51 protein-coding genes, 6 tRNA genes and 1 rRNA gene (1 of these 58 running past the window's edge) are annotated in these 57671 nt (G+C 47.8%); 24 read left to right on the top strand and 34 right to left on the bottom strand.

The features are described 5' to 3' along the window. Positions 1-18, top strand: partial view of a 16S rRNA (guanine(966)-N(2))-methyltransferase RsmD gene (gene rsmD / locus L4D76_RS09005; protein ID WP_428440576.1) — the end only. The gene continues 588 nt to the left of window position 1, outside the view; the window shows 18 of its 606 coding nt (coding positions 589-606); its start codon lies off the left edge, out of view; its stop codon occupies positions 16-18. Continuing rightward, entirely contained in the window at positions 15-281 is a 267-nt protein-coding gene (locus L4D76_RS09000; RefSeq protein WP_428440575.1) for a DUF1145 domain-containing protein, read from the top strand. The genes rsmD and L4D76_RS09000 overlap by 4 nt, the downstream gene beginning before the upstream one ends. 59 nt (positions 282-340) lie before the next feature. Here L4D76_RS09000 and L4D76_RS08995 read toward each other — a convergent pair whose 3' ends face one another. From L4D76_RS08995 to L4D76_RS08975, 5 genes are all read right to left on the bottom strand, one after another. Next, positions 341-934, bottom strand: a complete 594-nt coding sequence (locus tag L4D76_RS08995; RefSeq protein WP_428440574.1) for a YhgN family NAAT transporter — start codon at positions 932-934, stop codon at positions 341-343. Positions 935-1101: 167 nt separating this feature from the next. Further along, the gene (locus L4D76_RS08990) at positions 1102-1428 is read right to left on the bottom strand and encodes a YecH family metal-binding protein (protein WP_428440573.1); all 327 of its coding nucleotides are present in this window, start codon (positions 1426-1428) and stop codon (positions 1102-1104) included. Positions 1429-1461: 33 nt separating this feature from the next. Then, positions 1462-1773, bottom strand: a complete 312-nt coding sequence (locus tag L4D76_RS08985) for a putative signal transducing protein (RefSeq protein WP_428440572.1) — start codon at positions 1771-1773, stop codon at positions 1462-1464. Positions 1774-1874: 101 nt separating this feature from the next. Beyond that, positions 1875-2498 carry a lysoplasmalogenase gene (locus tag L4D76_RS08980; protein ID WP_428440571.1) on the bottom strand — a complete coding sequence of 208 codons (624 nt, stop codon included), beginning with the start codon at positions 2496-2498 and terminating at the stop codon, positions 1875-1877. 1146 nt (positions 2499-3644) lie between these two features. Next, complete coding sequence (locus L4D76_RS08975; RefSeq protein WP_428440570.1) at positions 3645-4013, bottom strand: DUF4145 domain-containing protein; 369 nt, start codon at positions 4011-4013, stop codon at positions 3645-3647. 268 nt (positions 4014-4281) lie between these two features. Here L4D76_RS08975 and L4D76_RS08970 point away from each other — a divergent pair, with 268 nt between their 5' ends. Beyond that, complete coding sequence (locus tag L4D76_RS08970; RefSeq protein ID WP_428440569.1) at positions 4282-4614, top strand: DUF2500 domain-containing protein; 333 nt, start codon at positions 4282-4284, stop codon at positions 4612-4614. Positions 4615-4648: 34 nt separating this feature from the next. On the opposite strand, the gene L4D76_RS08965 is transcribed toward L4D76_RS08970, so the two are convergent. Next, a complete protein-coding gene (locus tag L4D76_RS08965; RefSeq protein WP_428440568.1) occupies positions 4649-5653 on the bottom strand; it encodes an acyltransferase in 1005 nt (334 codons plus the stop codon). A 167-nt stretch (positions 5654-5820) separates the two neighbouring features. Continuing rightward, entirely contained in the window at positions 5821-6729 is a 909-nt protein-coding gene (locus L4D76_RS08960) for a LysR family transcriptional regulator (protein WP_428440567.1), read from the bottom strand. A 163-nt stretch (positions 6730-6892) separates the two neighbouring features. Between L4D76_RS08960 and L4D76_RS08955 the strand changes: the two genes are divergently transcribed. Beyond that, on the top strand, positions 6893-7612 hold the full coding sequence (locus tag L4D76_RS08955; protein WP_428440566.1) for an SDR family oxidoreductase: 720 nt from the start codon (positions 6893-6895) through the stop codon (positions 7610-7612). 64 nt (positions 7613-7676) lie between these two features. Here the strand turns inward: L4D76_RS08955 and L4D76_RS08950 are convergent, their stop codons facing one another. Then, positions 7677-8891 (bottom strand): EAL and HDOD domain-containing protein, encoded by a 1215-nt coding sequence (locus L4D76_RS08950; RefSeq protein ID WP_428440565.1) that lies wholly within the window; start codon positions 8889-8891, stop codon positions 7677-7679. 104 nt (positions 8892-8995) lie between these two features. Then, the gene (gene rhtB / locus L4D76_RS08945; protein ID WP_428440564.1) at positions 8996-9613 is read right to left on the bottom strand and encodes a homoserine/homoserine lactone efflux protein; all 618 of its coding nucleotides are present in this window, start codon (positions 9611-9613) and stop codon (positions 8996-8998) included. A 256-nt stretch (positions 9614-9869) separates the two neighbouring features. Between rhtB and L4D76_RS08940 the strand changes: the two genes are divergently transcribed. The 6 genes from L4D76_RS08940 to L4D76_RS08915 all read left to right on the top strand — a co-directional run bounded on the left by L4D76_RS08940 (position 9870) and on the right by L4D76_RS08915 (position 16070). Beyond that, positions 9870-10862 (top strand): alpha/beta fold hydrolase, encoded by a 993-nt coding sequence (locus L4D76_RS08940; RefSeq protein ID WP_428440563.1) that lies wholly within the window; start codon positions 9870-9872, stop codon positions 10860-10862. Positions 10863-11064: 202 nt separating this feature from the next. Beyond that, on the top strand, positions 11065-11862 hold the full coding sequence (locus L4D76_RS08935) for a Cof-type HAD-IIB family hydrolase (RefSeq protein ID WP_428440562.1): 798 nt from the start codon (positions 11065-11067) through the stop codon (positions 11860-11862). A 201-nt stretch (positions 11863-12063) separates the two neighbouring features. Then, positions 12064-13110 carry a COG3650 family protein gene (locus L4D76_RS08930; RefSeq protein WP_428440561.1) on the top strand — a complete coding sequence of 349 codons (1047 nt, stop codon included), beginning with the start codon at positions 12064-12066 and terminating at the stop codon, positions 13108-13110. A gap of 110 nt (positions 13111-13220) precedes the next feature. After that, positions 13221-13799, top strand: a complete 579-nt coding sequence (locus L4D76_RS08925; RefSeq protein ID WP_428440560.1) for a tRNA-uridine aminocarboxypropyltransferase — start codon at positions 13221-13223, stop codon at positions 13797-13799. A 153-nt stretch (positions 13800-13952) separates the two neighbouring features. Then, complete coding sequence (locus L4D76_RS08920) at positions 13953-15386, top strand: coniferyl aldehyde dehydrogenase (RefSeq protein WP_428440559.1); 1434 nt, start codon at positions 13953-13955, stop codon at positions 15384-15386. 102 nt (positions 15387-15488) lie between these two features. Beyond that, the gene (locus L4D76_RS08915; RefSeq protein WP_428440558.1) at positions 15489-16070 is read left to right on the top strand and encodes a TetR/AcrR family transcriptional regulator; all 582 of its coding nucleotides are present in this window, start codon (positions 15489-15491) and stop codon (positions 16068-16070) included. 41 nt (positions 16071-16111) lie between these two features. On the opposite strand, the gene L4D76_RS08910 is transcribed toward L4D76_RS08915, so the two are convergent. The 5 genes from L4D76_RS08910 to ftnA all read right to left on the bottom strand — a co-directional run bounded on the left by L4D76_RS08910 (position 16112) and on the right by ftnA (position 21105). Further along, positions 16112-16651: a DUF3332 domain-containing protein gene (locus L4D76_RS08910; RefSeq protein WP_428440557.1), complete on the bottom strand. Its 540-nt coding sequence runs from the start codon at positions 16649-16651 to the stop codon at positions 16112-16114. 905 nt (positions 16652-17556) lie between these two features. Further along, positions 17557-18744, bottom strand: a complete 1188-nt coding sequence (locus L4D76_RS08905; protein ID WP_428440556.1) for a BaiN/RdsA family NAD(P)/FAD-dependent oxidoreductase — start codon at positions 18742-18744, stop codon at positions 17557-17559. A 130-nt stretch (positions 18745-18874) separates the two neighbouring features. After that, positions 18875-19990, bottom strand: a complete 1116-nt coding sequence (locus L4D76_RS08900) for a mechanosensitive ion channel family protein (RefSeq protein ID WP_428440555.1) — start codon at positions 19988-19990, stop codon at positions 18875-18877. A 176-nt stretch (positions 19991-20166) separates the two neighbouring features. After that, a complete protein-coding gene (gene uspB / locus L4D76_RS08895; RefSeq protein WP_428440554.1) occupies positions 20167-20505 on the bottom strand; it encodes a universal stress protein UspB in 339 nt (112 codons plus the stop codon). A 72-nt stretch (positions 20506-20577) separates the two neighbouring features. Then, complete coding sequence (ftnA, locus tag L4D76_RS08890) at positions 20578-21105, bottom strand: non-heme ferritin (protein WP_428440553.1); 528 nt, start codon at positions 21103-21105, stop codon at positions 20578-20580. A gap of 265 nt (positions 21106-21370) precedes the next feature. Between ftnA and L4D76_RS08885 the strand changes: the two genes are divergently transcribed. Beyond that, positions 21371-21793: a universal stress protein gene (locus L4D76_RS08885; RefSeq protein WP_428440552.1), complete on the top strand. Its 423-nt coding sequence runs from the start codon at positions 21371-21373 to the stop codon at positions 21791-21793. A 134-nt stretch (positions 21794-21927) separates the two neighbouring features. Then, positions 21928-22800 carry a carboxylate/amino acid/amine transporter gene (locus L4D76_RS08880; RefSeq protein ID WP_428440551.1) on the top strand — a complete coding sequence of 291 codons (873 nt, stop codon included), beginning with the start codon at positions 21928-21930 and terminating at the stop codon, positions 22798-22800. A gap of 131 nt (positions 22801-22931) precedes the next feature. Here the strand turns inward: L4D76_RS08880 and fre are convergent, their stop codons facing one another. The 6 genes from fre to trxA form a co-directional block, all read right to left on the bottom strand. After that, the gene (gene fre, locus L4D76_RS08875) at positions 22932-23642 is read right to left on the bottom strand and encodes an NAD(P)H-flavin reductase (RefSeq protein ID WP_428440550.1); all 711 of its coding nucleotides are present in this window, start codon (positions 23640-23642) and stop codon (positions 22932-22934) included. Between the two features lie 9 nt (positions 23643-23651). Further along, positions 23652-23933: a 2Fe-2S iron-sulfur cluster-binding protein gene (locus L4D76_RS08870; RefSeq protein WP_428440549.1), complete on the bottom strand. Its 282-nt coding sequence runs from the start codon at positions 23931-23933 to the stop codon at positions 23652-23654. A gap of 19 nt (positions 23934-23952) precedes the next feature. Continuing rightward, positions 23953-25833 carry a 4-hydroxy-3-polyprenylbenzoate decarboxylase gene (gene ubiD / locus L4D76_RS08865; protein ID WP_428440548.1) on the bottom strand — a complete coding sequence of 627 codons (1881 nt, stop codon included), beginning with the start codon at positions 25831-25833 and terminating at the stop codon, positions 23953-23955. Positions 25834-25963: 130 nt separating this feature from the next. Next, positions 25964-26959, bottom strand: coding sequence for a hypothetical protein (locus L4D76_RS08860; RefSeq protein ID WP_428440547.1), 996 nt, complete (start codon positions 26957-26959; stop codon positions 25964-25966). 156 nt (positions 26960-27115) lie between these two features. Beyond that, the gene (gene rho / locus L4D76_RS08855) at positions 27116-28381 is read right to left on the bottom strand and encodes a transcription termination factor Rho (RefSeq protein WP_428440546.1); all 1266 of its coding nucleotides are present in this window, start codon (positions 28379-28381) and stop codon (positions 27116-27118) included. Between the two features lie 195 nt (positions 28382-28576). Continuing rightward, positions 28577-28903, bottom strand: a complete 327-nt coding sequence (gene trxA / locus L4D76_RS08850; RefSeq protein ID WP_318925443.1) for a thioredoxin TrxA — start codon at positions 28901-28903, stop codon at positions 28577-28579. Between the two features lie 112 nt (positions 28904-29015). On the opposite strand from trxA, the gene rhlB reads away from it, so the two are divergent. Then, positions 29016-30326, top strand: a complete 1311-nt coding sequence (rhlB, locus tag L4D76_RS08845; RefSeq protein WP_428440664.1) for an ATP-dependent RNA helicase RhlB — start codon at positions 29016-29018, stop codon at positions 30324-30326. Between the two features lie 15 nt (positions 30327-30341). Further along, positions 30342-31835 carry a guanosine-5'-triphosphate,3'-diphosphate diphosphatase gene (gene gppA / locus L4D76_RS08840; RefSeq protein ID WP_428440545.1) on the top strand — a complete coding sequence of 498 codons (1494 nt, stop codon included), beginning with the start codon at positions 30342-30344 and terminating at the stop codon, positions 31833-31835. A gap of 85 nt (positions 31836-31920) precedes the next feature. Here gppA and prlC read toward each other — a convergent pair whose 3' ends face one another. After that, a complete protein-coding gene (prlC, locus tag L4D76_RS08835; protein WP_428440544.1) occupies positions 31921-33963 on the bottom strand; it encodes an oligopeptidase A in 2043 nt (680 codons plus the stop codon). Between the two features lie 224 nt (positions 33964-34187). Here prlC and L4D76_RS08830 point away from each other — a divergent pair, with 224 nt between their 5' ends. The 4 genes from L4D76_RS08830 (at position 34188) to L4D76_RS08815 (ending at position 38779) form a co-directional block, all read left to right on the top strand. Next, positions 34188-35027 carry a 23S rRNA (adenine(2030)-N(6))-methyltransferase RlmJ gene (locus tag L4D76_RS08830; RefSeq protein ID WP_428440543.1) on the top strand — a complete coding sequence of 280 codons (840 nt, stop codon included), beginning with the start codon at positions 34188-34190 and terminating at the stop codon, positions 35025-35027. A 169-nt stretch (positions 35028-35196) separates the two neighbouring features. Continuing rightward, positions 35197-36567, top strand: coding sequence for a glutathione-disulfide reductase (gorA, locus tag L4D76_RS08825; RefSeq protein ID WP_428440542.1), 1371 nt, complete (start codon positions 35197-35199; stop codon positions 36565-36567). Positions 36568-36936: 369 nt separating this feature from the next. Beyond that, entirely contained in the window at positions 36937-38304 is a 1368-nt protein-coding gene (locus tag L4D76_RS08820; RefSeq protein ID WP_428440541.1) for a YjiH family protein, read from the top strand. A gap of 172 nt (positions 38305-38476) precedes the next feature. After that, a complete protein-coding gene (locus tag L4D76_RS08815; protein WP_428440540.1) occupies positions 38477-38779 on the top strand; it encodes a hypothetical protein in 303 nt (100 codons plus the stop codon). 64 nt (positions 38780-38843) lie between these two features. On the opposite strand, the gene L4D76_RS08810 is transcribed toward L4D76_RS08815, so the two are convergent. The 9 genes from L4D76_RS08810 to L4D76_RS08770 all read right to left on the bottom strand — a co-directional run bounded on the left by L4D76_RS08810 (position 38844) and on the right by L4D76_RS08770 (position 45853). After that, positions 38844-39788, bottom strand: coding sequence for an ABC transporter permease (locus L4D76_RS08810; RefSeq protein ID WP_428440539.1), 945 nt, complete (start codon positions 39786-39788; stop codon positions 38844-38846). Positions 39789-39791: 3 nt separating this feature from the next. Continuing rightward, complete coding sequence (locus L4D76_RS08805) at positions 39792-40769, bottom strand: ABC transporter permease (RefSeq protein WP_428440538.1); 978 nt, start codon at positions 40767-40769, stop codon at positions 39792-39794. 156 nt (positions 40770-40925) lie between these two features. Continuing rightward, the gene (locus L4D76_RS08800) at positions 40926-42479 is read right to left on the bottom strand and encodes an ABC transporter substrate-binding protein (protein ID WP_428440537.1); all 1554 of its coding nucleotides are present in this window, start codon (positions 42477-42479) and stop codon (positions 40926-40928) included. Between the two features lie 108 nt (positions 42480-42587). Then, on the bottom strand, positions 42588-44306 hold the full coding sequence (locus tag L4D76_RS08795) for a dipeptide ABC transporter ATP-binding protein (RefSeq protein WP_428440536.1): 1719 nt from the start codon (positions 44304-44306) through the stop codon (positions 42588-42590). A 977-nt stretch (positions 44307-45283) separates the two neighbouring features. Then, a tRNA-Pro gene (locus L4D76_RS08790) sits at positions 45284-45360 on the bottom strand. A gap of 47 nt (positions 45361-45407) precedes the next feature. Further along, positions 45408-45483, bottom strand: a tRNA-His gene (locus L4D76_RS08785). Positions 45484-45492: 9 nt separating this feature from the next. Then, positions 45493-45569, bottom strand: a tRNA-Pro gene (locus L4D76_RS08780). Between the two features lie 91 nt (positions 45570-45660). Next, positions 45661-45736 (bottom strand) — tRNA-His (locus L4D76_RS08775). A 40-nt stretch (positions 45737-45776) separates the two neighbouring features. Then, positions 45777-45853: transfer RNA gene (locus L4D76_RS08770), tRNA-Arg, on the bottom strand. 296 nt (positions 45854-46149) lie between these two features. On the opposite strand from L4D76_RS08770, the gene L4D76_RS08765 reads away from it, so the two are divergent. Next, the gene (locus tag L4D76_RS08765; RefSeq protein WP_428440535.1) at positions 46150-46560 is read left to right on the top strand and encodes a c-type cytochrome; all 411 of its coding nucleotides are present in this window, start codon (positions 46150-46152) and stop codon (positions 46558-46560) included. 166 nt (positions 46561-46726) lie between these two features. Here the strand turns inward: L4D76_RS08765 and rep are convergent, their stop codons facing one another. Then, complete coding sequence (rep, locus tag L4D76_RS08760; protein WP_428440534.1) at positions 46727-48739, bottom strand: DNA helicase Rep; 2013 nt, start codon at positions 48737-48739, stop codon at positions 46727-46729. Positions 48740-48938: 199 nt separating this feature from the next. Here rep and L4D76_RS08755 point away from each other — a divergent pair, with 199 nt between their 5' ends. The 4 genes from L4D76_RS08755 to ubiK all read left to right on the top strand — a co-directional run bounded on the left by L4D76_RS08755 (position 48939) and on the right by ubiK (position 54168). Further along, on the top strand, positions 48939-49505 hold the full coding sequence (locus L4D76_RS08755) for a TetR/AcrR family transcriptional regulator (RefSeq protein ID WP_428440533.1): 567 nt from the start codon (positions 48939-48941) through the stop codon (positions 49503-49505). Between the two features lie 28 nt (positions 49506-49533). Beyond that, the gene (locus L4D76_RS08750) at positions 49534-50640 is read left to right on the top strand and encodes an efflux RND transporter periplasmic adaptor subunit (protein WP_428440532.1); all 1107 of its coding nucleotides are present in this window, start codon (positions 49534-49536) and stop codon (positions 50638-50640) included. A gap of 12 nt (positions 50641-50652) precedes the next feature. Then, positions 50653-53766 carry a multidrug efflux RND transporter permease subunit gene (locus L4D76_RS08745; protein WP_428440531.1) on the top strand — a complete coding sequence of 1038 codons (3114 nt, stop codon included), beginning with the start codon at positions 50653-50655 and terminating at the stop codon, positions 53764-53766. 135 nt (positions 53767-53901) lie between these two features. Then, positions 53902-54168, top strand: coding sequence for a ubiquinone biosynthesis accessory factor UbiK (ubiK, locus tag L4D76_RS08740; protein WP_428440530.1), 267 nt, complete (start codon positions 53902-53904; stop codon positions 54166-54168). A gap of 73 nt (positions 54169-54241) precedes the next feature. Here ubiK and ilvC read toward each other — a convergent pair whose 3' ends face one another. After that, entirely contained in the window at positions 54242-55726 is a 1485-nt protein-coding gene (gene ilvC, locus L4D76_RS08735; protein ID WP_428440529.1) for a ketol-acid reductoisomerase, read from the bottom strand. Between the two features lie 130 nt (positions 55727-55856). Here ilvC and ilvY point away from each other — a divergent pair, with 130 nt between their 5' ends. After that, positions 55857-56726, top strand: a complete 870-nt coding sequence (ilvY, locus tag L4D76_RS08730) for an HTH-type transcriptional activator IlvY (RefSeq protein ID WP_428440528.1) — start codon at positions 55857-55859, stop codon at positions 56724-56726. A 485-nt stretch (positions 56727-57211) separates the two neighbouring features. Here ilvY and L4D76_RS08725 read toward each other — a convergent pair. Continuing rightward, positions 57212-57288 (bottom strand) — tRNA-Asp (locus L4D76_RS08725). Positions 57289-57319: 31 nt separating this feature from the next. Further along, positions 57320-57435, bottom strand: a 5S ribosomal RNA gene (rrf, locus tag L4D76_RS08720). Positions 57436-57671 lie beyond the last annotated feature (236 nt).

Below are 57671 nucleotides of genomic sequence, written 5' to 3'. Positions count from 1 at the left end.
GAAAGAGAGGAAGCATGAAGGCGCTGATCACATTAGCGAAAGCCGCCATCGGTTTTGTTTGGCTGATACTACTGGTTAATATTTTTTCCCCATTCCCGGGGGTAGCAGCCATCGCGCTGTACATCATGACGGGGTTCTTATTGATGATGCATGGTTTGCAGATGTTGATTTTCATCGGGGCATTTGGCGACAAGATCAATATGTCGAAATGGGAAAAATGGTCAATTCTGATCTTTGGTATCTTTGCCCTGTTAGATATTCGTCGTAAACATATGATGTAGAAATTTTGATACGAGAAGCGAGGTTACTAGATTCTAGGATCTCGCCACTCGTAACTCAGTTATGATCCGATTTCCAGGTACTTACGTAACCCGTCTAAGAACATCTGGGTTGCAATCATGATCAGCAACAAGCCCATCAGCCTTTCAACGGCTTTCAACCCTTTCTCGCCCAACAGACGGTTAAAGACTTCGTAGAACATCAGGATGACAAACGACGCTCCCCAGGCGAGTACAACCGCGAACGCCCAGTCCCAGATACGTGTTGGGTCCTGATTTGACAGCAACAATAGCGATGCCAGCACTGATGGTCCGGCAATCATGGGGATGGCCATTGGCACCAGGAAGGGTTCTTCACCTGCCGCTAATCCTGTTACACCGCCCGGCTGCGGGAAGATCATCCGAACCGCGATCAGGAACAAAATAATACCGCCGGAAATACTGACCGTTTCCGTTGAGACGTGCAGGAACGTCAGCATCTGTTTACCGCCAAACAAAAACAGCAACAGAATAACCAGCGCAAAGCACAGCTCGCGAACCATGATAAATCGTCGACGTTTCGGCTCAATATGGCGCAGGATCGACAACATTACCGGTAAATTACCCAGCGGATCCATGATTAAAAATAACATGACCGCCGCAGACATTATTTCCACAGGGCAGACCTCAGACAGAGATTCGTAATACGAAGTAAGGTGAAAAACAACAATATCAGCCGGACAGCTGATTAAGAGCGGGGGAGTATAACAAACGAACAAAAAGGTGGCGATGAAAACTGCCACCTCAATTAAGATTTAACCGCTAATTTTTGCCCATCAACAGCTTAGTGACTACACATACGTTCACGGTTCGCCGCGATAGTCTCGCCATCCTGAACGACTTTCTGGCGATCAAGTAAAAATGCTAACAATGCATCAAAAGTTAGGTCTTGCTGGCTACAGGTATAGAAACGGACATCTTCGCCATATTCAGCAACGACCGCTTGCTTTAGGGAAGCTAAGGTATACGACGTGTCTTCAGCAAGCAGCATATTTAACACATTGTGGCCATGGACTGATTGGCTCATAGTAGTACTCGCAACATAAGGGGCTTGGCCGTTATTTAACCATGCTGACAGAGGATCGATTTGACCAGGAACAAATAAACGCATTCTAGATGCATGTTATACCGCTTTTATTGGCGACTATGGCTTATCTTGTCCACACTGCCAGCACAATTCAAATTGTCCTTCGTTCACTTCATGGCACTGCTGACAGATCCATTGAGTGTATTCGGCCTGCTCATAATTCTCTAGCTGCTGCCTCGCCTGTAACACTTGCTCTGCGGGTACCCACACCCCCACTTCCACAACGTTTGCGGGTAACTCTCCGGCTGCTGCACCCAGGCTCTCACCACTTAGCCGCACCGCGATGTGAGATCCCTCCAACATCCCTTTCAGACTGTGAGCTTCCAGATTATTCGCCGCGCTGTAAACCTTCATCCATTGCCCTGTCATTGCCTGCTCCTTGTTATGCGTTAACCGGGAAGAACCCCGTGCGATTCAATAACAGGAATAAAGACCATTACTCGCACTGTTATCTTTCACCACAATGCCAATCAGAACAGTAGCGTGGCTACAATCAGTGTCTGCGCCAGGTAATAGGTTGACATAATGATACTGGTCGAGGGTTTAAATGGCCCGCGAAAACGGTCAACGGCCAGCACCGTATCGGAAGCCATAAAGATCAGTGCCCCCACAAAGGCCAGCAAGCCGATGGTGGAATGCGTTGTTAACCAAAATTCCCCGGCCGCCCAAGTCATCTGGGCGATCATGACAATATAAACCGCCACTGGAAGCATCAGGCGCCCCAAAGAAGGCAGCAGTAATAAGAATACGATGATCCCGCCACCAAACAACATAGCCGGCAACCACCACACCATGCCCCCTGAAAGCTGGCTCCAGAAAGCCACGGAATAAGCAATATGAGCCAGAAAGAAGCAAGCTAACCCCTGGATAAATCGATCTTTAGGAAGCATTAAAAACACATCCCCAAGCGTCGATAAGAGCAAACCTGTAAAAATCACCTGCTGATAAAAGCTCGTCAGCCCTGTCTGCCACGTAATGAAAAGAAGTAAAAACATGGTAAATGGCTTAAAGAAGAAAAACTGCCACTTAGGACCATGATAGGCAGCATTAATATGTAGTAAACCGGATAAAGAAATGGCTAACCAAACCCACATAGCATCACCGTTATAGTTATAAGCAGAGACAGTTTAAAAACCAAACCAAAATTGTCTAGCATGGAAGCTCCATAACAAGATCCCCGCTAGAAAAACAGTTACTAAATCTAACAAGTCCCCTGCATGGTAAGCTTGATATTATCCAGAGATAAAATAATTGTACGGTCTTATTCAGAGCCTGCTGTGACAGTAAAGAAGCAGGAAATTCGCCGATACAGCCGCTCACTGAGATCAAACAGCTTCTGGTTCGCTTTTTTTTACCTCCCGGGATCAGATTCAAGGCTAATAACAGCTATATTTCGACATTATTGATAAACAAGACTCCTTCTAACTCAACAGCTTAAAAGTTGAAACTTATCAGTTTCCCGGATTTTCACTTCATCTATTATCAAATAGCCACTGCCTCCTACCATCACTTTTATTCAGTAACTTATAAGCCTAAATTATCCAACCAAAGCAGGTATTTATTCTAACTTTTACGATGAACACTGAATGTTTTGATTTTCACCATACATCCAACCCCACTTAAAAACCCTTAAACAGCCTCACCATGATTTTGATCCGATATTTTAAAAAAACAACTTACCACCACAAAACCTCTCACTTACCACTCAAAATTAAGCAAATAAAAACAACCACTTGAGACAACAAAGACAAAGGAAAGATCAATCAGTACAATTTTCAATCAGACCAAAAAACACAGTTTCTTTCCCATAAACAGGCCAATTAATGCCAGCTAAATTGTTTTTATTGAACAAAATCAACCCCAGCTATTGCCTAACCAACAAAAAAGATGCTATTCTTTTTAACACGATCAATTGAGCAGCAAACAAAGGAGCCTAACCATGTTAACCCCTTCACAAAAACAAGGGCTTATGATGATCGCAGTTGTGGTTGGTCTGATGACACTGCCTGTGATCTATTAAGTAAAATACAAATTCATAAAAATGGCGCCTTTCGGCGCCATTTTTCTATCTGTCAAAGCGTCACTCTTACGCTTACACATCTGAATTTTCTCAAGCACTGAAAAGCGCTGCAATCAGGCAGATAGCAGCGACCATTGAGAAAATACAATGAATTGAAAGACAAAAAGGCCCTGTCACAAAAACAGAGCCCAGAGCGTATTACGGTGAAGGGATTAAAGAACTATTTCGGGGATAAATCGATATGATGCCAGTGAACGGAATAAAACCAGATCGCCAGCGCAGTAAAGCCCAGCACCAGTAAAACAGCCACGCTCCAGACAAAGCGCCCGCTACGCGGCGTCAGTTCATTTTCACAATCATGGCAAGCACTCAGAAAGCCTTGCTTATCATCTAACTGGTAACCCTCTTCATGGACCGTTTTATTACGTACTGAAGCAATAAAACGCAGCTTTGGCAGAATTTCGTGAGGCAAACGCTCTTCACAACTACTGATTAACTGGTGAAGCCCTTTTCCTTCTGCATGGTAATGCTGACGAAGCAAATGCTCGATACGTCGCGAGCGTGTCACTACCATTTCGATATTTGCCATAGGATTTCCTTCCTTACTGATCTTTCTTTTACCTTAGCGCGAGTCGACAGCCATGCAAAGCATGCTGACACTGATTTACAACCGGTGACTAACGCTAAAATCTCCGTTCAGGCATTACAATTATACTTCAGTGCCCGATCTCTTTGCTCAGAACACCAGAAAATCCTGGCGGGGTCACGGTTTCATCGCCTGGTGATACCGTCATGAGATTAAGCAGATAATAATGCTGTTTTACAAAATGTTACCGAGCCTATTAAGGAGATGACCGGTGCCTACATGGATTATCCTGGCTATCGTCACGCTACTCATTCTTTCCATTTTTTACTATGTACGGTTTTATCGTCGCCATATGCTGGGTGAAAACGCCCCGGAAAAGAAAATTGAGGTCGAGATTTTAGCTAAGCAAAATGTCCCGGTTATCGGTGCGCAGCCAGGCGCAGACAACGAAGATTATTGGATTTATGTTCAGCCCGCTCAAGGCGGTCCTAAGCGTGAATTCATGGTTGGCATTCACTACTATCACGCCTTAAATCCCGGCGATAAAGGTATCATGACCTATAAAGGCCGCACCTTTGTTCACTTCGCCTTACAAAGAGACTAACCCCAGCCTTTGCATCTTTGATCTTTCTGGCTGGTTAAGGTACCAGCCAGGCCGTCTTACTGCTTTTGGCTATCAACCAGCTGGCCGTCAGTGCAAGGCCACCGCAGACCAAGGTCCAGAACGGGATCATAATAATGGGATGGGCAAAATAGAGATTAAATTCTCTTACCGGCCATAAAAATATCGGATGCAATAAGTAAATACCTAAGCTGTAACGACTCATGAACGCCAGTTTCTGCTTCCAGAATTCACTCAACTGCTCACCATAGCGCTGGCATACGGCAAATATCATCGCGGCGATAAGTACCGTATTCAGGGTCTTATAAGAAAGCCAGCGGCCGACCGTGTATTCCCCTTTGATCAGGCTGTTGCTCACCACCATATAGTCCGTTAACAGCAACGCAGCTATGCCTAATGGTAGTAACCATATCAGCGAAGGCCAGCGAAACTGAAACAGGCAGTAACCTAGCAGCAGGTAGCCGCTGTAAAGGATCAGCTCGTTGCTCCAGAATCCGCCAACCTTGAACAGAAATAAGGTTGTCAGGGCTAGCCAGACGCCGGTGATACCAATCACACTGCCACGATCATATTTTCGCACCAGCCATTGGAATAGCGGCACAACAAAATAGAGCGGAATGAAGTAATAGAAAAAACCCAGGTGGTAGTAGGTTTCATGTATCGGTAAGGCTTGAAGGGTTTGCACCACCACGCCGGGATCAAAGCCGGCCAAGGTCAATCCGGATAACAGGGCGTAGAACACTGACCAGGCTAAAAAGGGGAGCAGTACTTTGCCCAAACGGCGTTTCACATAGTATTTGGCTTCAAAATCACGGGTGTCACTCAGCATCAGGGCGCCGGTGATCATAATAAAGATAGGTACTGCCCAGCGGCTGAAGCTGTTAAAGCTAATGGCCGTGATCCACTCGCTATCGGTGATCACCCCGAGCTGATCACGGTAAGGTCCCAGTACATGGATCACCACCACCGCCACCGCTGCAAGACATCGCAACAGATCAAAAAACCACACCTTCTCTCTCACGCTCCACACCTCCTGCTGTACTTGTTCCGAGAGATTATATTCTACGATGTCATCTCTTGCCTCTGAATATAGCAGTAAGCCAGAATAAGTACCTGAACTTACTCTGACTTCATGGCACAGACCGTCATTTGGGTAATAGCTGCCGACTGCTCGCACTCATGCGATTCTTATTTGTTTTTTCCAATCTGCTCGAAGTAGTCTTTCATGAATTCAATGAATACACGCAGTCGCTTAGGTTGATAGCGGTCGCGATGATAAATGGCGGAAAATTCAACGTTTGGAATGTTCCATTCATTGAGTACACGTTGCAACTCACCACGCTGCACTTCTTGCTGACAATAAATCAGCGGTACGCGAATGATGCCATTCCCCATCAGGGCACCTTTGAGTAAAACTCGGCCATTTTTACATTCCAGCTGACCATCAACTTGCACATTATAACTTTGGCTAGTGTTATTCTTTTTTTGAAAGTGCCATTTTTTAACCGAACCGGTAATACAGCGATGATCGATTAAATCTTTTGGGTGCTCAAGCCCCCCGTGGCATTTTAAATAAGCGGGGCTGGCGAGCGTGGCCATCTCAAGGTTGAGCAGCCGCTTTGCCACAAAACCGGCATCATCGATCTTGCCCATGCGAAGCGCGAGATCAAATTCGTCATCAATTAAATCGATGCGGTGGCTGCTAAATTCAAGGTGTATCTCTATCTCAGGGTGGCAATTCATAAACTCGCATACCATCGGCGATACCACTTCTTCCCCTAAATAACCGCCGACACAGTTGAGACGAATTTTGCCCCGCACCTCTTCAGTATCATCCACTGCCGTAATTAGTGCTTGGTCAATCTGGCCTAATGCCGTTTCACATTGCTGGTAAAACAGCTTTCCCGCTTCGGTTAAGCGCAAAGTACGGGTGGTGCGAATAAGCAGCGTCACACCCATTTGCTTTTCAAGCGCGCTAATTTGGCGAGAAACGTGTGAGCGAGAAACGGATAACACTTCCGCCGCTTTGGTGAAATTGCCTTGCTGGGCAATCAATACAAATGAGCGGATATCAGCAAGATTGACTTTGTTGAGCATGTACGACGACACCTAATCTATAGCAATAAACATTGTTGCAGCATGACAACAGTATTTGAACTTAATCAGTATATATCAACAATTCCGGTTCTCGTACTATAACGCCATCGCAACGAGCCAAGCCATTCACGCTCGTTGATTAACTCAAATTCGGAGAAGCAACATGAAAAAGTTAATCGTTATTACAGGTGCAAGTTCTGGTATTGGCGAAGCAATTGCACGTCGCCTAAGTGATGACGGTCACCCATTGTTGCTATTGGCTCGTCGTGTTGAGCGCCTTGAAGCACTTAACCTGCCAAACACGCTTTGTGCAAAAGTGGATGTGACCGATAAAACGTCATTTGAACAAGCGATTGCCAAGGCGGAAAACGTCTACGGGCCTGCGGATGCCATTGTTAATAACGCAGGCATGATGCTGCTTGGCCAATTGGATACCCAGGATGCCTCGGAGTGGAAAACCATGTTTGATGTGAATGTGATTGGCGTAATGAACGGCATGCAAGCGGTACTTACGCCAATGAAAGCGCGCAACAGCGGCACCATCATTAACATCAGCTCGATTGCAGGCCGTAAAACGTTCGGTAATCACGCAGCCTACTGTGGTACTAAGTTTGCGGTGCATGCCATTACAGAAAATGTTCGTGAAGAAGTGGCGGCTTCTAATGTTCGTGTTACCACGATTGCTCCAGGCGCAGTAGAAACGGAATTGCTAAGCCACACGACCAGTGATGACATCAAGGCCGGTTATGAAGAATGGAAAGACGGTATGGGCGGCGCATTAGCACCCGATGATATTGCGCGTGCAGTTAGCTTTGCCATTGCACAGCCACAAGGCGTTTGTATTCGTGAAATCGTACTGGCGGCGACTCGCCAAGAACCATAATTTAAATAGTCATTAAGATAAGAAGTAGGTGTTCATAATGAACACCTACAACAAAGCGCAAAGCCTATGAATACTGGCTATATTTTGCAGACCAGGTCACGGCCTGCTGATAGCTTGTTGCGACCATCTCTTCTTTAATGCCTAAGTCACGACAGCACTCAGTGACTCGCGGCCAGTCGGCCTGATCATAGGCATCTAATAAAGCCAGCACCTGGCCCAATAGCCCCTGGTGGTTCAGCAACGCGGCTTGCACTTCCTGTTCCAGCGGCAGTAATGCCACTAACTGTTCCAGAGAGTTATCCAGCAACGCATCCAGTAGTGAAAACATACCGGTGAGAAATGCCTGATCAGCTTTCGCGTTAAGGCTGCTATTTCTCGCCAGTACCTCACACATCCGCGCCCGCTGCAATGAGAGCGAATACAACTCTTTGGGTTTATCCAGCGCGGCATGTGCCGTGGCAACCACACCGACAAACATCCGGATTTTATCTTCCCCCAGATACACCAAAGCCTGCTTAAACGAACTGATCGGCTCAATGGTGCGGCTACTTGCCGCATTAACGTAACGCAGTAACAGATAAGACAATGAGACATCGCTGCCGATGATCTTTTCTACCCGTTGAAAGTCAACCGGTTCACGGCAGATCTCCTGCAACAGCCTTACTGTGGTCAGTTTTTCCGGCTCTACCTGACGATTCTTTAACAGCTCCGGTTTACTGAAATAATAACCCTGAAAAAAATGGAACCCCGCCCGGTAAGCGGTTTCAAAATCCTGATGGGTTTCCACTTTTTCGGCCAGAAATTTCAGCTTATGCTTCTGATACCGCGCCACAAACTCGCAGGCTTGCTCCACCCCCAGCGTCATCAAATCCAGTTTGATAATGTGCACATACGGAAAGAAACGCAGCCACTGCGGGGACAGTTCGAAATCATCAAGGGCAATCACATAGCCATTGCGATGTAAAAATTTAATTGCCTCAAACAATTCATCATCAGGTACACAGGTTTCCAGTACTTCGATAACCACCCGTTTTTTCGGCAGCATCAGAGGCAGTGACTGTATCAGGCTCTCATGGGGGAAATTGATAAAGGAGCGCTGGCCGGAGGTGGCAAGGTTATCCCCCACCGCCATATAGTTTTCTACCAGCAGCCGGCAGGTTGCTTTATTGGCTTCAATTAACGGAAAAGCATTACTTTCACCATCACGAAACAGCAGCTCGTAACCGACAGTGCGTTGCTGACGGTTAAAAATAGGCTGGCGAGCGACATAAGAATACATGAGTGACTGTAATTATCCTTTTAATCCATAAAATGATGATCGAACAACCGTTCAGATCATATCAGCATAGCGGCAAACAACGATAGTTTCCTAACATTCAATCATTAAGCACGAGCAGAAGCGAGTAAAGCACCACAACCAATAAACATTGATCCAAAGACACGATTTAAGGTATTCATAACCCGAGATGAGCGAATATAACCCGTTAATCTCGATGCCAATGTGACATAACACAACATTACACAAGTATCGATAACAACGGTGGTAATACCCAGCACCGTTATTTGTATCATTTGCGGTTCTGCCGGGTTAAGAAACTGAGGGAATAAAGCGACCAAAAATACAATTGTTTTAGGATTTGTCAGGTTTACTACAACCGCTTGCCTAAAAAGTAGCCATGCGGAGACTTGTTTACCAATCACCTCCACATTAAAGGTCGCTTTTTCACGCCACTTTTGCACTCCGAGCCAGATCAGATACACCACGCCGACCCATTTGATCACCGTAAATGCCAGTGCTGACTGCGCGACGATCGCCCCCAATCCGACCCCCACCAAAATGATATGAAAAGCCAGGCCAATCTGCAGACCTAAGATAGACGCCAATGATTTACGAAAACCATAAACCATACCATTACTGATAGAGTTAACCGTACCCGAGCCTGGGGCAAAACTGAAAACCACGGCCGTAGCCAGATATGCCAACCAAACTTCAATATTCACAACAACACTCCAGAGCTCATGATAAATACAGCCAATAATCCGATCAATTTACACAAATAACTGATTATAGAAACCAGGTTGTAGTTATTCTACCTAATCCTGACTCAAGCTCTGATAAATATCGTGCAGTTATACTAATCAAGATAAGTCTCTGATCCAATCCTGTGGGTATTACTTAATACCAGGGGGATTAGGTTATACTTTTTACTATCAATAGCCAGTATCAACATTATGATTTGCCAAACTAAGGGATTACATGACAGCCCAACCACCCCGCTATTTTGATTTTACTCAGGAGTCCCAGTTCACCGATACCATGGCTGGTCCGGTCGCTAATATGTGGCAATATCGACAAGAAGGCATGTTTCAAGGTGTCGATAACCTCAATATTGGCTGGGTCAGCCTGACAGGCTATAACCATGACAAAGCGATTATTGTGGTCAATGGGCGTATCGAAAGTTACTGGAAATACCAGGAGCTCTTTTACGATTTAGTCAAACAAGGTTATGACGTATATGCCCTGGATCACCGCGGTCAGGGTATTTCTGATCGCCTGGCACAAGATACCGAGTTGGGGCATGTTGAAGAATTTGATGACTATGTCAGCGATCTGAAAACCTTTTTCGATACGGTGGTCAAACCGAAAGATTACCTGCAACACTTCATGCTGGGCCACTCCATGGGCGGCACGATTGCCACCCTATTTCTCGCTCAGTATCCGGCACTGATCGATAGCGCAGTACTTAGCGCGCCGATGCATGGCATCCGCATTTCAAACTGGATGAAGCCTATTGCCTCACCGCTCGCCAGAGTCGTCGAGCAGTTGCAGCGCCAGCCAGATTACGCGCCAGGGCAGGTACCTTATTATCCCAAACCCTTCACTGATAACCCGCTTTGTCAGAGTCAGGTGCGCTATCAGTGGTTCCGCGAGCTGTATGAAAGCAAACCGGAGCTGAAAATTGGCGGCCCGAGTGCCCGTTGGGTCTGGCAAGGCTTGGCTGCGGCTAACCGTTGTATTGAGCAGGCATCGCAAATCACTACGCCGATTTTACTACTCCAAGGCAGCGCCGATCATATTGTTGATAACCTGGCCCACCAGCGCTTTTATCAGGCCATGCTACAGGCTGATCGACCGTGTCAGTTAACAATCATTGAAGGCGCTCGCCATGAACTGCTGTTTGAGCAAGATCAATACCGTAATCCGGTGTTGGCTGCGACTTTCTCGCACCTGAACCAGAGCTCGTTTTAAAGTCATACCAAATCCATTAATCATCTGAATAGTTAGATAATTAATGGAATTGGTATAAGAAGAGCCTGACAGAAAAGCGGAAATGTAAAAACATAATAATAGCCTCTTTTTTCTGACAAGAAGTAGTTTAGAATTCATCATACGAATTAGGTACAGGCCAGACGACCTGCACCGTCCCCTGTCCCTATTACCGAGAATTTTCATGTACAAAATTGTTGCTTCAGATCTAGACGGTACGCTTTTAACCCCGGACCATAAAATCACCCCATTCACTAAAGGCGTGCTCAACCGCTTACACCAGCAAGGCAAAGACTTTGTTTTTGCCACCGGTCGCCATCACATCGATGTGGCGAGTATGCGTGAGCACCTTGGGATCCCGGCGTATATGATCACCTCAAATGGTGCCCGGGTACATAACAGTCAAGGGGAGGTGGTATTCCAACAGGATGTGCAGGCAGATGTTGTAAAAACACTCATTGAGATGACCAAAGACGATAATGAAATGAAAATCCACCTTTATCGTAACGATGACTGGTTGCTCAGCGAAGAAGACGACAGTTTAAAAGACTTTCATGAGAGCTTTAGCTACCAGCTTTTTGACGTCAACAACCCGCCGCTGGAAGGGATTGCCAAAGTATTCTTTATTCGTCATGACGAAGATCACGATAAACTGGTGAAATGGGAAACCCGGTTTAACCAACAGTTAGGGGAGCGCGCTAACGTTGCTTTTTCAACCCCTTGGTGCCTGGAAGTGATGAATGCTGGCGTTTCGAAAGGCCATGCTCTGGAAGCCGTGGCGAAAGAAAAAGGCTACCAGCTAAAAGATTGCATCGCCTTTGGTGATGGCATGAATGATGTCGAGCTGTTAAGCATGGCCGGCAAAGGGCTGGTGATGGGTACCTCACATGAGAAAGTAAAAAAAGCCCTGCCAAATCATGAAGTCATCGGCTCCAGTGTCGATGAAGCCGTCGCCCATTACCTGGCTGAAAACTTACTGTAATACGACACCCCGCCACAAAAAAGCTGCTAAAGGCAGCTTTTTTTGTGGCTAACAAGCCGTCGCTCGTCATTCGTTTCAATTTCCAACCGGAAACTTTTTTCGCTTTTAAGGTGTCTATCGATAAAGCCCGGTTTTTAATCACCAATCGCTATAATTGACTATTCTCACCTGCAACCCTATCGATCGTGAAGAGGTATTTGAATGACACATCCATGGATTCGGCTAGCCTTGCCCTTTGCCGCACTTGCCGTCTTAACGGGCTGCTCGACGGTATCATCACCGGCTCCTTCAGACGCTATATCTTCAAGCGCCATAGCGATCACCCCGGAATCCGCAGAAAAAACAGCTGATGGCACAACCGTTCAAGCCTTTATGATGCGTGGTATGGTCATCCTCGGCCATGAAAGCAACAGTATCCAGCCTTGTGGCAGCAGCCTGCAATACTGGCTCAACACGCCAATTTCCGATCGTGAAGCACTGGCGCTGATCACCCCCCGAGGGTATCAGGCCATGTATGCCGAAGTGATCGGTTATTTAGAGCCGGCACCGACAGAAGGGTTCGCGGCCGATTACGACGGTCGTTTTAACACCAAGCAGATCAACCTGATTTCAGCCGAAATGAGCGGCGGGTGCAAGCAACCTCCGCACACCACCCGCGCTTTTGGCAATGAGCCTGGCTGGGCCGCCGAAATTAACGGCAATCAGGTTACCCTGCTGCAAATAGGACAGGATCGCCAGAGTCAAACCATCACCAGGCAATCGGCTGTTTCCGGCAAACAGCAATACCACGGCGAAGACTTCGATCTCACCTTAACCAAAGCACAATGTAACGACACCATGAGTGATGCCCTGTTCGGTTGGCAGTCAGTGCTTCAATGGCAAGGCAAGCGATATCAGGGATGTGCGACCTTAGGTGCGACGGATGTAACCCTGCACTGGGCTGGCCAATACCGTAGCAGATCTCAGGGCGGCTCAGGGCTGACCACCATTGTCACCCTTAACCCGGATCACTCCGCCACCACGACCTATGATTATCAGAATGAGGATCCGAGTATTGTGGAAACCGGCTTCTGGCAACAGGCGGGAGAAAATACCGTACAGGTGATGATGACCGAACATCAGGGCCGACGCCTTAACAGTGAGCGCTTGTTTACCCTCGACGGCAAGCATCTCAGTGTGTATGAAGAAATGATCAACGGCCAGACCTACAGTTTAGGCAGTGAGGGGTTGCAGTTAGACAAGCAATAGTCGCCGGCAGCCGTAAACCGCTCGCTTGCTCTTATCGACGGGGTTGTGCCAGACTCCCCCGGCGATATACCCGTTTTATTTCGATCTACAACTTCAAGAGAAATCGTATTATGTCTTGCCCGCGCTGCGGTTTTAATCATAACTGCATCTGTCATCTTGAGCCGCAACTGAGCTGCAATGCTCACTTTATCCTGCTCACCCACCCCAAGGAATGCCATAAAGACACCAATACAGGTGTCCTGTTAGAGCGCACCCTGCCTCATTGCCAGCGTTACCTCTGGGATCGGGTCAATCCACCGCAGCCATTATTGCAACAGCTCAACAACAGGCTGTATCAGCCGTGGCTATTATTTCCCAGCGATGAGCAGCATCCGGCCAACCCTTTTCAATCCCTCCCCGGCACAACCCCACTGTTTGTGATCCTCGATGCCACCTGGCAGGAAGCACGGAAAATGGTACGCAAAAGCCCCTGGCTGGCCGCACTGCCACGACTGGCCTTAACCCCGCAACATACATCGGCCTACCAACTACGACGCAACCAGCAAGCCGGTAACCTGTGTACCTGTGAAGCCGGTATTGCATTGCTGGAACTTCTGGCTGAACCGCAACAAGCCGCACAACTTCATCGCTATTTCACCGCATTTAGCGACGTATTCCATGCCGATAAAAGCGGCCATACAAAGCTCTAATCATCAAGATCCCGCCCTGCCACAACCACCAGCAGCTGAATGACGCACGACATTGCCCCTTTCGGTTTATCCGCTATACTTTAACCGACCAATCAGTCGGTCGGTTTTATTGCATAAGCCCGGCATAACAAGGCGAACAGTGAGGGAACAGTGATGACGATGGCAGAACCGGTAGTCAGCAATTTAGATAATGCATTAATGCAAAATACACTAAAAGAGCAGCGCTCCCGTTTCCTGGCCCAGCCTATGCCGGATCACGCGCAGCGGATCAGCCAGCTGAAAGCGCTCAAACACGCCTTGCTCCAGCATAAGACCGCATTATGTGAAGCGCTCAATCAGGATTATGGCCAGCGCAGTCAGCAAGATAGTCTGATGGCCGATATTCTGCCTTGTGTGATGAATATCAATTACACCATCAGGCACCTGAAGAAGTGGATGAAGCCGTCTAAGCGTCATGCCGGTTTATTGCTGGCGCCGGGAAAAGTCGAAGTGGTTTACCAGCCGCTCGGCGTCATTGGTATTGTGGTACCGTGGAACTTCCCGGTGATGCTGAGCATTGGCCCGTTAATTACCGCCCTGGCAGCCGGTAACCGCGCGATGATCAAACTCAGTGAATTTACCCCGCACACCAATAAAGTGTTGCGCAAATTACTGGCTGAGATCTTCCAGCCCCAACAAGTGGCCGTCTTTGAAGGTGAGGCCGATGTTGCCGCCACCTTTAGCGCATTACCGTTTGATCACCTGATTTTCACCGGCTCGACTGCTGTCGGCCGCCATGTCATGCATGCCGCCGCTGATAATCTCACCCCTGTCACCCTCGAGCTGGGCGGTAAATCACCGACCCTTATTGCCCCGGATATGCCCGTTGAGCTTGCTGTCGAGCGGATGATTTATGGCAAAAGCCTCAATGGCGGCCAGATCTGCGTGGCACCGGATTATGTCTTAGTGCCGGAAGATAAAGTCGATGACTTTGTTGCAGAATACAAAAAACAGTTCAATAAAATGTATCCGAAGGGTGTTGCCAATAAAGACTTTTCTTCAATCATCAATGAACGTCAGTACCAGCGCCTGAGCAGCTGGCTGGAAGACGCTGAACACAAAGGGGCCACCGTGATCCCTTGTCATGAGCATAACCGAGATGACCTGCAACACCGGATGATCACCCACCTGGTACTTGATACCAGCAATGAGATGACGCTGATGCAGGAAGAGATTTTCGGTCCGTTACTGCCCGTTATCCCTTACCGTGAGGTAGATGAAGCGCTGGAATACATCCAACAGCGCCCTCGCCCGCTGGCACTGTATCTGATGAGCTTCGATGCTGAGCTGCAGCAACGGGTTAAAACCACCAGCCATGCTGGTGGTATGTGCATCAATGAAACGGTGTTCCATGTCGGGGCCGATGATGCTCCGTTTGGCGGTGTCGGACCGTCAGGGATGGGGCATTACCATGGTAACGAAGGCTTCCTGACTTTTTCTAAAGCCAAGACGGTTCTCAGCAGGGGGAAGATCAATACCGCCAAACTGGTTACTCCGCCTTATGGTGGCTGGCTGCAAAAACTGATGCTGGCTTTCTTCTTACGCTAAGCTTTATACCAAGTCCATTAATTACCTTAAAACCGTACCGCACCAGTCTGATCCTGTCAGACTGGTTCCCTGTGTTAACAAGCCAAGCCGAAGCATCCCAATATGGCCACTGAAAAGAAACAGCAACTGTTAGATACCGCACTCAGCCTTTTTGTCGAGCAAGGTATTGAGGCTACCGCCACCGCAAAAATCGCCAAGCAGGCCAATGTCGCCACAGGCACCTTGTTTCATCACTTTGCCAATAAGCAAGAGCTGGTTATGACGCTCTACCGTGAGATCAAAACGGAACTCGGCCAGGCGATCGAGCAACCCGCAGCGAATGATGATTTACATGCTCTAGTGCACCATTACTGGCAACATGCCTTGCAATGGGCAGTCGATAACCCGCAGAAGTTGAAATTTTTACAGCAGTTTGCCAATAACCCGCAATTTCGCATCAGCCAGCAGCAGGAAGTGATGAGCTCTTCCATGGCCTTTCTGATTGATGTGATTAAGCGGGGGCAACAGCAGGGGGAGCTGGCGATTCTGCCGCTCGAACTGGTGCTCAACTATTGCCACTATCACTATCTGGCAACCGCAACCTTGTTTGTTGAACAACCGGAACTGGCACGCCAGCCCGCCTATCAGGACGGGGCATTTCAGATGCTCTGGCAAGGGTTGGCAGCCATCCAGGCGCAGGCATAAAAAACGGGAGCCATGCTCCCGTTTTCTATTCAACCCGGCAATTATGCCTGGTTACGTGCGTACTGGTTTAGCTCATCAACGCTAACCGCAGTGACAAATTCACCGTCGAGATAAAAGTTCACATCTTCACCCGCTTTCTCACCACGCAATACGGCACTTTCACCGTTGCGGTAAGCAACATTCATTTCCAGCGTTCTTTCATCTAGCTGGCGGAAGCTTGCCGCTTCAATGTTGCTGTTCTGAATACTCGCCAGCGGAGCAGAAGTCATTGACTGATCCAGGCTGCCATTCACTTTGAAGATCGCATCAACAGGCAGATCGGCAACGGCATGTGATTTTCCTGTAATTGGATTTTTACCGGTCCAGAATTCAATCGAGTTGAAGATGAACAGATCAGCGGTCGCCGCGATACCATAGACCGGACTCAGCAGTACAAACAGGCCCGCACGGCCGTAACGGTTATCAATGGCTGACAAGTTTGCTTTTGTTACCAGCTGAGAGGTTCCCATCTGGCCAATACACCCTGTTAATGATGTCGCTAGGATAGTCATGGCAACCACTTTCAACGCTGTCTTTCTCATGTCAGGCTAACTCCGATTTTAATAATAATGAATAAAAAACCGGCGGATTATAAGCAGTTTCATCTGACTTACTAGCCCTATTTTAGTGAAAAGCCCTAAATTCGAAAGGATGTAAAGGCGTGGCTAAAACAAAGTAAAAAGCCGTCGCTGTAGCATTCCCTCTCCGACATATAGCCAATAAATCGATAGGCACTGACAATACAATAAAAACAGCTGTTGAGCGAACACCCAGCCGCAAGAACATCAGCAGAGCAACCCGGAAGCGAGCCATAAAAATAACCTTGATGAAAGAGCCGGGCGGGATCATAGGGCGAAAAAAAAGCCGCAACATATGTGCGGCCTGATCCAAAACAAAATCAAAATAACAATCAAGGGTCAAGGATGTTGCAAAAAACTCTGTCTCTCCTCAGAATTTTTTGCAACAACCCCAAGCAACCACAAAAAGGCACTAGGGAGTCTACTTTTTATCTCCTCCTTTGTATTTACAAACCACTCAGTTGAAACGTTTCTACAATTTAAGTGATCCCTACGCTTACATCAACAATTCCCAATTGGACATGTGATCCGCGTCGACTTATTACTCGCATTTTGCCATTTAAGCCACATCAAACCCGTTAACGATACCGTTTGTCATGCTTTTATTTAAAGATCCCTCCTACCGACAGAATAGAAACGTTTTTATTGGCGGGGCTGGTAATTCTGCTTTTCTTGATTTCGAATGTCCGAACGTACCCTTTCCTTATCAAGACCATGGTTGAGACAAACGTCATGATCGCACCGAGGTTATTTCTATTGACTCTTGATCGAGTTCAGAAAGTACCTTCTCCGCTAAAAATAAAACCAATGCGAGTCTCCCCGGCATGCCCGGGGAGTACCCATGATTAATAAGATGGCTTCTCTACAACTTACGCATGCTGACCGGCAACATAGCCGGAACTCCACGCCCACTGGAAGTTATAGCCGCCCAGCCAACCGCTGACGTCCATCACCTCGCCGGCAAAGAACAGGCCCGGCACTTTCTTCGCTTCCATGGTTTTTGATGACAGCTCGTCGGTATCGACGCCGCCTAAGGTCACTTCTGCGGTACGGTAGCCTTCCGTTCCGTTTGGTGCGATAGCCCACTGATGGAAATATGCCGCCATCGCGGTAATATCTTTTTCGTTATATTGCTTCAAAGGCTTATCTGACAGATCCCCACGGTCAATCAGGGCCTCAATCAGGCGCTTTGGCAACAGGCGGGACAGCGAATTTTTCAGGCTCTGGTTCGGGTGCTTCTCGCGCATAACATTAAGGGTTTCCGCCAGATCGAGATCTGGCAGCAAATCGATGGTCACCTTCTGCCCCGGCGTCCAGTAAGACGAGATCTGCAGAATCACCGGACCGGACAAGCCGCGGTGAGTAAATAGCAGGTTTTCCTTAAAATGGGTGCCGTCTTCGGCGTCAACCGCCACCGGGATCGCAATGCCCGATAATTCAGCAAAAGCCTCTTTTTCTTCTTTATGTAATGTAAAGGGTACCAGTCCGGCCGTGGTCGGAACCATCTTCAGGCCAAACTGCTCAGCTACCTGATAGCCAAACGGGGTTGCGCCCAGCTTAGGCATCGACAGGCCGCCGGTAGCAATCACCAACGACTCACATTCAACGGTATTAGCGTTGAGCTTGAGACTAAAGCCGGTTTCCGTTTTGCTGATATTGTGCACATCACAGCGATAACGCTGCTCTACCGTTGGCAGATCACACTCTGCCAGCAGCATGCTGACGATCTCTTTGGCAGAATCTTCGCAGAATAACTGGCCGTGATCGCGCTCTTCATAGGCAATGTCATGCTTGGCGATCATGGCGATAAAATCCCACTGGGTGTATTGCGACAGTGCCGATTTCACAAAGTGTGGATTACGGCAGACGAAATTATTCGCCTCCACATCATAGTTGGTAAAGTTACAGCGGCCACCACCGGAGATCAGAATTTTTCGTCCCGGCTTTTTACCGTGATCAACCACCAGCACAGAGCGACCCCGTTTGCCAGCTTCTGCTGCGCACATCAACCCTGCCGCGCCTGCACCAATAATCACTACATCAAACTTGTCTGCCATCTCTGTACCTAAATCCTGAATCACCCTGCAATAAAAAAGGGATGCCCATACCTACCGGTCAGCATCCCTTTCAATAATTGCACTTATTTTAACCGCCTCGCCCATGAATACCAAACGAAATTCGACGGGATTAAGAATACGGCGACGACTCCAGATCGGAAGGCACATTCCCCATCGCAGCCATCGACGGCTCTGCCATATGCACCGTCGTAGTCGGGAACGCGAAATCAGCACCGTGACGGTGTACAACGTCAACAATTTTCAGCATCACATCTTGCTGAACATCTTTGTAAGTGATCCAGTCGATGGTGTGGGTAAAGGTATAAACCAGAATATCAAGCGATGACGGACCGTAATTATCAAAGCTGACAATCAGGGTCTGGCGAGTATCAATATCCGGATGCTGACGCAGCATGGCTTTAATGTCATTCACCACATCGCCGACTACTGCGGCATCGCGGTAACGCAGGCCGATTTTCTGTTTTATCCGGCGGTTAAACATCCGTGATGGATTTTCAACCACAATAGAGCTGAACACCGAGTTCGGTACATAGAGCGGGCGTTTATCAAAGGTGCGGATCACGGTCATCCGGAAACCAATCCGTTCAACCGTTCCTTCAATCTGGCGGTCCGGGCTGCGGATCCAGTCCCCCACTTTAAACGGGCGATCCAGATAAATCATTATGCCGCCAAAGAAGTTAGCCAGTAAGTCCTTAGCTGCCATACCGACAATCAAGCCACCGACACCACCGAAAGTAAGTACCCCGGACAGACTGAGGCCAAGGTTCTGCATCATCACCAGGGCACCAACCACCATCACTATCAAGCGCAATATTTTAGAAACCGCATGGATAGTGGTGGCATCTTTCGCGGTGGCCAACATGCCGGCTTCAACATTGCTGATCAGGCGGAGCAGCACCCAGGAAAATGTCCAGAGCAGTAACAACTGACGGACGACGGCAAGAAAGGTCGTCGGATATTGGCTGGTATTATCGATGATGATCCCAATGGAGAGCACGGCAGGCCACAGCCAGATCAACCAGCTGATCGGACGACGTATCGCATCTACCAGTGCATCGTCCCATATTATCCGCGTTTTTTCAGCCACATGAGACAGGCGTCGGGTAGCCAATAACCAGGCACCCCATAAGACGGCACTTAAAACCAGTAACAGGCCAATATTAGACATCCAGTCGTGGCTGCCCCCCTGCTCCAGGGATGACCACCATTGAATTATTTTACTCATAAAAAACCGTTAGCTTTTAGGGCCTGTTTATCTTTCAACATAATTGCTGCAATGCTGAAAGGTATACTGGCCCTCGTATCAGCGATACTGAGGATGAGAATTACGCTAAGCCTAACGACTTCAATAAGCAATCAGTACTTGTCAGTAATCGAGCCAAGTTAAAGTTTTTCTTTTAGCTATATGCCCAGATAAGCCACCACAAAAATGGCAACGAGAAAAACCATCAGAAAAGTACTGGCCAGCACAAACAACTTACGGACTTTAACGCATTTGGCTATAAAGACAGGATCATGATGCTTTTGATATTGCTGGCTGCGAATATAGTGAAACAGGCGGATCTGTTTACTGACGTTCCCTTGGGAGGAGAAAAAACCCCGGCCGTCAACTTGCTGATAAAGTAACGGATCACATTCCCGCATCACCGCCAGCAACGTCTTCAAGGTGCTGATATATCTGGAAACATTAACAACTGCAACTAAGAACAGTGCAAATAAAAAGGCATCACCACTAATCATAATAAACCCCCAAACAACTTCCGTCACAAGCCGGGGGAGCGGAGAGGGCGCAAGGCTACGCCCTCAGAGCTGTTAGCCAGCCTGTGTATCCATCACAGATGTCGACTCAGCTTTGGCCATGGCCGCCAGATCTTTATCAATAAAGAACAGCGCTTTACCATCTTCACCAACCAGCTCAATCTTATCCAGAATCCCTTTGAACAATTTTTCTTCTTCATGTTGCTCTGAGACATACCACTGTAAGAAATTAAATGTGGAGTAGTCCTGAGTAGTAAATGCAACATGAGCCAGCTTATTAATTTTTTCCGTGATCAGCTGCTCGTGCTCATAGGTTTCACGAAAAACGGCACCCAACGAAGCAAACTCATGCTTTGGTGCCTCAATCGCACCAAGCAGCGGCATTGAACCGGTTTCACTCACATACGTGAACAAACGTTGCATGTGCACCATTTCTTCAACAGCATGGGCACGAAGAAATTCTGCTGCACCGTCAAAGCCCTTATCTTCGCACCATGCACTCATTTGCAAGTAAAGGTTTGAAGAGAAAAACTCCAGGTTGATTTGCTCGTTCAGTTTCTCAACCATTGTTTGAGCTAACATTGCACTACTCCTATCTATTTTTAGTGTAATAAACACATGGCTACTGTGCATAACTAAGTTTGCAATTCGCGCAAACAAAATAATCGCTGAATGTCCTCTAGTATCACATAACATACGAGCTAGATTAGAAAAAAGCGTAAATTTTAGAGTGATTTATTATCGGCATCACATTGTTCCTCCTGCCATTAAGGATGCGATCCAGCCGATATTTTTCCCTTATACTCAGTGCTAGCATGAGAAAAAACTTTGATAAGGAATGCAAGGTATGGCTTATAAACACATTTTAGTCGCTATCGATCTCTCTGAAGACAGTTTCGTTCTGGTCGATAAAGCAGCCCAACTCGCCAAGTCGCTCGACGCAAAACTCTCCCTTATCCATATTGATGTCAATTATGCCGAACTCTATACCGGCCTGATTGACATCAATCTGGCTGATGCCCAGCACCGCATGGCTGACGATGCCCAGAAGCAACTGCACCTACTGGCCAATAAGGCTGACTACCCGGTTTCCCATACGCTGGTTGGCAGCGGTGATCTTAGCGACGAAATCTGTCTGGCCATCAATGATCTGGATGTTGAAATGGTGGTATGCGGTCACCATCAGGACTTCTGGAGCAAGATCCTCTCTTCCACCAAGCAGCTGATGAACCACACCCCGGTCGATCTGCTGATCGTCCCTCTGAAATAGTATGCCCGGCGAGCAGGATTCAAGCTGTTCGCCTTATCTTTGCTCTACGGGTGACCTCTCGATTTTTCCATATTTCAACGGTGCAAACTCGGTTAAACTAGCGCCATCTATAGAAATATAAAATTATTGGTTAAATGGGATATTTATCTGCTGTCACCCTGTTATGGGCTTTTTCCTTCAGCCTGATCGGCGTCTATCTGGCGGGGCAGGTTGATGCCTGGTTTTCGGTGTTGACCCGAGTCGCACTGGCTGGACTGGTTTTTCTTCCTTTTCTGCGCAAGCAACACCTGCATGCAAAGCTGGCACTGAAAATCATGGTCGTCGGTGCTTTTCAGCTCGGGATCATGTACTGCTTCTACTATCAGTCCTTCCTCAATTTAAGCGTACCTGAAGTACTGTTGTTTACCATCTTCACCCCCATTTACGTCACCCTTATTTATGATTTGCTGCATAAGCAATTCTCTGCCTGGTATCTATTGACCGCCGTGATTGCCGTCTTGGGTGCTGCGGTGATCAAGTTTGCCGGGATCAATGAGAACTTCGTTGTCGGCTTCCTGATAGTACAAGGCGCCAACCTCTGCTTTGCCATTGGTCAGGTCGGTTACAAGCACATTATGGAGCAAGAACAGGCTGATTTACCGCAGCATACGGTCTTTGGCCTGTTTTACTTAGGGGCTATCTGTGTTGCACTGCCAATGTTCCTGTTATTTGGCAATCTCGATAAGCTGCCAACGACGTCAACCCAGTGGGGCATTTTGATTTACCTGGGTACGTTCGCTTCAGGGCTGGGCTATTTTATCTGGAACAAAGGGGCGACGATGGTCAATGCCGGCGCACTGGCGATCATGAACAATGCCTTGGTGCCGGCGGGCTTAATCGTGAATATTGTGATTTGGAACCGCGATGTGGACTACCCGCGCTTGATCATCGGCGGCGTGATCATCATGGCATCATTGTGGTTCAATGAAACCTGGGTGAAGCGAAAAGTAGAAATGGAGAGAAGTTAAAACCAGTAACGAGTTTCGAGTTGCTAGAAAAAGAAAAGGCGAAACAATTGCTTCGCCTTTCTAATTTTTAGTCTAATGGCCAGCTCTTATGCTTTTTCTCGGCACTAGGATCTCGCCACTCGACACTGTCGCTAGATAAATGCAAAAGCGTCAGCAAACATACGCTCACGCTCTGCGCCTTTTTCTGCAGTGAACAGCTCGCGTGCGGCACCCGCCATTTCAAACCGGCCGCACAGATAGATATCGTAAGCCGACAAGCTGATAAAATCATTGCTCACCGCTTCCAGTACATTTCCCACTTTACCCTGCCATTGTTCCGGTGCATCTTCAACAACCGGCACATAGGTCAAGTTGCGGTGCTGGGCTGCTAATGCCTCCAATTCATCGTTGGCATACAGCTGACACGTATCACGGCCACCCCAGTAGATGAAAATCGGCTGCTTTACACCACGGCTCAGGCAGTTATCAAGAATACTGCGAACATACGAAAAACCCGTACCGCCGGCAATCATCAGCAAGGGGTTCTCGCTGTCTTCACGTACCCAGGCATCGCCATGTGGTGCTTCGATCTCAAACAGGCTCTTTTCTTCGAGTGCCGTTTTCATCGCGTCAACCACTTCGATGGCATACGGATTATGATCGGCGGCACCGATATGCAATTCGAGCTCACCTTCGCGACAAGGGCTGCTGGCAATCGAAAAAGGCCGCTTATCTTTTTCACCCATTACGGCTAACAGGTACTGGCCAGCTTTATATTCAACTTTCTGCTTTGGTTTCAGCAGTATACGGAAAGTATTGCACGCGAGTGATTCAACTGACTTTACTTCACATTTAATGGACATTGTATTCCTCTACTCTAACTGCAGTACCAAATTACTCTTGGCAACGGCCTGACAGGTAAACATCCAGCCTTGAACCTGCTCTTTCTCTGTAAGCATAGGCTCAAGTTGATAGCTTATCTCACCAGAAATTTTCTGGCACATGCACATTGCACATGCCCCAACCTGACATCGGTTAGGAAAAGCGACACCTGCGTTGAGCGCTGCTTCCAATACGGTTTCCTGCTCGCTGGCAGTGAATACAATATCGTGCGGCAACAGGTGTATTTGATGCTTCGCTGTAATTTCTGACATGGTTAATTAATCTAAAAAGTTACTCAAAAATACCCAGTTCGTCCCAGATGGCATCGACTTTGGCGACAACTTCCGGATCTTTGCTAATTGGCGTCCCCCACTCCCTGTCGGTCTCGCCCTGCCACTTGTTAGTGGCATCCATTCCCATTTTGGAACTAAGGTTCGCCGCAGATGAATCAATCGGTGTGTTACCGATCAGCAAGGTGTCGCGGGTTGGGTCCATTCGGGTAGTAATCGCCCAAATCACGTCGTTCCAATCGCGTACGTTGACATCATCATCACATACAATCACAAACTTGGCGTCCGTAAATTGTCCCAGGAACGACCAAACCCCCTCCATCACTCGATGAGCATGGCCTGCGGCATCTTTTTTGATACTCACAATGGCCATTCTATTGGCATCCGCTTCTGGTGGTAAATAGAAGTCGACAATTTCTGGAAATTGCTTAAGTAAGGTGCGGGTGCCCTCTTCAATATCGAAAGATGGTTTTGTCTGAGCGTTGACGCATGGCGTGTTAGCCGTTTCAGCATCCCACTTAATGGTGGCATCCAATCCCATCTTTGAGCCAAGACCCACCACAGGCGACGCAAAGTCGAGCGAGTCGATAGGTGTGTTCTCTATCATCACAGTATCACGAACCGGATCCATTCTGGTTGTCATCGCTTGAATAACACTGTTCCAGTCGCGTGCATTGACGTCATCGTCACACACAACCACAAACTTGGTATACATGAACTGACGTAAGAATGACCACACGCCCATCATCACACGCTTGGCATGACCAGGGTATTGCTTCTTCATCGTCACCACCGCCATGCGGTACGAACAGCCCTCCGGCGGCAAATAGAAATCCTCGATTTCTGGGAACTGCTTCTGCAAAATCGGCACAAACACTTCGTTCAGGGCAACACCTAATACTGCAGGCTCATCCGGCGGACGGCCGGTATAGGTGCTGTGATAAATGGGGTCTTTGCGCATCGTCACATGGGTAATGGTGAGCACATGGTGACGCTCAGCTTCATTGTAGTAGCCAGTATGATCGCCATAAGGGCCTTCATCGGCAAACTCGTTCGGGTCAATATAGCCTTCCATCACGATTTCAGCACTGGCGGGTACTTCAAGCTCATTGCTAAGGCTCTTGACTACTTCCGTCTTACTGCCACGTAGCAAACCGGCAAACGCATACTCAGATAACGTATCTGGCACTGGGGTTACCGCACCCAGAATGGTCGCCGGATCGGCACCAAAGGCCACCGTCACCGGGAACGGTTCACCCGGATGAGCTTCCATCCAGTCACGTAAATCCAGCGCCCCGCCACGGTGGGCAAGCCAGCGCATGATGATTTTGTTTTTGCCGATCTTTTGCTGGCGGTAAATACCCAAGTTCTGGCGCTTTTTATTGGGCCCCTTGGTAATAGTGAGCCCCCAAGTCAGCAAAGGCGCAACATCGCCCGGCCAACAGCTCATAACAGGGATTTTATCGAGATCAACCTCGTCGCCTTCCCATACCACTTGCTGACAAGGTGCTTTACGTAAACGCTTGACCGGCATATTCAGCACTTGCTTGAACACGGGCAGCTTGTCAATCGCATCGCGAAAACCACGCGGTGGCTCTGGTTCTTTAAGGTACGCCAGCAGCTTGCCAACTTCACGCAGATCTTTGACATCCTGACGTCCCATACCCATGGCAACACGTTCTGGCGTACCAAACAGGTTAGCCAAGACAGGCATGTCATACCCTATTGGATTTTCAAATAACAATGCTGGGCCACCGGCACGCAAGGTACGGTCGCAGATTTCGGTCATTTCCTGATTGGGATCGATCGGCTGCTGAATACGCTTTAATTGCCCCTCTTGTTCGAGGTGAGCAATAAAGTCTCGCAGATCCTTGAATTTCATAGGTTCTACCTGTTGCCAATAATAAAGCAGCAAGATTCAAAGAATTGCTGCTATCTGCTATCAAGTTCGCGACATTATAACGATTTGTTAACCTGAACACACTGCAAATAGCAAGCAAGGATCTGCGCGATTACGGCAACTCAGTCAACGCCAGCCGCAGGTTTTTCTGCAACACCTGGTTACGGCTCGATGCGGCAATTTGCTTCAACCAGCTGGCATAACCTTGCTGGGCGAGTTGCGTTGCCACCACGTGACCGTCATCGACTTCGTTAAGTTTATCCACCAGAAACTCACGGGTCTGCGGTGACATCGGTTTCTGAACCGCCAGAGCACGGTATGCCTGTTGCTTAAGGGAAGGGTTTATTGTTGCTGCCATCAACTGCTCAACAGCCTGTGGCGATGGTGCCAGATCAGCCAGACGATTCAGCTCAGCCAGACTGTATTGATCGGTGCGGCGGCGCCACAACAGGTGATACAAGGGCTGATCACCGGATAGTGCCGCCAGGCTGGCAATAATGGCATTATCAGGCAGCCACATCAGAAGGGAGTCGGAAGAAAATTGCGCCACCAGCTTAGCGACCGCATCGGATGATAAGATGGGTAGCTGTTCGAGGAAAATATTACGGCGTTGTTTCTGAGTGTGGATATCTCCCGTCAGCCATTTGGACAGGATCAAGGAACCGGCTTCGGCCTGTTGTACCATCTTTTGGGCCAGCAGAATTTGCTGCCAGTGCAACACTAAGCCACGTGACTGTGCGCCGTAATGAAAGGCTGATTGAGTGACCAGATAGCCATCTCCCTGCTCAACCACGGTAAACGCCGGTTTACGATCGGCCTGGGCTTGCAGCCAGTCTGCTTTCATTTGATCTAACTGACCAAACTCACCCGCATGTTGTACCAATTGTGCCCGCACAGCTTCCTGCTGTAACGGCGCCAACTGAGACAAGTTAAACTCTAAGGCACGAAAATCACTGTTGTTATATAAGCGGGTTAAAGCCGCTACCCGGTTCACCACTTGTGATGATACTGCTGCCTGTTGGACCTCTTGCTCTGTCACTTCAATCGCCAATGCTGAGTTAATGCATCCAGCTAATAGCAAGAGTGCCATGCACATTCCCTGTCGCATGCCGTCTCCTTACGGTAAATAAATCGATGATGTTATATATCATCCATACCAACAAACAGGTTAATTGAATGCTGTTTATTAGTATTCCGTAATTGTAACCCATAAAAAACGCCACACTAGGTGGCGTTTTTTATTTTGTGACTTAAGCAGTCTTGATTAAGACTTCTGACGGCGCATCGCGTCAAAGAATTCATTATTCGTCTTAGTCATCGATAGCTTGTCGATCAAAAACTCCATACTATCGGTTTCATTCATTGGGTGAACGATCTTACGCAGAATCCACATTTTCTGCAGTTCATCTGCTTTCGCCAATAGCTCTTCACGACGGGTACCAGAGCGGTTGAAGTCAATCGCAGGGAAAACACGTTTCTCAGCAATCTTACGAGACAGGATCAGTTCCATGTTACCTGTACCTTTAAATTCTTCGTAGATCACTTCATCCATCTTAGAACCAGTATCAACCAGCGCAGTTGCGATGATGGTTAAGCTACCGCCTTCTTCAATATTACGAGCAGCACCGAAGAAACGCTTTGGACGGTGAAGCGCGTTAGCATCCACACCACCGGTTAGTACTTTACCTGATGAAGGGATGACGGTGTTGTAGGCACGCGCCAGGCGGGTGATGGAATCCAGCAGGATAACCACGTCTTTCTTGTGTTCAACCAGGCGTTTTGCTTTCTCGATAACCATTTCTGCCACTTGTACGTGACGAGAAGCTGGCTCATCAAACGTTGATGCAATCACTTCGCCTTTAACCAGGCGTTGCATCTCGGTGACTTCTTCCGGACGTTCGTCGATAAGCAATACCATCAACTCACACTCTGGGTGGTTGTGGGCAATACTTTGCGCGATGTTCTGCAGCAACATGGTTTTACCCGCTTTAGGCGGAGCAACAATCAGACCACGCTGACCTTTACCTATTGGAGAGGCCAAATCAAGAACACGTGCTGTAATGTCTTCGGTCGAACCATTACCACGTTCCATGCGCATGCGATCATTCGCGTGCAGCGGTGTCAGGTTTTCAAACAAAATCTTGTTACGGACGTTATCCGGCTTATCGTAGTTAACTTCGTTGACTTTCAGCAGCGCAAAATAGCGTTCGCCATCTTTTGGAGGACGGATCTTCCCGCCGATTGTGTCACCAGTGCGAAGATTGAAACGGCGGATTTGGCTAGGAGAAACGTAGATGTCGTCGGGGCCGGCAAGGTAAGAACTGTCGGAGGAGCGGAGGAAGCCGAAGCCATCTTGAAGGATCTCTAGAACACCATCGCCAAAAATGTCCTCACCACCTTTTGCGTGCTGTTTGAGAATAGAAAATATAATGTCCTGCTTTCTCAAACGTGCCAGGTTTTCTAATCCTAAGCTTTCGCCAAGCGCAACCAATTTTGGAATAGGTTGGTTCTTCAGTTCTGTAAGATTCATAGTGGTGGGTTTCTTGTCTGTCAAAATGGGGGTTCTATATTAGTTTGGATTGAATTGACCAACGGGCTGGTCAAGAAATGAACGATACAACAGTATACGTGCAACAAGTTATCACTAAAGATTCCTTCCGTCTAGCATAGTCGGAAGACAAACTGCACACAACTGAGAAATTGCGCACAGTTCGCGTAAGGCGGCTTATAGGTTCGCGTCCAGGAACTCTTTAAGCTGGGTCTTAGACAGTGCACCAACCTTCGTTGCCGCTACTCCGCCATCTTTAAACAATAGCAATGTCGGAATACCACGGATACCAAATTTAGGTGGGGTTGCTGAATTCTGATCGATATTCAATTTACCGATAGTCAGTTTACCCTGGTACTCGTTCGCGATCTCGTCAAGAATTGGGGCAATCATTTTACAAGGACCACACCATTCAGCCCAAAAATCGACTAGTACCGGGCCCGCAGCATTAACTACATCGCTGTCAAAACTTGCGTCTGTAAGCTGCACAATCTTGTCGCTCATCTTCCACTCCAATGGTTGATTTTTTAGCTGATTTTATTTTAACCAGCAAATCGATGCCCTATTTGAATGGAATCCGTTTCGTATTGCAACCCTAAGCTGATATTCTATGCGAATGAAGACGACTCATATCACAGAGCAGAAATTTGCCGACCTAGGTTTACACCCTACGGTTTTAGCAGGACTGGAAGCTACAGGGTTTCAATATTGTACCCCTATCCAGGCCTTGGCATTGCCGGTCGTGCTCGCCGGCCAAGACATTGCAGGTCAAGCGCAAACAGGTACAGGTAAAACCCTGGCATTCCTGACTGCGACTTTTAACCATTTGATCCTTAACCCTGCATCAGAAGATCACAAGGCTAATCACCCACGGGCGATTATTCTTGCGCCAACTCGTGAGTTGGCTATCCAGATTTTCAATGATGCTCAACCGCTACTCGAAAGCACCGGCCTGAAAGCAGGTCTTGCCTACGGTGGTGAAGCCTATGAAAAACAGCAAAAAACACTGGAAGCTGGCGTAGATATCTTGATCGGTACTTGTGGCCGTATTATCGATTTCTATAAGCAACGTGTTATTGACCTGGCGTCAATTCAAGCAGTGGTTCTTGATGAAGCGGATCGCATGTTCGATTTGGGCTTTATTAAAGATATCCGTTTCTTGTTCCGTCGTATGCCTGCGCCAAAAGCACGTTTAAACATGTTGTTCTCTGCAACATTGTCTTACCGTGTGAAAGAGCTGGCATTCGAGCACATGAACAGCCCGGAAAGTGTGGTTGTCGAGCCTGAACAAAAAACAGGTCATCGTATCCAGGAAGAGCTGTTCTACCCATCCAATCAGGACAAAATGCGTCTGTTACAGACCCTGATTGAAGAAGAGTGGCCAGATCGCGCGATTATCTTTGCCAATACAAAGCACCGCTGTGAAGATCTCTGGGCACACCTTGCCGCAGATCAACACCGTGTTGGCCTGCTAACCGGTGATGTACCGCAGAAAAAACGTATCAATATTCTGGAACAATTCACTCAAGGCGAACTCGATATTCTGGTTGCGACTGATGTGGCGGCACGTGGTCTGCATATTCCCCAGGTGACACACGTCTTTAACTATGATCTGCCAGATGATGCTGAAGACTATGTACACCGTATCGGTCGTACCGGTCGTGCCGGCGAAAGCGGTCACTCGATCAGCTTTGCCTGTGAAGGGTATGCGATCAACCTGCCTGCCATTGAAACCTATATCGAGCACGCTATTCCGCTGTCAAAGTACGATGCCGATGCACTGCTAGATGATCTACCTGCAGCTATTCGCGTTCACCGTTCACCGCGTCAGGGTGGTAACCGTCGCAATAGTTCACAACGTCAAGGTCAGGGACAGGGCCAGTCGCGTCAACGTAATAACCGCAGACGCACACAACCACAGAAATAACAGTAAGAAATGCCGATGGAAAGAAGTTCAGTATCACCTTTGTACGCCGCTATTGATTTAGGCTCCAACAGCTTTCATATGTGGATTGTTCGTGAAGTCGCAGGCAGTGTGCAGACACTGGCTAAAATTAAGCGCAAAGTGCGTCTGGCTGCAGGGCTTAATAGCCACAACGAACTGAGTGAAGAAGCGATGCAACGTGGCTGGGAATGCCTGAGCCTGTTTGCGGAACGCTTGCAGGATATTCCTGGCAAACGCATCCGTATTGTCGGAACGGCAGCGCTACGTACTGCGGTTAATGCTGAGGCCTTTCTTTCCAAAGCAAAAGACATTCTTGGTTACGATGTCGAGATCATTCCCGGCGAAGAAGAAGCCCGGATTATCTATCAGGGTGTCGCCCATACCTCAGGGGGGAGCGACAAGCGTTTAGTGGTCGATATCGGCGGTGCCAGTACCGAGGTGATTATCGGTGAGGGCTTTGATGCCAGCGCATTAACCAGCCTGAAGATCGGCTGTGTTACCTGGTTAGAACGCTATTTTAAAGATCGCTACTTAACGGCTGAAAATTTTGATGCGGCTATCAACGCGGCTAAACATACCATTGAGCCGATTGTCGAGCATTACACCCAGTTAGGCTGGGAAACCTGTGTCGGTGCCAGTGGTACCGTACAAGCCCTGCAGGAAATTATGCTGGCGCAAGGGATGGATGAAATTATCACCCTGCAAAAGTTAAAACGCATGCAACGTCAGGCAATGCAATATGAACGCCTGGAAGATCTTGATATTGAAGGGCTGACCCTGGAACGCGCGCTGGTATTTCCAAGCGGTTTATCCATTTTAATCGCCGTGTTTGAGTCACTGAATATTCAGTCAATGACTCTGGCCGGAGGTGCCTTACGTGAAGGTATGGTGTATGAAATGATGAGCCAGATGCGTCATCATGATGTACGCGAACGCACGCTTCTCAGTGTTCAGGAGCGATTCCAGCTTGATACCCCGCATGCCAATGCGGTTACCCATTGCGCAATGGCGTTGCTGACAGCTTGTGAGCAAGAATGGCAACTGGAACCTCAGGCTAAATACCTGCTGCATGCCAGTGCCACCCTGCATGAAATTGGTACCAGTATTGAATTCAAGGAAAGTGGTGAACATGCCGCCTACCTAATCAATCACATCGATTTACCAGGATTTACCCGGGCCCAGAAGCACCTGATCGCCGAGCTGTTACGCCGTTTCCGCGAACAGCTGACCAGCCTGCCGGAACAGCACGCGTTGTCTGCCCATAGTGCAGCCCGTCTTTTACGTCTGTTACGGTTAGCGGTCATTCTCTGTCATCGCCGCGACCATACCCAGCAGCCGCCATTTAGCTTATCGGTTGCTGAGAACACCCTGGTTCTTGCACTTCCTGCCGGCTGGCTCGCTGCCAACCCGCTAACCTGTGCTGAGCTACGGCAAGAAGCCACCCGCCAAACCGACATGGGCTGGCCACTGGTGATCGAAGAAAGCAAATAAACGCTTCGCTTCAATCCCAATCCGATCAAAAAAGGCTCCCCCGGGAGCCTTTTTTATTATCTAAATGACCAATTTTAGCCACAAATTAGCCGGTTATTCCGCTATGACGAAGAAGGGCATCTATTTTCGGCTCACGGCCACGGAAGCGCTTGAACAGATCCATCGGCTCTTCACTGCCCCCACGTTCTAAGATGCAATCTAAGAAATCGGCGCCAGTCTCGGTATTGAAAATACCGTCCTCTTCAAAACGTGAGAATGCGTCTGATGACAGCACTTCCGCCCACAGGTAGCTGTAGTAACCCGCGCTGTAACCACCGGCAAAAATATGGCTGAAGCCGTGCGGGAAACGTCCCCACTCAGGGCTTGGTACCACAGACACGCGAGATTTCACCTCAGACAGGGTCTCAAGTACCTGTGCGCCCACTTCCGGATCGTAGTGAGTGTAGAGACTGAAATCAAACAAGCCGAATTCCAGCTGGCGCAAAATACCCATGGCGGACTGGAAGTTCTTCGCAGCCAGCATCTTGTCTAACATCTCTTTTGGCAATGGCTCGCCGCTCTCGAAATGGCCCGAGATGAACGCCAGTGCCTCTTCTTCCCAGCACCAGTTTTCCAGAAACTGGCTTGGCAGCTCTACCGCATCCCAAGGCACTCCATTGATCCCGGATACAGCCGGCGCATCAACTTTCGTTAGCATATGATGAATACCATGGCCCGTTTCATGGAACAGGGTGACCACTTCATCATGGGTAAACAGCGCCGGCTTATCACCAAGCGGCTTATTGAAGTTACAGGTCAGATACGCCACCGGCTTTTGCAGGCTACCGTCAATACAGGTACGACGAACCATACACTCATCCATCCAGGCGCCGCCACGTTTGTGCTCGCGGGCATAGAGATCGAGGTAGAAGCTGCCGCGCAGCTCGCCCGTGGCATCAAAAATATCGTAGAAAGTGACACTATCGTCCCAGACATCAATCCCTTCTCGCTGTTGCACTTCCATCCCGAAAACCCGTTTGAGGACTTCGAACAGGCCAGCAACCACTTTATGTTCAGGGAAGTAAGGACGCAGCAGTTCATCAGAAAAACTGTAGCGATGCTGCTTCAGTTTTTCGGCATAAAAACCAAAATCCCACGGCTCCAGCTCATCAGCACCGAACTCACTCTTGGCATAATCACGCAGCTCAGCCACTTCACGCTCACCCTGAGGTTTCACATGGATCGCCAGATCGTTTAAGAAACTCAGCACCTGCTCTGGGGTTTCGGCCATTTTGGTTGCCAGTGACTTTTCGCTGTAGCAATTAAAACCAAGCAGGCGCGCCAGTTCATGGCTCAGTTTCAGTTTCTCGGCAATGATCTCACTGTTATCCCATTTACCGGCATTCGGGCCGCGATCAGAGGCACGGGTCACAAACGCCTCATACATTTCCTGGCGTAACGCTCGGTTCTCACCGTACGTCATCACGGGCAAATAAGACGGAATGTCGAGGGTAAACAGATAGCCATCCAGCTCTTTCGCTTCAGCAGCGGCTTTGGCAGCTTGCAGCGCGGATTCCGGTAAGCCGGATAATTCAGCCTCATCGGTGATCTGCTTGCTCCATCCCATGGTGGCGTCCAGGACATTGTTGCTAAATGACGATGCCAGCTCTGACAGGCGCTTGCTGATCTCGCCATAGCGATGCTGCTCTTTGGCGGGCAAACCAATACCTGACAATTCAAATTCTTTCAGCGCATCGGTGATCGATTTTTGCCGCGCCGGGCTTAACTGTTCAAAGTCATCATTGGCTTTAATCGCTTTATAAGCGTCATACAGACCTTTATGCTGGCCAACCCAGGTGCCGTAATCAGACAGCAGCGGCAGGCAGCTCTCATAGGCTTCGCGCAATTCCGGGCTGTTTTTCACCCCGTTAAGATGACCGACCGGCGACCAGATACGACTCAGGCGATCATCGGTTTCAGCCAATGGTTCACAAATCGTTTCCCAACTCGGTACTGCCTCGCCGGCCAGCACTTCGTCAACGTTGCGGCGGCAGTCAGCAATGGCTTGTTCAACCGCGGGTTTTACGTGTTCTGGCTTAATTTGAGAAAACGGAGGCAGATCCGTCATGGTTAATAATGGGTTAGACATGTGCATATCCTTAATTCATTCTTCCCTAATTAAGTGTGTCTTCGGGCTTATCAATTCAATCCCTTACCCTGAATTATGAGCGAATTTTCTCAATCAACTCTATTATTTTAATCTCAAATCCACATATCGTTTGACTAAAGTTCCGGCCGCTGTCTGGCTATTCACGGCCAATTCGCCATAATAGCCACCAACTGACATCACTCAATACTCATAGAGACCGATTCATGCTGAGTTACCGCCACAGCTTCCACGCCGGCAACCATGCCGATGTGGTTAAACACATCGTCCAAAGCCTGATCCTGGATGCACTCAAGCAAAAAGATAAGCCTTTCGTGTACCACGATACCCACTCCGGCGTTGGCCGTTACGATCTGCAAGATGAGCGCAGTGAAAAAACCGGTGAGTTCAAACAGGGCATTGCGCGTATCTGGTCTCGTGATGATATTCCCGCTGACGTCGCGTCTTACATTGATGCGATTAAAGTGCTCAATGACAGTGACGAATTACGTTATTACCCGGGTTCACCGCGCGTTGCCCGTGCTCAGCTTCGCGACCAGGACCGGATGGTACTGACTGAGCTGCACCCGTCAGATTTCCCGCTGTTGCTGCAGGAGTTTCGTGGCGATCGCCAGGTGCGGATGTATAAAGAAGATGCCTTCCTGCGCTTAAAAGGCAGCTTGCCACCGAAAGAGCGCCGTGGTGTGGTATTAATCGACCCGCCTTATGAGCTCAAACACGAGTACATGGATGTGGTTAACGCGATAAAAGACAGCTATAAGCGCTGGGCTACCGGTACCTATGCAATTTGGTATCCGGTGGTGTATCGCGAGAACATCGACAAAATGCTTAAAGGGCTGGAAAAGTGCGGTATTCGTAATATTTTGCAGGTTGAATTAGGGGTAGAACCCGATACAACCGAGCGCGGCATGACCGCGTCAGGCATGATTGTGATTAACCCTCCGTGGAAATTAGAAAGCCAGATGAAGGCGATTCTGCCTTGGCTGCAACAAGCCATTGCCCCGACCCATGGTCACCACAAAGTTGAATGGATCGTCCCGGAATAAACCCGACAACCAGACCGCTTTCGCAGGCGGGCAGATGCCCGCCTTATTCTTGGCTATAATAAGATATTACCTTCCCGCCCGACTTTCTCGATCCCCGCTACTCGTAACTATCAACGTTCTTGATTACACTAGGTTCAGCTAATAAATCCTAGAATAAGCGGAGAAAGTCATGGCAAAGCATTTTGATTACATTTGTATCGGCGGTGGTAGTGGCGGTATTGCATCGGCAAACCGGGCAGCCATGTATGGTGCAAAAGTCGCTCTGATCGAAGCCAAAGCGCTTGGCGGTACTTGTGTCAACGTTGGTTGTGTTCCGAAGAAAGTGATGTGGCACGGCGCGCAAATTGCTGAGGCTATGCACCTTTATGCCAAAGATTATGGCTTTGACGTCGACGTGAAAGGTTTTAACTGGAGCAAGCTGGTAGAAAACCGCGAAGCGTATATCAGCCGCATCCATAAAGCTTATGACAACGTTCTTGGTAACAATAAAATCGAAGTGATCAATGGTTTTGCTACCTTTGTTGATACGAACGGCGCTGATGTTAAGACAATCGAAGTAAACGGCGAGCACTACACAGCCGATCATATCTTGATCGCAGTCGGTGGCGAGCCAACTATCCCTAACATTCCTGGTGCAGAGCACGGTATCGATTCAAACGGCTTCTTTGATTTAAATGAGCAGCCTAAACGCACAGCAGTGATCGGTGCTGGTTACATTGCAGTCGAAATTGCCGGTGTACTGAGTGCCCTGGGTACCGATACCCACCTGTTCGTTCGAAAAGAGTCACCGCTACGTAGTTTCGATCCCATGATCATCGACACACTGGTAGAAGTGATGAATGCAGAAGGCCCGACACTCCATACCCATTCAATCCCGAAAAAAGTGGTTAAAGAGGCCGATGGTACAACAACGCTGCACTTTGAAAACGGCGAGTCGCACAACACCGATCTGCTGATTTGGGCAATCGGCCGAAACCCGACTACAGATAAAATCAATCTGGCTGCAACGGGCGTAGAAACCACGGAGCATGGCTACATCAAGGTTGATGAATATCAGCAAACCAATGTTGAAGGCATCTACTGTGTCGGCGACATCATGGCTGGCGGTATCGAGCTTACTCCCGTGGCCGTTAAAGCCGGTCGTCAGCTCTCTGAGCGCCTGTTCAACGGCAAAACCAACGCCAAGATGGACTACAAACTGGTCCCGACCGTGGTCTTCAGCCATCCGCCAATCGGTACTATCGGCCTGACCGAGCCTGAAGCCATTGCCGAATACGGCGAAGATAACGTAAAAGTGTACAAATCAGGCTTCACCGCGATGTACTCGGCCATTACCTCACACCGTCAGCCATGTAAGATGAAACTGGTTTGTGCCGGCCCAGAAGAGACAGTGGTTGGCCTGCACGGCATCGGCTTTACCGTTGATGAAATGATCCAGGGGTTTGGTGTTGCAATCAAAATGGGCGCAACCAAAGCGGACTTCGACAGCGTTGTTGCTATCCACCCGACCGGCTCGGAAGAATTTGTTACTATGAGATAACCAATCGGTTATCAACTTCAAATGCTGCCTGAGTGGCAGCATTTTTACCTGCAAACATCGTCAACTCTATCTTTTAGCCTCGCTCTGGCCGCTCTAACCTTTCAGCATTAGCACCCGGATGATATGCGCTAAGTATCATTATATTCACTGCTCCTACCACGCTTTAAAACAGTGACAACCACCACAAACAGAATAAAACGCAGGATAAACAGCATAGATATCCAAATCAAAGTGAGATACTATTCCAAATCCTGAATAAAAAATGTAATCTTCACCGACTTGATTATGGATGATCAGTGAATAGTTATTCCCAGCGAATACAATGCAGTTATTTACTCTTAATCAGAACAGCACGTTAAAGGGTCGACCATGCAGGATCAAGTAATTTCAGCATCTCCGAACAGCAAAGCCAACTGGCTGATGTTCCTTCTTCCTTCTCTGTTAGGTGTTTTCCTCTTTATGGCACCTATCGAGTACCAAGGCACGATCACCATTCCGATTGCCGTGCTGGCAAAATCCGTACAGACCGTTTTTGATGGTATGTTAACGGCAATGATAACCTTCATCATCAGCTTGACTGCTATTATGTCTGTATTCACTAAGCTGGCGAAGCCTGGTTTTATCACCAACAACAACTTCCTGGGCGGCCTGCTCAACCCAACTCTGCCATGGTTTATTGTCCAGCAGATGGGGGCGGTATTTGTGCTGATGACCTATTTCGGATTCGGCCCGGAAATGATCCATGATGGCGCAGCCGGTGGCTTAGTATTAAACGACTTATTACCTGTTCTCTTTTCTGTTTTCATTTTTGCGGGTATGTTGCTACCACTACTGCTGAATTTTGGTCTGCTTGAGTTTTTCGGCACCCTCTTTACTAAAGTAATGCGTCCGATATTTGGTCTGCCGGGACGTTCATCCGTAAACTGTATCGCTTCCTGGCTGGGTGATGGCAGTGTTGGCGTATTGCTGACCAGCAAACAGTATGAAACAGGTCTTTACACTCAGCGTGAAGCCGCGGTTATTGGTACGACGTTCTCTGCGGTCTCTATTACCTTCAGCCTGGTCGTGATTTCTCAGGTTAACCTTGAGCATATGTTTGCCCAATTCTACCTAACCGTCTGTCTGGCTGGTCTGGTTGCCGCAATCATCGTGCCTCGTCTGCCACCACTATCAAACAAGAAAAACGTTTACATTGATGGTTCTGAAATCTCTGCTGACAACGAGGCCGTACCTGCTGGCCATAACGTTTTCTCTTATGGTTTAGAACAAGCTCTAAACAAGGCTAAAGAAGTAAAAAGCCTGCGTGCTATCGCTCTTGATGGCGTAAAAAATGCCGTCGACATGGTCTTTGGTGTCCTGCCTGTCGTTATGGCTATCGGTACGGTGGCGCTGGTCATTGCAGAAAATACCCCAGTATTTGATTACCTGGGTATGCCATTCATTCCGTTCCTGGAACTGCTCCAGATCCCGGAAGCGACTGCAGCCTCAAAAACGATAGTGGTGGGCTTTGCCGATATGTTCCTGCCATCGATTCTGGCATCAGGCATTGAAAGTGACCTGACCCGCTTTGTAATTGCGGCGATGTCGGTCACACAGCTTATCTATATGTCTGAAATTGGTGCCCTGCTGATTGGCAGTAAAGTACCGGTCAAAGCGTGGGAACTGTTCGTTATCTTTATTCTGCGTACCCTGGTGACTCTGCCGGTAATTGCATTGATGGGACATCTGTTCTTTTAATAGCTAGTTAGTTATTTCCAGTCAAAAGCCAGCTGCCTGTCAGCTGGCTTTTCTGTTTCAGCAATCCAATCTCTTCCCTTTCATAAACATCCAGTTATGGCAACATCACGAAATCTACCTATCCCTTCGGTGCTTCAGGCCTAAAAGTAACAGGTTAGGAATTCATAGGCGGATGTGGACTTACCGATTCGATGTCAATAAACCCAACAGCTCTTATGCGGAGCTTTCGGATATGGACTTCTGGTGGTTTACAACTAATGGCACGGGTAATGATGCCAAAGCGACGCTGACCCAGCTGAACACCACAGTACGCTGGTGTGACGATGACCAGCCAAGTAATACTTGCCAGACTCAGAAATTCAACCGCTGGGAATATGCACCAGCAGGCAAAAACTGGAACAAAGGCGTACTTCACCGTCGTACGCTCAATGCCAACGGCATCGTTGCCTCCAGCATCTCATTCCAAAAGCAATAAAGTAAAAAAGGCGACCTTCCGGTCGCCTTCTCATATCAGCTATCTCAAACCTCGAGACTCGCTCCTACCCTTTATAAATCTTAGGATTAAAGACATCGCGCAGCCAGTCACCCAGCAGGTTGATCACCAGTACCAACGCAATCAGTACCAGACCCGGGAAGGCGGTGATCCACCAGGAACCGGAGAAGATATAGTTAAAGCCGATACTGATCAGCGAGCCCAGCGAGGGCTGATCCACCGGCAGGCCTAAACCAAGGAATGACAGCGCCGCTTCAGACATAATGGCGTTCGCCACCTGTACCGTGGAGATCACCAAAATTGGCGATAAGCAATTCGGTAAGATATGGCGGAACATAATACGTGCCGATTTAAAGCCCATAACACGTGCCGCTTCCACATACTCTTTCTTCTTCTCAGCCAGTACCGAAGCACGCACGGTACGTGCATACTGTGGCCATTCGGCAATACCGATGATCACCACCAGCATTATCACCGCATATTGGCTAAACAACTCTGAACCCAGTGCGGTACGGAAGATAGCCGAGACGATAATCGCCACCATCATGGTTGAAAATGATAGCTGTACATCGGCAAAGCGCATTAAAAAGCTATCGATACGTCCGCCAAAGTAACCGGCACTCAAACCGATGGAAACCCCGAGGATCAGCTGCAGGCCCACGGCTAACAAGCCGATCGTCAGTGATAAACGCGAGCCATAAAGAATGGTCGAGAAAATATCTCGGCCCTGATCATCAGTACCCAATAAGAAACGGCTGTCACCGTCTTCCATCCATGCTGGCGGTAGCTCTGAATCCATAATATCTATCAAAGACAAATCATATGGGTCAGTGGGTGCAATAAACGGCGCCAACACCGAGGCGGTCACAAAGGTAAGGAAGAGGGCAAAACTGAACATCGCGACTTTATCTTTCAGAAAATAGTACACGATGTCAGAGTTTTTAAAACGCTCCCAACGGCTTGGAGTTGTTACTGCTGTCGTAGTGTTCATGACTTACTCTCCCTTGCCAGTCAGATTTACAGTCGGGTTAACCAAGCCATAAAGCAGGTCAACGATGGTGTTGGTTACTACAAAGATTAAGCCAACGAAAATAACGTAAGCGGTGATCAGCGGGGTATCAACACGGTTAATCGCATCAAGGAACAACAACCCTGTACCCGGCCACTGGAAGACGGTTTCGGTCAAAATGGTATATGCCACCATGGTACCAATCTGTACCCCACCCACAGTCAGCACGGGTAACATGGTATTTTTCAGTGCGTGTTGATAGTAAATTTTGTTCATTGCCAAACCCTTGGCTTTGGCAAACTTAATGTATTCAGAACTTAGCGCTTCTAGCATTTCGGAACGAACGAGACGAATGAAAAGCGGCATCATTATAGAGGACAGTGCAATACAAGGCAGAACAAGGTGCTTAAGGCCATCGATTGTGAAATAGCCAGATTTCCAACCCAATAAGTTCATGGTTTCACCACGGCCAAAGGAAGGCAGCCAGCCAAGTTCAATCGAGAAGACGTACATCAACATGATAGCGGTCAGAAACACCGGAATTGAGATCCCGATACTACTTACGGCCATCACGGTTTTAGTAAATAGGCTATTGGGATGAATCGCGGTATAAACCCCCAAAGGAATAGCAACCACAATAATAATAAGCGTTGCCCCGAAAACAAGCTCAAGGGTCGCTGGCAGTTTGTCCAGGATCACATCTGCAGCCGGGCGTTTAAAGGTATACGACGTTCCTAAATCCCCTTGGACGGCATTGCCGAGAAAACGGCTGTATTTGGTAATAAACGGGTCGTTAAGACCTAAATCATCGCGTAATTGTTGACGTTCAGCTTCTGATACAGACTGTCCCACCAGCTCGCGCAATGGGTCGCCAAGGTTATCCTGAATGGCAAATGCCACCAGACTGATCACAAACATCACTATCAGTGCCTGAAACAGGCGCTTGACCAGAAACGTAAACATTCCTTGCCCCTTCTATCATCCTTAAATTATACCCACCTGAATCATTAGCGATTAGCACATGGTTCAGATGGGTATCAGTGCCGGAAAACCGTTTCCGGCACTGAGCTTACTTTCTATTGCGGTATTTCTTGGTTACTTAATTTTTATCTCAAGTAGTTAGTCGACAACAAGATCACCGAAGTATGGCATTACCATCGGGTTAACAATGTCTGCGGCATGAACGTTTGATTTAGCACCCCATGCCTCACTCTGCCAGTGTAGTGGCACAAACGCGGCCTCGTTATATAGCGTCGCTTCTACTTTCTGCAGCATCTGGGCACGTTTTGCCGGATCGGTTTCAACGTTCGAAGCTTCTACCAGTTTGTCGACTTCTGAGTTTGAATAATAACCACAGTTGTACTGGCCTTTACCGGTTTCTTCATTACGCGTCATGGTCAAAAATTCAGAGAAGTTAGCTGAATCTTCCGTATCGGAATGCCAGCCAATCATCATCATGTCAGCAGAACACAGGTCAAACTCAGGCCAGTACTGCGCTTTTGGCAACGTTTTCAGATCCACCTTGATGCCAATCTTTGACATCATTGCCGCAGCTGCCTGGGCCACTTTGGCATCGTTCACATAACGGTTGTTCGGTGCCATCATGGTCAACTTAAAGCCTTTCTCGTAACCGGCTTCTTTCATTAACTCTTTGGCTTTTTTCAGATCATAACGCGCCACCAGTGCTTCATCATAACCTGCGTAACCGGATGGTCCCTGCTGGCCCGCAGCGGTAGCAAAGCCCTTCATGATTTTCTTCACAATGCCTTCGTTGTTGATGGCGTGAACTATCGCCTGACGTACACGGACATCTTTCAACGCTTCATTACTGTTCTGGTTCATCTGGAAGGTAATAATACGCGTACCAGGCAGGGTCACCAGATCGATACCGTCCGCGCTCTTAACACGCTTATGATCGTTCGGTGCAACAGGGTGGATCATATCAACACCACCGGAAAGCAGTGCCGCAACCCGGGTTGCATCTTCTTTGATTGGTACCAGCGTTAACTTATCAACGTTACCTTTCGATGCCTTATCCCAGTAATCGTTAAAACGTTCAAACTCAACTTTTACGCCCTGCTCACGCTCAGTAACAATGAACGGACCGGTACCGGAAAGATGGGTAGAGGCATAAGAGTTACCGTGCTTAACCAGCTCTGCTTTGTCTTTGCCATCTTCTGTTTTGCCGCTATAGAACTTGCTATCCATTGGGAAGATATAAGTCGCGGTTTGCAGTACCAGCGGATAAGGACCGGCAGAGATCAGATCGATGGTGTAATCGTCAACTTTCTTCAGCTCTGAATACGGTTCAAAAATCGCTTTAAAGTCTGGCGAACTCTTCAGACGATTGAACGTCCACAAGACGTCATCTGCTGTCATGGTGTTACCAGAGTGGAACTTCACACCTTGACGAAGTTTAAAGCGGAAAGTGGTGTCATCAACACGTTCCCAGCTTTCAGCCAAACGTGGCTCGAAATCCATATCCTGGGTAAAACGCACCAATGGATCAAAGACCATGTGGGACAATTGCAGCGTACCACCGGAAAGTTGCTCATGCGGATCCAGTGAAACAGGGTCAGCACTGTAGCCTACTTTGATGTCAGCTGCTGCTGCGCTAAAACTCAGACCTGCGGCCATTAAAGCGACTGCCAGCTTGCTCTTGATGGTTTTCATTGCATAGCTCCTTTATGCGGGGAGAAAACTCCCTTGCTGTTATGTTTACTTGTTATTAGTTATTACTGAGTCAAACCAAGGTAATTTTCCTCGGTCAGAGATAACTGGTTAAGCTAACTTCAATCCTTCCTGACTCATGCCCTTAAATTCAGGCATTAGTGAAATCAGGTGCTTGCTGTACTCATGCTGAGGTGCCGTAAACAGTTGCTCGGTAGGCGAGACTTCCAACAGGGTTCCCATTTGCATGACACCGATACGGTCACACATCTGGCGAATAACCGGCAGATCGTGACTGATAAACAGCATGGTAAGGTTGAGTTCATCCTGCAGATCTTTTAGCAGGTTGAGGATTTGTGCCTGTACCGAGACATCCAGTGCCGATGTAGGCTCGTCACAAATCAGCAGGCGAGGACGGGTTGCCAGCGCACGAGCGATCGAAATACGCTGACGCTGACCACCTGAGAATTCATGGGGATACTTCACACCGGCAGCGCGGCCTAATCCGACGTGATCCAGCAAATCATGCACAATCTGACGGGTTTGTGCTTCATTGTCGGTCAATTTATGGAAACGGATAGGCTCGGCGATGATGTCAAAGACCTTCATTCGCGGGTTCATTGATGAATATGGGTTCTGGAACACCATCTGCATCTGACGACGCAAGGGACGACGCTCTTTTTCACTCTTCAATGCGGTCAGATCAATGCCTTCAAAAGTCACCTTGCCGGAGTTTGGCGGATACAGGCCGGCAATTATCCGGGCAATCGTCGATTTACCCGAACCCGATTCACCGACCAAACCGAATGTTTCACCTTCGAAAATTTCGAAGCTGACATTGTTAGAGGCTTGAACATATTCACGGCGGCTTTCGAAAAAAGAATCTTTGGTCACGAAACGCAGATTGACGTTTTCCACTTGCAGTAATGCACCGGTGTAGCTGCGCTGATCTTCACTTTGCCCCAGCCAGTGATTTTTCACATCCAGCTGAGTCAGCTCTTCCGCTTCTTCGATATAGCTCACAAGTGGAAAACGCTTTAATTTCACATCAGAACGCGGTACCGCAGAGATCAGGCTTTGGGTATAGGGATGATTAGGACGACCGAGTACTTGCTCTGTGGTACCGATTTCAACCAGATCACCGCGATACATCACTGCAACGCGATCGGTGACATTCGCGATCACACCCATGTCGTGAGTCACCAGCATGCAGCCGACATTTTTCTTAATACAAAGGTCTCGAATTAGGGTCAGGATCTGATCCTGAATCGAGACATCCAGTGCTGTCGTTGGCTCATCAGCAATGATCAGATCAGGTTCTCCCGATAGTGCGATGGCAATCACCACACGCTGACGCATACCACCGGAAAACTGATGCGGATATTGTTTGATACGCAGTTCTGGTTCAGGGATCCCCACCTGCTTCATCAGACCGATTGCACGGGAATACGCTTCTGCTTTACTCACCTTAAGATTAGTTAAGATGGTTTCTGTCAATTGTTGCTCAACCGTAAAAAGCGGATTAAGCGACGTCATCGGATCCTGGAAGATAAAGCCGATTTTAGATCCGCGAATTTTCCGCATATTTTCAGGCGTCAGTCCCGAAATCTTTTCGCCATCCAGATATACCTCACCGCTGGGAATTTGTCCCGGAGGGCTCAGCAAATCAATTACCGCATTCCCCACGGTGGATTTACCCGCTCCCGACTCACCAACCACGCCCACGATTTCACCACGCTCGATCGAGAACGACAGCGATTTTACCGCCACATGCGTACCGTGACGTGACGGATATTCAATACGGAGATTTTTTACTTCTAATAATGCCATTACCAGACCTCAACTGCTTGGCAGCGTTCTGCCCTGTCTGAAAAACTGAATCCTTTCGCTTCCAGCATAAATGGCTGGACCTTTGTTCAGCCAACAATCTGTCAAAAATTTCACAGAAAATCAACAACACAAAGTGAAAAACTGAAAAATAGAGGAAACAACGAATAAATAATCACTATTCTTTTTCAGAGAAGCGAACATACCAAGTATGAAATCAGCTCCGACCTCACCTCGCACACACCATGATAGCAGCATTTAACTCTAATGCCTGAGTTATAAGTTATTACTTTAAAAGAAATAAAGACTGCATAAAACATCACATGGCAAACCAGCCCGCATTAACAAACCATAAACATGCGACCACAAAATAGGCTTTTTTTGGTTGTTTCCATTAAGTATAGGGTGGTATATGAGATATATGCCTAGTTTTGACCTGGATAATCAGTGAATACCACTACGGGAAATAAGTGTTTTTAATGGAAATCAAGGCGGTAGGCCAAATGCTTCGCTGACATACTTAAGAGGAGGACAGGCTAAAAAATCGGGGTTCAGAAGACGGAGCTGCGCCACCAAACTGCTCTATTCTCTGGTATTTAGATCAAAAAAAGCCCCGTATTTCGACGAGGCTTTCTTAATGTGGTCGGTGAAGAGCCAATTCTAGGTTTCAGGGAATCCCCGGCCCTCTGGTCTGCCTTTGCTCAGAACCTAGGCGATGTACTACCAAGCGGCGCTATTCCTCTAGTTCAGTACTAGAGGAAGATAGCTGACACCTTGCTGTCCTATTCTTCAGACGAAAAAAACCTGCTCAATGAGCAGGTCTTCTTAAGGTGGTCGGTGAAGAGCCAATTCGAGGTTTCAGGGAACCCCCGACGCTCTGGTCCGCTCTTTCTCAGAAGCCGGAGATGCGCGACCAAACTGTGCTATTCACTGAGTTTTGATCAAAAAAAGCCCCGTCTTTCGACGGGGCTTTCTTAATGTGGTCGGTGAAGAGGGATTCGAACCCCCGACCCTCTGGTCCCAAACCAGATGCGCTACCAAGCTGCGCTATTCACCGAGCAATTTTAGGCTCTAAGCCAAGGAAATGAAAACATTACCTGAATATGGGGTGGCTAACGAGGCTTGAACTCGCGACAACCGGAATCACAATCCGGGACTCTACCAACTGAGCTATAGCCACCATTGTAAGTGGTCGGTGAAGAGGGATTCGAACCCCCGACCCTCTGGTCCCAAACCAGATGCGCTACCAAGCTGCGCTATTCACCGACGAAATCTGTTGCTAGTATCGAGTGACTCGTTTCGATACTTTCAGGCTTTTGCCTGAGAAAACTGATGATAAAATCAATCTTCTAAAATATGGGGTGGCTAACGAGGCTTGAACTCGCGACAACCGGAATCACAATCCGGGACTCTACCAACTGAGCTATAGCCACCATTGTTTTACTAATTTTGTTTCTTGCCAATAAACCGGATTGGTGCGCCCGAAAGGATTCGAACCTTCGACCTTTGGCTCCGGAGGCCAACGCTCTATCCAGCTGAGCTACGGGCGCCTTGCCCTATCGGCGGAGGTGAATATTACGGATCACGCTGCCCCTCGTCTAGTCTTTTTTTTCTTTTTTTTATCGTTCGCTTTAAATATGAACAAATAAGTATTGATTCGCATCATACAAACACGGCCCCCATGTTTATCACTGCAAATTTAGCAGATATAATCACTTGGTTTTTACATTTTAAACATTCTGTAAATAATCACTGCCTTGTCTCAACAAGTACGACAAATAACAAATAACGATAAGAAGACTGTGGCAATCACACATAAATAATCTGGAAGTGTAAGGTGAGCTCAATGGAATTTTCTCTTCGACAACTAATGGTAGCCGCTTTAGCTGCACTAACCTTTGCGGGATCTGCCGTGGCTGCTGATATGTCAGACGAAGCTATCGCAGAACGGATCAAGCCTGTCGGTGCGGTTTATTTAGAAGGTGCTGCTACTGAGCAAACCGCAGCGGCTTCAGGCCCTCGCTCGGGAAATGCCGTGTATGGCACCTTCTGTGTCGCCTGCCATGGGACAGGGGTAATGAACGCACCGAAGAAAGGTGATGGGAATGACTGGAGCCCACGCCTTGCCCAGGGCCTCGATGTGCTGAAGGATCACGCTGTTAATGGCTTTAATGCCATGCCAGCAAAAGGCTCTTGTATGGACTGTAGCGATGATGAAATCGTCGCTGCTATCAATCACATGATTGAAGGGCTGTAAGCTAGAAACTAGAAACTAGAAACTAGAAACTAGAAACTAGAAACTAGAAACTAGAAACTAGAAACTAGAAACTAGAAACTAGAAACTAGAAACTAGAAACTAGAAAAAATAAAAGGTTGGGGCATTTGCACCAACCCTTTATATTTGGAACTCTCATCTATGATGCCTATTTCTTAAACATCGCCCGAATATTAGCAATATGAGACTGACCTTTCTGCATCCGCTCCTGCTGAGTCACCGGGCGTTTATCAACATCCCACTCAAGATCATCTTGTGGTAATTCATATAAAAAACGGCTTGGTTCCGGTTTGATCAGCTCACCATACTGGCGACGTTCTTTGCATAAGGTAAAGGTCAGCTCTTTCTGTGCGCGGGTGATCCCGACATAAGCTAAACGACGTTCTTCTTCTACGTTGCCTTCATCAACACTGGTTTGGTGAGGCAAAATGCCTTCTTCAGCCCCAACAAGATACACGTAAGGAAATTCCAGACCTTTGGATGCATGCAGGGTCATCAACTGCACCTGGTCGGCATCATCATCTTCACCCCGTTCCATCATGTCTCGCAGTGTTAAACGCTGGACTATTTCTTTCAGCGTTTTGACTTCGTTGTCATAGTTATCACCCTCTAAATCAGCAGTCACCCAGCTATAAAGCTGAGAGACGTTTTTCATTCGCATCTCTGCCGCTTTAGGGCTTGGAGAGCTTTCGTACAACCAGTCTTCATAATGAATATCACGCACTAACTCACGAAGAGCCGCCACAGAATCACCACGCTCTGCATTATCAGACAGCTCGACCACCCAGCGGGTGAAACGCTGCAGTGATTCCAACCCTCGCCCACTCAAGTGTTGTTCCAGGCCCAGTTCAAAACTGGCGGCAAACAAACTCTTGCCACGCATATTGGCATAAGTACCGAGCTTTTCTAATGTCACCGGGCCAATTTCACGCCGCGGGGTATTCACTATGCGCAGGAAGGCATTATCGTCATCAAGATTGGTTAGCAAGCGCAGGTAAGCCATAATATCTTTAATCTCGGATCGCGAGAAAAAAGAGGTGCCGCCAGAAATCTTATAAGGGATCCGGTTTTGCATTAATGATTTTTCAAACAAACGCGACTGATGGTTACCACGATATAAAATCGAGTAATCCTTATAACCCGTATTATTCAAAAAACGGTGAGCAATCAATTCTCCAACAACTTTTTCAGCTTCATGATCTTCATTTTTTGCCGTAATAACTTTCAGCATTTCACCGTCTGGTATTTCAGAAAAAAGGGCTTTTTCAAATAAGTGTGGATTATTAGCAATCAATATATTCGCAGTACGTAAAATACGGCTGGTTGAACGATAGTTTTGCTCGAGTTTAATCACCCGTAAACTTGGGAAATCTTTCTGCAGTAACCCCAAATTTTCAGGTTGAGCCCCACGCCATGAATACACCGACTGATCATCATCGCCCACAACGGTAAAACGAGAGCGCTCGCCCACCAATAATTTTACAAAGATATACTGGCTGGTGTTGGTATCCTGATACTCATCCACCAGCAGGTAACGAATTCGATTCTGCCAACGCTGACGCACTTCCTGGTTATCTCTGAGTAATAACACGGGCATTAAAATAAGATCGTCGAAATCCAGCGCGTTATACGCTTTCATTTGTCTCTGGTACATCTCATAACAATAGGCAAACAGCTGATCTCGTTCGGTTTGGGCATGTGCTTTAGCATCAGCGGGAGACAACATGTCATTTTTCCAGTTGGAAATGGACGACATTAATTGCTTCAGCAGATCTTTATCGCCGTCAAGCTCTGCTTCGGTCAGCTCTTTCAGCAGTGCCATCTGATCCTGATCGTCGAACAGCGAGAAACTGGCTTTTAATCCCAATGTTTTATATTCACGACGAATGATATTCAGACCTAAGGTATGGAAGGTAGATACCATCAACCCCTTAGATTCCTTGCGGCCAAGGGTCTGCCCGACCCGCTCCTTCATTTCGCGCGCTGCTTTATTGGTAAAGGTCAGAGCTGCAATGTTGCGTGCTTTATAATCGCAATGCTGAACCAGGTAGGCAATTTTATTGGTGATCACTCGGGTCTTACCCGATCCCGCTCCGGCCAGTACCAGACATGGACCTGAGACGTTTTTCACCGCTTCTGTTTGCCTAGGGTTCAATTTCATCAGCTTATCCTGTTTCGTATTTGATCATTTTTGCATCAACAGGCGCATTGTAACGGGTTCTTGCAACTTGTCTATCAAGCCGGATGGCTTATCCATTCCAGACGATGGCAATCATAAGAAAACACTTGCACAATTATTTTCGCACCTTAAAATAATGAATGAACATTCATTCATTATTTTTTTACAATAATCTGAGCCCATGAGTGATAAAAAAGAGCGAATATTGCGAGCAACAGAAAAGCTCCTTGCAGAATACGGGTTTCACGGCTTATCCATGCAAATGGTCGCCAAGGAAGCCGGGGTCGCGGCGGGTACCATTTATCGGTACTTTGAAGATAAAGACGATCTGCTCTATCAACTTCATGATCATATTTTAGGCTGCGTCGCGAACAAACTGACCCAGAATGTGTCTGATGATATGCCACTAAAACAACGGTTTCACACCATGTGGCTGAATATTTGGAAAATGGCGACCCAAGGTGACGCACCGCTGATTAACCGCGGGCAATTTGACAATTTGCCTCGACGCGACAGCCATGAACAGCGCCTGCTAAAGAAACAAATGTTTGCCAAAGTTGACCTTCTTTTCGATGAAGGGAAAGCCTGCGGCCTGTTTAAAAATCTCGACAATGAAATTCTCAGTGTATTAAGTCTTGAGCCAAGCAGTTGCCTGGCTCGCAAACATGTAAACGGTGTTTTCAAAGTCAGCGATGAGGCTCTCGAAGCCACCATCGATGCCTCTTGGGACGCCATTATCAAGCATTAACATTTGCAATTCCGGAGCACACCATAAAATGAAAAAATGGATAGTGATGCTATGTATTGCGCTACTACTCTTTGGTAGCGTAATTGGTTTCAATCTGTTTAAGCAGAAGAAAATAGCAGAATACATGGCCAACATGCCTGAGCCAGAGTTCCCTGTCACCGTTTTGGATGCCAAAGCGGGTAACTGGGTTCCCGCGATCGAAGCAATTGGCTTTATCGAACCCAATCAGGGTGTCACCATCAGTACAGAAGCATCTGGTGTGATCAATAACATCAACTTTGAATCTGGTGCAACGGTGAAGAAAGAGCAGCAACTTGTTGCGCTTGATTCAGATGTTGAAATGGCCAACCTGAAAAGTACTCAGGCTCGTCTGCCAGCCGCAGAAGCCAAGTACATTCGCTACCAGGGTTTGTATAAGAAAGGATCTATTTCCAAAGAAGCCTATGATGATGCCGAAGCGTCTTATTTCTCACTTCAGGCCGATATTGAAAGCCTGAAAGCGACCATTGACCGCCGCCATATCAAAGCACCATTCGATGGCGTTGTGGGCCTGCGTAATGTCTTCCTCGGTCAGTACATTCAGCCAGGCACCGATGTTGTTCGCCTGGAAGATACCACACTGATGAAACTGCGCTTTACTGTGCCACAAACGGATATCTCTGATATCCGCCTGGGACAGGATATCGAGATTTTTGTCGATGCTTACCCGGAAACAACCTTTAGCGGCAAAATCAGCGCGATTGAACCGGCAGTAAACTACCAGAGCGGTCTGATCCAAGTTCAAGCCGACATTCCTAACAACGAAGGTCAACTTCGAAGCGGTATGTTTGCGCGCGCCCATATCATTCTGCCAACGCTGGAAAATCAAGTAATTCTGCCGCAAACAGCAATCACCTTTACCCTATATGGCGATAACGTCTACCTGGTAGGTAAAGATGAAAACGGTGATTTACGCGCACGTCAGTCGGTAGTAAAAACCGGTGAACGTAAAGGCGAAGTTGTCCACATTCTTGATGGTGTGAAGGCCGGTGAAACAGTTGTCACGTCAGGTCAAGTTCGCCTCAGTAATGATGCTAAGGTGCGTATCGTAGAAAGTAGTGCACTTGTTGCTCAAGCCGAAACACCAATGCTGTGATCCGGAGGATTAATGCGTTTTACTGATATTTTTATTAAACGTCCTGTTCTTGCGGTATCAATCAGCTTCTTGATTGCCCTGCTCGGCCTGCAAGCTATCTTTAAGATGCAGGTACGTGAATACCCTGACATGACGAATACCGTAGTAACGGTTTCAACCAGTTACTACGGTGCAAGTGCGGATCTTATCCAGGGCTTTATTACTCAGCCTTTGGAACAAGCTATCGCGCAAGCCGATAATATCGACTACATGACCTCCTCATCAGTACTGGGTAAATCCAGCATTACGGTGACGATGGAGTTGAATACCGATCCGAATGCGGCATTGGCTGATATTCTGGCCAAGACCAACTCGGTACGTTCGCAGTTACCTAAAGAAGCAGAAGATCCAACGGTAACCATGTCGACCGGTTCAACCACCGCGGTTATGTACATTGGTTTTACCAGTGATGAACTGGCTTCGAGCCAAATCACCGATTACCTGGAACGAGTCATTAACCCGCAGTTCTTTACCGTTAATGGTGTATCGAAGGTTGATCTGTATGGTGGTATGAAATACGCCTTGCGCGTATGGCTGGATCCGGCAAAAATGGCCGCTTACAACCTGACGGCAACCGATGTTATGGGGGTATTAAACGCCAATAACTATCAGTCTGCTACGGGGCAAGCCGTTGGTGAATTTGTCCTGTATAACGGTACTGCCGATACCCAGGTCAGTAATACTGATGAGCTGGCGAAACTGGTGGTATCAACCAAAGACGGTCAGGTGATCCGCCTGGGGGATATCGCCAAAGTCACGCTAGAGAAAAGTCACGATATCTACCGCGCTTCTGCCAATGGTGAAGAAGCCGTTGTTGCTGCGATTAACGCCGCACCAAGTGCTAATCCAATTAACATTGCTGCTGATATATTAGAACTATTACCTGATTTGAAGCGTAATATGCCTGATAACATCAAAATGAACGTGATGTATGATTCAACTATCGCGATCAATGAGTCTATCAACGAAGTTATTAAAACTATCGCTGAAGCCGCGCTAATCGTATTGGTTGTTATTACTCTGTTCCTCGGTTCGTTCCGTGCCGTTATCATTCCAATCATTACTATTCMGCTATCACTGATCGGTGTTGCACTGGTTATGCAGATGTTTGGTTTCTCTTGGAACTTAATGACCTTGCTGGCAATGGTCTTGGCTATCGGCCTGGTGGTCGATGATGCCATCGTCGTTCTGGAAAATGTTGACCGTCATATCAAACTCGGTGAATCACCATTTCGGGCTGCTATCATTGGTACCCGTGAAATTGCGGTACCGGTCATTGCAATGACCCTGACTCTCGGTGCCGTTTATGCGCCGATAGCCATGATGGGAGGGATTACCGGTTCACTGTTTAAAGAGTTTGCTTTAACCCTGGCCGGTGCAGTTTTCGTATCTGGTATCATCGCGCTGACATTGTCACCAATGATGTGTGCGACGATGCTTAAAGCGAATGAAAAGCCAAGCAAATTCGAAAGCACGGTACACAACTTCCTCGATCGTATGACTAACCGCTACGAGCGCATGCTCGGTGGCGTGATGACAATGCGTCCGGTAGTGATTGTGTTTGCATTCATCGTACTGTCCAGCCTTCCTCTGCTGTTTAAGTTCATTCCAAGTGAACTTGCGCCATCAGAAGATAAAGGCGTATTGATGATGATGGGTACCGCCCCATCCAATGCCAACTTAGACTACATCGAAAACACCATGGATAAGGTCAATGCGATTTTGACTGAGCAACCAGAAGTTGCCTATGCACAGGTGTTTTCCGGGGTTCCTAACTCGAATCAGGCTTTTGGTATCGCTTCAATGGTGCCGTGGAGTGAGCGTGAGGCGAGTCAGGCCGAAGTGGTTAAGCGTGTCACTGGCTTGGTTAAGGATGTACCTGAAATGTCAGTGACGGCATTCCAGATGCCAGAACTACCAGGTGCCGGTTCAGGCCTGCCGATTCAGTTCGTTATTACGACGCCTAATAGCTTTGAGAGCCTGTTCCAGGTCACCATGGATATTTTGGCTGATGTAAAAACCAGCCCGATGTTCGTTTATTCAGATCTTGATTTGAACTACGACTCGGCAACAATGAAGATCAACATCGATAAAGATAAAGCTGGTGCTTATGGTGTGACCATGCAAGATATTGGTATCACATTAAGTACCATGATGGCCGATGGTTATGTTAACCGTATCGACTTGAATGGCCGCTCTTATGAAGTGATCCCACAGGTTGAGCGTAAATATCGCCTGAATCCGGAATCCATTAAAGGTTACTACGTCCGTGCCGCTGATGGTAAAGCGATCCCTCTCGGTAGCTTAATCACCATTGATGTGGTGGCTGAACCGCGTTCATTACCCCACTTCAACCAGCTGAACTCCGCTACTATCGGGGCAGTTCCTGCGCCAGGTACGGCAATGGGTGACGCAATTAACTGGTTCCAGACTAATGCCGTCGGTAAATTACCTTCAGGTTATCAGTACGATTTCATGGGTGAAGCTCGACAGTTTGTCACTGAAGGTAACGCGCTGTATATGACGTTTGCATTAGCACTCGCCATTATCTTCTTAGTACTCGCGATTCAGTTTGAATCACTGCGTGACCCATTAGTTATCCTGGTCTCTGTACCGCTGGCGATTTGTGGGGCACTGATAGCCCTTGCATGGGGTGCCGCTTCGATGAACATCTACTCTCAGGTTGGCCTTATCACCCTGATTGGTTTGATCACCAAACACGGTATCCTGATCTGTGAAGTAGCCAAAGAAGAACAGCTTCTCCACAATAAAGATCGTCAAGCAGCAGTTATGGAAGCGGCTAAGGTTCGTCTTCGTCCAATTCTGATGACCACTGCGGCGATGATTGCTGGTCTGATCCCACTACTGTATGCAACAGGTGCAGGTGCTGCACAGCGCTTCAGTATCGGTATTGTCATCGTTGCGGGTCTGGCAATTGGTACCGTCTTTACCTTGTTTGTACTGCCGGTCATTTACACTTACCTGGCAAGTGTTCATAAGCCTCTGCCTATTTTTATGGAAGACAAAGATCTGGAAAAGCTCAAGCGTGCTGATGAAGCACGAAATGCGCTGAAAGCTCATGACTGATAGGTCAAGTAGCTAATTAAAGAGGCCGCCTTTGTGCGGCCTCTTTAATTTTTATCATTCACCAACGACAACCCAGCGATGATTGCATAGAATGACGGCAACAGATGAAAAGCCGTTACGGAGTTAACAGAAGCTATGTTCGATCCAAAAAAGCTAGAACAGGTTGCGAAACAGATCCAGGATGCGATGCCTCAGCCCGTCAAAGAGCTGGGTAATGATGTAGAACAGAAGGTTCGTCAGGTTATTCAGGCACAACTTGGTAAACTGGATGTGGTTAATCGTGAGGAGTTTGATGTGCAAACTCAGGTTCTGCTACGTACGCGCCAAAAATTAACTGAGTTAGAAAAGAAAATGGCCGAACTGGAAGCAAAGCTAGCAGATACGCCAAAGGGCGAAGAATAAGACTTATTCTGCACCGTGTTTAGCAAAAAACCCGGCAATCGCCGGGTTTTTTATTCGAACGTGTCAGCGGTGATTAATCACCAACAGCGATACGCTTCATATCTGTCATGTAACCGCGCAGCTCCTGACCAACCCACTCAACCGGGTGGCTACGCAGTGTATCGTTAACAACAATCAATGTTTCATTGTTTACCTGATTGCTCACAGCACCTAGACCACGACCGATTACATCCGTATCCACGTCTGGCATAAACTTCTCACGAAGCAGTGGCGTCGCGACATTAGCAAATAAGTAGTTACCGTATTCAGCTGTGTCTGAGATGACTACGTTCATTTCATACAGGCGCTTACGTGCAATCGTATTCGCGATCAGTGGCAGCTCATGCAGTGATTCGTAGTATGCCGATTCTTCAATAATGCCTGATGCTGTCATTGCTTCAAACGCAAGCTCAACACCGGCACGAACCATCGCAACCATCAGAATACCGTTATCGAAGTATTCTTGCTCTGAGATTTCCACATCGCTTTCAGGATAGTTCTCAAACGCTGTTGCGCCAGTCTCTTCGCGCCAGCCAAGCAGATTAACATCATCATTTGCCCAGTCAGCCATCATAGTACTAGAGAAGTGACCCGAAATGATGTCATCCATGTGCTTGTTATACAGTGGACGCATTAATTCTTTCAGCTCTTCAGAGAGCTCGAACGCTTTCACTTTTGCGGGGTTAGACAAACGATCCATCATGTGGGTGATACCACCAAACTTCAATGCTTCAGTGATTGTTTCCCAACCATACTGCAGAAGTTTACCGGCATAACCAGCATCAATACCATCAGCCAGCATTTTCTCGTAACAAACAATAGAACCAGCCTGTAGCATACCGCAAAGAATTGTCTGTTCGCCCATCAGATCAGATTTAACTTCAGCGACAAAAGATGACTCAAGCACACCGGCACGGTGACCACCCGTCGCGGCAGCCCATGCTTTTGCTATTTCCTGCCCCTCACCTTTAGGATCATTTTCAGGGTGTACAGCAATCAGCGTCGGAACACCGAAGCCTCGCTTGTATTCTTCACGAACTTCCGTGCCAGGGCACTTAGGTGCAACCATAACAACGGTCAGATCTTTACGAATTTGCATGCCTTCTTCAACAATGTTGAAGCCGTGGGAATAACCCAGAGCAGCACCTTCTTTCATTAGTGGCATTACCGTCTCAACCACATTTGAATGCTGTTTATCCGGAGTCAGGTTAACAACCAGATCTGCGTGCGGGATCAGGTCTTCATAGCTACCTACTTCAAAGCCATTCTCTTTGGCATTTTTGTAAGACTGGCGTTGTTCATCAATCGCAGCCTGACGCAGTGCATAAGAGACATCCAAGCCAGAGTCACGCATATTCAAGCCTTGGTTCAGGCCTTGCGCACCACATCCTACAATCACGACTTTCTTGCCTTTCAGGTAGTCTGCTTCAGTCGTAAACTCATTACGATCCATGAAACGGCAACGACCAAGTTGATCAAGCTGCTGACGTAAGTTTAAGGTGTTGAAATAATTAGCCATAACTACAAACTCCGTGAATTCTTTCCTTGGGTCGACATGCTTTGTCGAATAACTTGATAGTAGATCAGGTGCTTGGTTGCTCAAAGTGATATATTCACAACAACTCATTGCAAAAAATGCAACATGGACGATGAATATAAAAAACTTGCAGTTATTCCTTCATCTTTGTGATTCAAAGAACTTTAGCCAGACAGCGAAGATGATGCATATAAGCCCGTCAGCCCTCAGCCGGATTATCCAGCGGTTGGAAGAAGATGTCGGCCAGACTTTATTTATCCGGGATAACCGAAGTGTGGAGTTAACGTCCGCCGCTAAAAAACTGCTACCTGTTGCTTCTGACATTGTTAACAGTTGGCTGGAAGTAAAAGCGGAGTTAAAAGAAGATAGCCTACAGCTGCAGGGTAAGCTTAAAATGTTTTGCTCTGTGACTGCGAGCTACAGCCACCTTCCCGGTATTCTGAGTGAGTTCCGCCAGACATACCCTCAAATAGAAATTCAGTTAATTACAGGTGATCCGGCTCAGGCCTTCGATAAAGTGCTTTCGGGAGAGGTCGATGTTGCCATTGCAGCCAAAGCCGAAAACATACCCACTAAGCTAACCTATATTGAACTCGATCGCGTTCATATGTCCGTAATTAGCCCGTTAATACCCCCTCCAGCCATTCAGAAACACCTAACAGGCGAACCTGACTGGCAGTCTCTACCATTTATCCTGCCTGAGTCAGGGCCAGCCAGAGATCGTGCCGATAAATGGTTTAAAACAAAGAAAATACAACCGGTTATTTATGCGCAAATATCTGGCCATGAGGCCATCGTCAGTATGGTTGCACTTGGGTGTGGAGTCGGTATTGCACCTGATGTTGTGATAAGTAATAGCCCGATGGGTGAAAAAGTACAGCGGCTGACAACTGAATCTATTGAGCCTTTAAGCCTGGGATTATGCTGTAAGCAATCCAGGGAACAAGAGCCTCTTCTGCATGCTCTATTACAACTCTTTTAGCATTAATTTAAAACTAGCAGGGATCCCACACCAACTGGGATCGCACTGGATCTGCTTGCTAGTCGTAGGTTCATTCAAGTCAGATTATTTACTTGAGACAACGAAAAAAGCCTCAGCATTTCTGCTGAGGCTTCTTAATAGTGGCGGAGTGGACGGGACTTGCTATCCCTTGAATTCAGCGCGCCCCCCGGTGTGACAGGCCGGCCAGCTTCTAAATAAAAGCCTAACCAACTGAACTACCACTTCGCGGTGTCTATTTATATTGTTACAAACGTAAAAAAGCCCCAGTCTTTCGACTGAGGCTTTAATAAGTGGCGGAGTGGACGGGACTTGCCATTCCTTGAAATCAGCGCGCCCCCCCGGCGTGACAGGCCGCCTAGCTTCTAAATAAAAGGCAACCAACTGAACTACCACTCCGCTGTGTCTATTTTTATATAGCTACAAACGTAAAAAAGCCCCAGTCTTTCGACTGAGGCTTTAATAMGTGGCGGAGTGGACGGGACTCGAACCCGCGACCCCCGGCGTGACAGGCCGGTATTCTAACCAACTGAACTACCACTCCGCAGTGTCTATTCAGCATGAAGCTATTTGGCGCCTGGCGATGACCTACTCTCACATGGGGAGACCCCACACTACCATCGGCGCTACTGCGTTTCACTTCTGAGTTCGGCATGGGATCAGGTGGGGCCACAGCGCTATGGTCGCCAGACAAATTCTGTTTATTCCCGGCMAWAGCCGAAAATAGCAATCTTGGAAAWACTAACTAGCGTGCAAATCGTTCTCAAACACCATTCAAGTGCTTATGGAGTCCGTGACCTACAAGGATGTAGGAAATACTGATAATCGTCTGGAACGATTTCAGTACAAAACCCCTTGGGTGTTGTATGGTTAAGCCTCACGGGCAATTAGTACAGGTTAGCTCAATGCCTCGCAGCACTTACACAC

Origin of the sequence: Photobacterium sagamiensis (assembly GCF_050337085.1) — a bacterium.
Classification (GTDB): domain Bacteria; phylum Pseudomonadota; class Gammaproteobacteria; order Enterobacterales; family Vibrionaceae; genus Photobacterium; species Photobacterium sagamiensis.
The sequence above is the reverse complement of the archived record's forward strand: the minus strand, read 5'-3'. Positions and strand labels throughout refer to the sequence as shown.

Coding starts and splice junctions, on each gene's coding strand:
- L4D76_RS09000 (WP_428440575.1), top strand. CDS start 15: ATGAAGGCGCTGATCACATTAGCGAAAGCCGCCATCGGTTTTGTTTGG.
- L4D76_RS08990 (WP_428440573.1), bottom strand. CDS start 1,428: ATGCGTTTATTTGTTCCTGGTCAAATCGATCCTCTGTCAGCATGGTTA.
- L4D76_RS08985 (WP_428440572.1), bottom strand. CDS start 1,773: ATGACAGGGCAATGGATGAAGGTTTACAGCGCGGCGAATAATCTGGAA.
- L4D76_RS08980 (WP_428440571.1), bottom strand. CDS start 2,498: ATGTGGGTTTGGTTAGCCATTTCTTTATCCGGTTTACTACATATTAAT.
- L4D76_RS08975 (WP_428440570.1), bottom strand. CDS start 4,013: ATGGCAAATATCGAAATGGTAGTGACACGCTCGCGACGTATCGAGCAT.
- L4D76_RS08960 (WP_428440567.1), bottom strand. CDS start 6,729: ATGCTCAACAAAGTCAATCTTGCTGATATCCGCTCATTTGTATTGATT.
- L4D76_RS08955 (WP_428440566.1), top strand. CDS start 6,893: ATGAAAAAGTTAATCGTTATTACAGGTGCAAGTTCTGGTATTGGCGAA.
- L4D76_RS08950 (WP_428440565.1), bottom strand. CDS start 8,891: ATGTATTCTTATGTCGCTCGCCAGCCTATTTTTAACCGTCAGCAACGC.
- L4D76_RS08940 (WP_428440563.1), top strand. CDS start 9,870: ATGACAGCCCAACCACCCCGCTATTTTGATTTTACTCAGGAGTCCCAG.
- L4D76_RS08935 (WP_428440562.1), top strand. CDS start 11,065: ATGTACAAAATTGTTGCTTCAGATCTAGACGGTACGCTTTTAACCCCG.
- L4D76_RS08930 (WP_428440561.1), top strand. CDS start 12,064: ATGACACATCCATGGATTCGGCTAGCCTTGCCCTTTGCCGCACTTGCC.
- L4D76_RS08925 (WP_428440560.1), top strand. CDS start 13,221: ATGTCTTGCCCGCGCTGCGGTTTTAATCATAACTGCATCTGTCATCTT.
- L4D76_RS08920 (WP_428440559.1), top strand. CDS start 13,953: ATGACGATGGCAGAACCGGTAGTCAGCAATTTAGATAATGCATTAATG.
- L4D76_RS08915 (WP_428440558.1), top strand. CDS start 15,489: ATGGCCACTGAAAAGAAACAGCAACTGTTAGATACCGCACTCAGCCTT.
- L4D76_RS08910 (WP_428440557.1), bottom strand. CDS start 16,651: ATGAGAAAGACAGCGTTGAAAGTGGTTGCCATGACTATCCTAGCGACA.
- L4D76_RS08905 (WP_428440556.1), bottom strand. CDS start 18,744: ATGGCAGACAAGTTTGATGTAGTGATTATTGGTGCAGGCGCGGCAGGG.
- L4D76_RS08900 (WP_428440555.1), bottom strand. CDS start 19,990: ATGAGTAAAATAATTCAATGGTGGTCATCCCTGGAGCAGGGGGGCAGC.
- uspB (WP_428440554.1), bottom strand. CDS start 20,505: ATGATTAGTGGTGATGCCTTTTTATTTGCACTGTTCTTAGTTGCAGTT.
- ftnA (WP_428440553.1), bottom strand. CDS start 21,105: ATGTTAGCTCAAACAATGGTTGAGAAACTGAACGAGCAAATCAACCTG.
- L4D76_RS08885 (WP_428440552.1), top strand. CDS start 21,371: ATGGCTTATAAACACATTTTAGTCGCTATCGATCTCTCTGAAGACAGT.
- L4D76_RS08880 (WP_428440551.1), top strand. CDS start 21,928: ATGGGATATTTATCTGCTGTCACCCTGTTATGGGCTTTTTCCTTCAGC.
- fre (WP_428440550.1), bottom strand. CDS start 23,642: ATGTCCATTAAATGTGAAGTAAAGTCAGTTGAATCACTCGCGTGCAAT.
- L4D76_RS08870 (WP_428440549.1), bottom strand. CDS start 23,933: ATGTCAGAAATTACAGCGAAGCATCAAATACACCTGTTGCCGCACGAT.
- ubiD (WP_428440548.1), bottom strand. CDS start 25,833: ATGAAATTCAAGGATCTGCGAGACTTTATTGCTCACCTCGAACAAGAG.
- L4D76_RS08860 (WP_428440547.1), bottom strand. CDS start 26,959: ATGCGACAGGGAATGTGCATGGCACTCTTGCTATTAGCTGGATGCATT.
- rho (WP_428440546.1), bottom strand. CDS start 28,381: ATGAATCTTACAGAACTGAAGAACCAACCTATTCCAAAATTGGTTGCG.
- trxA (WP_318925443.1), bottom strand. CDS start 28,903: ATGAGCGACAAGATTGTGCAGCTTACAGACGCAAGTTTTGACAGCGAT.
- rhlB (WP_428440664.1), top strand. CDS start 29,016: ATGAAGACGACTCATATCACAGAGCAGAAATTTGCCGACCTAGGTTTA.
- gppA (WP_428440545.1), top strand. CDS start 30,342: ATGGAAAGAAGTTCAGTATCACCTTTGTACGCCGCTATTGATTTAGGC.
- prlC (WP_428440544.1), bottom strand. CDS start 33,963: ATGTCTAACCCATTATTAACCATGACGGATCTGCCTCCGTTTTCTCAA.
- L4D76_RS08830 (WP_428440543.1), top strand. CDS start 34,188: ATGCTGAGTTACCGCCACAGCTTCCACGCCGGCAACCATGCCGATGTG.
- gorA (WP_428440542.1), top strand. CDS start 35,197: ATGGCAAAGCATTTTGATTACATTTGTATCGGCGGTGGTAGTGGCGGT.
- L4D76_RS08820 (WP_428440541.1), top strand. CDS start 36,937: ATGCAGGATCAAGTAATTTCAGCATCTCCGAACAGCAAAGCCAACTGG.
- L4D76_RS08815 (WP_428440540.1), top strand. CDS start 38,477: ATGTGGACTTACCGATTCGATGTCAATAAACCCAACAGCTCTTATGCG.
- L4D76_RS08810 (WP_428440539.1), bottom strand. CDS start 39,788: ATGAACACTACGACAGCAGTAACAACTCCAAGCCGTTGGGAGCGTTTT.
- L4D76_RS08805 (WP_428440538.1), bottom strand. CDS start 40,769: ATGTTTACGTTTCTGGTCAAGCGCCTGTTTCAGGCACTGATAGTGATG.
- L4D76_RS08800 (WP_428440537.1), bottom strand. CDS start 42,479: ATGAAAACCATCAAGAGCAAGCTGGCAGTCGCTTTAATGGCCGCAGGT.
- L4D76_RS08795 (WP_428440536.1), bottom strand. CDS start 44,306: ATGGCATTATTAGAAGTAAAAAATCTCCGTATTGAATATCCGTCACGT.
- L4D76_RS08765 (WP_428440535.1), top strand. CDS start 46,150: ATGGAATTTTCTCTTCGACAACTAATGGTAGCCGCTTTAGCTGCACTA.
- rep (WP_428440534.1), bottom strand. CDS start 48,739: ATGAAATTGAACCCTAGGCAAACAGAAGCGGTGAAAAACGTCTCAGGT.
- L4D76_RS08755 (WP_428440533.1), top strand. CDS start 48,939: ATGAGTGATAAAAAAGAGCGAATATTGCGAGCAACAGAAAAGCTCCTT.
- L4D76_RS08750 (WP_428440532.1), top strand. CDS start 49,534: ATGAAAAAATGGATAGTGATGCTATGTATTGCGCTACTACTCTTTGGT.
- ubiK (WP_428440530.1), top strand. CDS start 53,902: ATGTTCGATCCAAAAAAGCTAGAACAGGTTGCGAAACAGATCCAGGAT.
- ilvC (WP_428440529.1), bottom strand. CDS start 55,726: ATGGCTAATTATTTCAACACCTTAAACTTACGTCAGCAGCTTGATCAA.
- ilvY (WP_428440528.1), top strand. CDS start 55,857: ATGAATATAAAAAACTTGCAGTTATTCCTTCATCTTTGTGATTCAAAG.